Here is a 57,671-nt window from a genome sequence, read left to right as displayed (position 1 = left end):
AATCAAATCAGGCATTTCTTCCTGACCAGAAAATAATTGAATGTATTTCTCTTCCATGGGCTCAAATTGTGATTTAATCATTTGATAAACAGCGAAATCGGCTTCGCTGTACCGGCGCTTTTTGGACACCCGCTTTTTCACAACTTCCTCGCCGGCACATACTTCAATCCATTTCACGCTTGCATCATACTCCTGTGCCAGGACCTTGAATCTTTTTCTCAGTTTCTTTTTATAAAACGTAGCATCGACAATTACGCTTTTTCCTTTTTCAAATTCCAAGCTCGTCAGTTTTAAAATCTCATCATAAATCAAGGCTTTATTTTCTTTATCATACTGTTGGGATTTCCCTGATAAACTTCTGATGATATCGGTATTGAAATGCTTTATCCCTAATTGGTTGGATAAAACTGTAGCAAAAGTAGTCTTACCTGTTCCGGGAAGACCGAAGATTACAATCAATATAGGGCGATCTGAATGCATATCTAAAAATGATCAATCATTGATCTTTAATATCTAAAATTTAGATTCAGCAGCCCTTAGACCGGCCACTTGTGCCACTTCACAAAGCCAGGCAGCTCCCCATGCCATTGCCTTTTCGTTGAAGTCGAAGCGGCTCGAATGTGCCGGATAATTAATCTTTCCGGATATACTGGCTCCGTAGCGGATGTAACATCCCGGCACCTCTTTCAAATAGTAGCCGAAGTCTTCTCCTCCCATATTGGCAAGGCGGAGTTTCCTGACCTGGCCTTCACCTACCACCTTGATTGCTGCTTCCCGGCTAATATCTACCATCTCAACAGAGTTTTTCAGCATGGGATTTCCGGTCCGGATGCTCACCTTAACCCCCGCCCCGTGCAGACTGCCGACTGATTTGGCTATCCGCCGTAAGGCTTTAATAAAATGGTTCCTGACAGAGGTTTCCTGGGTACGGATAGTGCCTTCAAGTACCGCCTGGCCAGCTATGGCATTGGCTACTTCGCCGGCCTTAAAACGGCCCACTGAAATGACAGCGGGGTGAGCAGGATTTGTTTCCCGCGAGACGATGGTTTGGATGGCCATTACCATCAGGCTACCCACAACAACTGCGTCTACCGCTTCGTGAGGTTGGGCAGAATGGCCCCCCTGTCCGGATATCTCGATATGGAAATAATCGGTAGAGGCGTTTACCGTGCCTTCAGTAACCACTAGAGTACCGGTAGGAAAATGCCGGTCTATATGTCCGCCGAAAATCATCTCAACGTTTTCCAGGGCACCGGCTTTTATCATGGCTTTGGCACCGGGACCGCTTTCTTCAGCCGGCTGAAATATCAGTCGGATTGGCGCTGGGAGATCTTTCTTTTTTGACAACACTTCCGCTACTCCCAGGAGCATGGCGGTGTGACCGTCATGACCACAGGCATGCATAATCCCGGGATAGATAGAAGAAAAAGGTAGTCCTGTCTCTTCCAGGATCGGTAATGCATCAATATCCGCTCTTAACGCTATTATCGGTGCCCCTTCCCGACCAGGGAGATCTGCTATAACTCCGGTTTTTCCCGTACGGCGATAGCTTACTTTCAATTTATCCAGGTTAGAGCAAATAACTTCCGAGGTGCGTTTTTCCTGAAAGCTTAATTCGGGATGCTGATGAAAGTCCCGTCTCACCGAGATCATGCGCTCTAAAATCTTATTGTCAATGCCGTTAACCATGGATGTGTTCAGTTTTATTTATCGTTAATCTATTCAAAGAGAAACGACAGGATAAGAACTATTCATTCAATAAACAATGACATTCGTCACTACATTCTATAATAATCATTCCCAGGAAGTCCCAATCCTGAAACCTCACAGAACATCTCTATCTTTTGTTCCTTGAGCTCAAGCATTGCCTTGTTTGCCTGTTCCTTATAATTTTCAGGCCGTAGGGCAATTCTATGAAAAGTTCGAACAGGTAATTGATCAAGAAGCGATTCTATTGTTGGAAGAAACCAATACACTTAAGGAGCCTAGCCTTTGACTACCACCACAGGTTTAAGCTTGGCAACTTTTTTGGCAATCCCGGAATCGATAACGGTCTCAACTACAATATTCACGTCTTTATATGCTATGGGTGCTTCTTCTGCTAGTCCTTTAAAGGAACCCGCTTCTACATAAATTCCTTTTTCTTTGAGATTTTCTTTGAGTACCGGAGCATTTACCTGTTTCTTGGCCGCCGTCCTTGACAACCTTCTCCCTGCCCCGTGGCAACATGAACCGAAGGTTAGTTCGTTGCTTCTGGCAGCTCCGGCCAACACATAGGAACAGGTACCCATGCTTCCTGGAATAATAACGGGTTGCCCTAACAATTTATAAGATTCAGGTAATTCTTCAAACCCCGGGCCGAAAGCCCTTGTAGCCCCCTTGCGGTGTACGATAACCTGAGCTTGCTTTCCATCGACTAAATGTGTCTCGACTTTGGTAATGTTGTGTGCCACATCGTACATCAGTTTCAAAGGTTCAATGGCTGGCCCAAAAATATTCCTCCAGGCGGTTCTGGCCTCCCAAGAGATTACTTCCCTGTTGCACCAGGCATAATTGGCCGCCGCACACATAGCCTTGAAATAATGCTGTCCTTCTTCGGAATTGAAAGGCACACAGGCCAATTCCCTATCGGGCACTTCGATACCATATTTGGGCATTGCGGACATGATTCGACGAATATTGTCGGTGGCGACTTGATGCCCCAACCCCCTAGATCCGGTGTGAATCAATACCACCACCTGACCTTTGGACAGGCCGTAGGCTTCTGCAATCGTCTCTTCATAAATTTCCTCCACATAATCCACCTCTACAAAATGGTTTCCTGAGCCTATGGTACCCAGTTGGTCAGTACCTCTTTTTTTTGCCATATCGGAGACCATAGACGGATCTGCATTTTCCAACCGACCTTTGCTTTCCATAAAATCCAAATCCTCTTTTACCCCATATCCTTTTTCAACTGCCCACTCGGCGCCTTTGAAAAGTACTTCGTCCATTTCCTTGGCAGAAAGTTTAATTTGTCCGCCTTTTCCCATTCCAGAGGGGATCTGGGCATACAACTCCTTAGATAATCCCTCCAATTTATCTTTGATCTCCTCAATTTTTTGGTTGGAAGTAAGTAACCGTACCCCACAATTGATATCATAGCCGATACCCCCAGGGGAAATGGCCCCTTCTGGATACAATGTGGCCGCTACGCCACCAATGGGAAAACCATATCCTTCATGGACATCGGGCATAACAAGGGAAGCCCCCTTGATACCGGGCAAGGATGCCACATTTACCAATTGCACGAGTGACCGATCATCCATAATGGCATCGAGCAAGGGTTCGGAGGCCAATATCCTGGCAGGTACACGCATTTTAGGTCTGAATGCTTTGGGAATCTCCCACAAGAAGTCTTCGATTTTGTGGATGTCCGTTTTGTTGATTTTCATCTATTAAATATCAAAAATGATCAAGGTTTCCCAATCACCGTTATTATTTTTGTGTACGTCGGCCTCATGGTAGGTCACTGCCTTAATTTCTTCATCAAACCCTTGGGCTTGTTGCTTACCATGAATCTCTACTCTTATCTTCTTTCTTGTCAACTCAAAAATAACTACCTCACAAAAAATTGCTTTTTCGGAATAGGAAGTCGATAGTACCCACGATAAAAAATCAATAAGCAGGCAGGTTTCATCCTGTGCCATAAGTTCAATTTTTGACTTGAGCACAAATGGACCATTTTTATCACAAAAACCTTCCCTTAAAATGTTTCCCATTCCCAACACCCCTGCCATAAAAAGCTCTTCGAGAGTGGAGCCTTCTATTTTCATACGAATGTCCGCCGTATGGGGAAGGTATTGAATCTTCATTTTTTAGTGGCTTTCACAACTAGAAAGGAGCCCTCTCCAAAGCCTGGTTTCGGAATTTGTGTTTCCGCAATCTCCTCTAAGTCGCCAAAAAGGGTCTGGTTGAATTCCAAGTTTTTGAATCCTGCATCCTTTAGCAATGTCTGTATTCGGTCTACGGTATAAAAATTGGCCTTTGCGAAGAACGTACTTCGATGGCGTTTTTCGATATATTGTTTCGCCACACTTCTATCCTTATCCAAAAATCCGATCAACACAGAACCTTGGTGTTTTAAGACCCTGTTCGCTTCGGCCAACGCATTCCTTAAACTATCAAAATGGCAAATGGTTACAAAAAGCACAAAATCGAATTGCAGGTCACCGTACGGAAGTCGCTCAGCTAAGCCTTCGATAACCTCTATTCCCCTGTTGATAGCCTTTTCGGCCATTTCGCCAGAGGGCTCTACGCCTTCTTTAATTCCTAAAGGAAGGGCAAATCTTCCAGTGCCCAAACCCACCTCAATGCCCCTAATATTTTCCGGGAGTTTTAATAATTGCTCCTTAATGGCGGTAAGTTCGGATTGATAGACTTCGGGATAGTCCTCATACCATTTCTCATATTCTTCTACGTGTCTGTCAAATATTTCTTTTTGTGTCATCTTACTTCTGTTTATGATTACCTAAATATCATGAGAATTAAATCCATCAGCAATGATCTATGTCAATCTGCAAAGATTTTTAGAAGTAAAAAACCAGGTCCTCCATTAGGATACCTGGCAAGAATGTCAACAAAAAGATAAGGCACCGCCTAAAGCAAATTCAGCTTTTAAGCGATACCTTAACGAACCAACCTAATTAATTGAAGTCAACCATTTTTAATGTTCCAATATCGTGAAAGTTACTTTGGTATTTACGCGATATTCGGAAATTTTATTATCCTTTACAGCTACCTGCATATCTTGCACATAGACCGATTTGATATCCCTCACGGTCTTTGAGGCTTCGGAAATAACATTCTGTACGGCGTCTTCAAAACTTTCCGTAGAATTTCCTAAAATTTCAACAACTTTTAATACTGACATAATTATTTGTTTTAATGTTTGTATAAATTAAGTTCCTATTCTTGAGCAATTAATAGCGGAACTTTGATGCTTATCGACTCAAAATTAAATTACTCATGAGACCATCACAATGACTTGGGTCAGTATAAGGATAATTGAATTGTACAATACGGAGTGTTTCCGTTGACAGCCATCAATACCTAAAAACAGCGTTCATCGAACTTTCCTTTACTGGCATTTGTTCTGAAGGCAAAAAATACACTGACCCCCCTTGTTTAAAAGTTTGCAGCGCAGCCAAATTGGTCAAGGATACATTGTTGATTTCGTGTTTTTCATCTATTGAAACTTCGTTGTCCTTCTTATCATAAATGCCAAATACATTGCCCCCTTCTTCTATAAAAAGTGTATCAATCTTACCATTGAGTGCGGCGTTCACAATGACATCTAACTCATATGAAGTCTTTTTCGTATGGTATTGTTCGTTGAACTCGTTAATCTTATCGAACTGAGAATGCTGAAAGTATTCCTCGACCAGCACCCAAGATTCGCGATGTCTTTCATCATCCTTTTTGTATTCGGGGTCGCCCGGCAAATGCTTATCAAACAGATTGTGATGTGTATTCGCTTCGGTATAAAGGGCGTACAGGCGATCGGTACATGAAAGCACCAAAGGAGCCTGTGAATCTGATACGATTTTTTTCACGCCCTTGTCCAGCATCCTTAAATACCGCGACAATTCATCCTTTTCGTCTTCCTTTCCTGCGCCCTGGCCGTGAAACGATGCCCCGTGTGTGGCCTGCCCGCTCCTGAACTGCAAGTTCTTTTGTTCATAATCGAACCCGACGGCATCTTCTAATTGTCCCGGGGCAAAATCCTCCAGATACATATCCTTAAAAGAATAATGAGACGCTTCATACAATTTTACGTAATCCTGGCTAAGATCCAAAAGATAGTAAAGCCCATCGTTATGATATAACGGTAGCAGGGGCAAAAGATAAAAATGGTTCGCTACATAGGTTTTTGCCTCGAAAGGAATGGGCAGCGTATAATATCTCATCCCATTTTCCGAATCCAAAAAAATTGCTAATCCATCGGAAGGGTTCCTCCATAGTTCCACCTTGTCCAGAAGTTGCTCTGCAGGTTTGAGGTATTCGTCTATTTCATTCATATGCATTTGATGTTCCGACAATGTCTTCTTTACCTCGTTGATACATTGTTTAAGCAGGGCCTGTGCCAAATGCAGGTTCTGTTCCCTGCCTTTTTTATCCATGGGTAGGAATATGGAAACACAATAAAGATCGCGTGATTCAGCAAGGATTTCAAAGTCCTTTTTGGGTAGTGGATGTTTTTCGGAAGTATTCATGATTCAACTATTTCTAGCCAATATATCGAAATCAAAGAAAAATCAAAATGACTTGAGTCAGTCGGTTCAAATTATTGAAACAGCCATAGTGATTATCAAACAATTATGCCCGCAATATTCTTTAAGGCATGGGGGTTTAAGTAAGTTTCTCCTTTTTTAGGCACTTTCCAATAGACGTTAAAAGGTCTTCAAGTTCAAAAGGTTTGGTTAGGAGCAAAAGGGGCGTTATTGGCGGACAAACTATATAAGTGGATAGAAAATAATAGTGTTAAAAAAACAAAAAAAATTCCCAAACTGATCTAGGTCATTTGGAACTAAAAATTGACCCCGTATCTTGGCGCCTTATTTAAGAATAATAAAGCTCTTTGAAAAATTTACAAGTCTTATTCGGGGGAATTAAGGCTTGACAGGAAGGAAGAAGCATGACGCCCTTTATACCATTTGAATCGCGATATGGTTTAGCGATAAGCTTTATTGAGGTCAGTGTAAGCGGTTATCGGAACAGAAGGCATCTTCTGGGAAACCGGAACATTTGGGTGTTCCGGTTTCTTTTTCCAAAAAATAGTATCAACCTGACACAGGTCATTTGGAAATTGGATGCCATCCCCTAGTTTAGCTTCTTAGTTAAGTGGAATAGTCCTTTGAAAACGGAGTCTGAAAGACTGCTGAACAACATAAACCAAAAAACTTATTATTCGTGGGGAGTAATAAGGTTTAGCATAAGAAGGTGTCGAAAATGCCCCATGCCGTGTGGTTTTAGCTATGGCCTAGCAATAGGTTTCACTCAAAATTACGCAAAGCGGTCAAAGGTGGTTTTTACACTTTCTTGGAAACTGGAACATGCAAATGTTCCAGTTTCTTTTAAGTATTGATCGGCATCATTGCAAAATGGTAAAGGTCATAGTAAGGAAAAGGATGCAGTTGGTATTCCAATCGATCGTTTAGGTCGTTTTAGCAATAAAATGGTTTAAGAGATTGATAAAAAAGTGTTGATGAATCCCCTTTCTTTATGGAAAACAGGAAGTTTCGGCTTCCTGTTTTTTTTTGACATTAATATAAAAGCTTCTCTCCTGTAGAACTGATCAAGAATTTAGACCAAAGGCATAATATTGTTTTCCTAACGTATTTACCCCTTCGAGCATGACACCTCTGTTTTTATTTTTCTCATGACTTTTAATTAATGTAACAATTGTTAACCATTACTTCTACTATTGTTTCTCCTGCTCCCAGGCGTATTCCTATTGCTCCTGCCCCGATTGGCATTATGCTCCTCATGGTAACTCCGAATGTTGTCATCATTATAATTTCGGATCCGCTCATATCGAGATCGTCTTAAATCGATGCTTCGGTAACGCGATGGCAAAACGTTTCGCCGCACCCAAAGATCTCCGTCCAAATACAGATAGGTTCTTGCCGACAGATCGTAATAAATACTGTATTCCGGAAAATAGACATAGCGCACCACCTCTACCCGGTTTGGATAAAACCAGGGCGGCGGCGGATTGTTGGGCCGGGAAGTAACTACAACCGGTCCACATCTTGCCAATAATAATAAAACGATGACTATAATAAATAGTATTCCTGATTTAAATATATCTCTGTTTGCCATTACTATTAATTTCAATAACAAATTAAAGGGGGGACAGAGAAATTGGAAATGACCTACATCATATTAAAATACATGCATTTAAAATAATTTTGTGATAGTTCTAGGGGAAAACACCGTAGAAGCATTAGATCAATTTGCAGTTTAAGAAAGGAATGAAGCAAGAGTCAAATAAAAAAGAAACATCCAATACTTCGGGAAGCAATAAAAACTTTCCCAAACCGCCCTATGGAGGAGATAGTTTTAGATGGCTCTATTTCTTTTTATTTGGACTCATATTGTGGTTTGCTCTCTTTTCCAACCCCGTTTCCGGTACCCTGGAAATCAGTTGGACTTTTCTACAGGACACCCTTTTGCCACAACAGGAGGTTGCAAAAATTGTAGTAGTAAACAAAGAGTTCGCAGAAATCTATATCAAAAAAGACCGCTTGCGAGACGCAAGGCACAAAAAGGTTAGCGACAAAATGTTCGGTGCTGAAGAAGGCCCACATTACCGCATGACCATCGGATCAGTAGAGACTTTTGAGGATAAGTTGCACCGGGCGCAAGAGGGTTTTTCCCCTTCAGAAAAAATAAATGTACAATATGAATCCCGTACCAGTTGGATCGGTATTCTGTCTTGGTTGCTACCCTTTGGAATTATCATCTTGTTCTGGCTGTTCATGCTGCGGAGAATCGGTGGCAGAGGTACAGGTGGAAATCCGCTATTCAATTTTGGGAAATCAACGCCACAAGTTTCGGATAAAGGCACCACAAGCTCTGCCAGCTTTAAAGATATTGCAGGTTTAAAAGAGGCAAAGTTAGAAGTCATGGAGGTAGTGGACTTCTTAAAAAATCCTGAAACCTATACAAAATTAGGGGCGAAAATCCCCAAAGGGGTAATGCTGGTAGGCCCTCCCGGAACAGGAAAGACCTTAATGGCCAGGGCCGTTGCGGGCGAGGCGCAGGTTCCCTTTTTCTCCATGTCGGGATCCGAATTCGTAGAAATGTTTGTTGGCGTGGGAGCCTCCAGGGTACGCGACCTTTTTAAAAAGGCCAAGGAAAAAGCACCGAGTATCATATTTATCGATGAAATAGATGCCGTGGGTCGTTCCCGTGGTAAAGTCAATGCGTTTCAGGCCAATGATGAACGAGAAAGTACTTTGAACCAGCTGCTTACCGAACTTGACGGTTTTGGCCCCAACACAGGGGTCATTGTACTGGCTGCCACCAACCGCCCGGATGTGCTGGACAAGGCCCTGTTGCGACCCGGCCGCTTTGACCGTCATATCTATTTGGAACTGCCAACCAAAGAGGAACGGAAAGAAATTTTTGGGGTACACCTGCGTCCACTAAAACTTTCAAAAAATGTAGATGTGGAACTGCTGGCCAAATTAAGTCCAGGATTTTCAGGGGCCGACATCGCCAATATCTGCAATGAAGCTGCACTGATCGCGGCCCGAAAGAAAAAAAAGACAGTGGAACAAGAAGATTTTTTGGAAGCCCGTGATCGGGTCATCGGTGGTATGGAACGCAAAAGCAAAATCATCTCACCCAAGGAAAAAGAAATTGTGGCACACCATGAAGCTGGCCACGCCGTAGTTAGTTGGTATCTTAAAAATGTAGATTCTTTGGTTAAGGTATCCATCATTCCGCGGGGGAAATCTTTAGGTGCCGCCTGGTACCTTCCCGAAGAAAGACAAATTGTAACAAAATCGCAGTTTATGGATCAGATTTGTGCCTCCTTAGGAGGCCGGGCCGCGGAGGAGATTATTTTTAATGAGCCATCCTCAGGGGCTTTGGACGATTTGGAAAAGGTAACGAAACAGGCTTATACCATGGTAGCCTACTATGGCCTGGATGAGGAGATAGGCCCAATCAGTTTCTACGACTCCTCAGGTCGAAATGAACAGTTATTGGGGAAACCCTATAGCGAAAATATGGCGCAACAGATCGACAAGGAAGTAAAGGAGCTGGTGACCACGGCCTATGAAAGAACAAAAAACTTACTGTTGGAACATCGTGACGAATTGAAAAAACTAGCGCAACTCCTCTTAAAACAAGAAGTAGTTGAAAAAGAGGATCTGGAGGAGATATTGGGTAAAAGAGGTATAAATGAATTAGTCAATAGCAAAGAGTGAAAAGCTAAGTTCGCACACTTTGTATTTCAGAGCGGGGTCCTTCCGTTCAACAGATACCCTGGCCTGCTAATCAGGTGAACCCGCGCCACGGAATGAAATTATAGCACTGAATAATTAAACGAAAAAATAAAGGCATCATGGAAAAAACACAAAAACGGAAAGAAATAATCTACAATAAAGATCTACATTTTGAACACCAGCAATGGCGGTCCGAACTTGCATTTTGGGAAGACGAGTTAAAATCCTTTAAAAACAGGCTAGGCGAACTTGTAACCCGCTGGACCGATAAGGAAGTATTGGCGCAATTGGAACATTATCAAAATGAATTTATCCTTCATGACCGTGTCATAGACGATATGCAGGAAGCTATTGAGCAGCATGAGATTCGTATTGCTGCCCAAACAAAAACAGGACAAGATGCTCTAGATACAATACTCGTAAAAAAACATGTGGAATTCAGAAACCGAATGGAGACCCAGCGACAGATCTATGCAGATTTGAAAAAAGATTTTTTTAGGTTTCTTTCAAAGTATATGTAGCAATAACGATCGCAAAAAGCGTTGTTTCCGAGACCATTTTATTTTATATCTATTAATGGCCATGACATGTTTTTGACCAGTGATCTGTTTAAAGTTTATGAATATCATTGGCATTTTCTATAAATCGAGGCGATGCATTCTGCTATCCCTTATTCTTCCGTGAAAATGTTGATTTCCAAAGTCGTGCCTTATAAATTTGTTTGGCCGTTTATTACTTCTACTACTTTTTCAGTTCAAAGTTTTTTGACATACCCAAAGACCATTTTTTTAAACTCGCGGAAATCGCTCGTAAAAAGTTCCATACATTTCTTTAGTTCTTTGTGCGTATCTCTGTAATCAGCATCCGCAAGTCCTTTTTCGCCTTTTTCCAAACGGGCCAATAATTTTTCATGGCTGATAATATCGTCAGCCAGATAGTCGAACAGGTTCTCATGGATCTTGTCCAGATTACTGAGCATTTCGCCATATTCCAGTTCCATGACCTCTTTTTTTTGCAACAGATCAGCGAAAAACCTGGTCTCGTCTTTCCAGAAGTAAATGGTATCTAACCATTCCATGCTCTCTCTATGTAGAATGTCTAACCCTACACCCAATAAAAAATCTGATTTTTGATTAAAAGTTTTCGTGTTCATGACAGTAGTAATTATTAATATATTCGCTTGTACCTGGTATGGAAACTGGTTTTGAGCGCCTTGCGGGCTTCTTCTAAAAGTTGTTTCACTTCTTGAAGGTTTTGATTTATTATTTCTGCGATTTCTTCGACATTAAAATGGTGTTCTGTTGCAAGTTCATAGACCCTGCGCATCGGTAGCGGCAAATGGTACAATACCATTTCGGCATGCTTCCTGATATTCTTTTCACCCCATTCACTATCTAGTTTAGCAATAATTTCATTATTGTCACCTTCCACAAAAACGTGGTTCAAGATATCAATGTTCTTTCTGTAGGATATATCGTCCAATTCGTCCATCATAACCAGATCACCATCTCCGTCAGTAGAGAATTTTTCTTCCATGGCATCCCAAGCCGGTTTTGAAAAGTCATCGATGTTCTGAAAGAAAACCTCATCAAATTCCTCCTGGACAATGGTATTATTCAACAATTCATCAGCCTTTTTGAACAGCCATGGGTACAAGTCTTTTTGATTATTAACCTCATCAAAATGATCATATACCGTGATGAATAATTGATCTAAGAAATCGGCAGGTCTGTATTTTCCCTGGGGAAGGTTTCCTTTTGATATTGCCGTATTCAATCTCTTCACAATATAATGCTTTACTTGGGGCAAGGTTTTTAACAGCAGTTCGTTAAACGCTTTTTTCTCGCCCATTTTCTTATGCCGGACCAAATCAGAATAGGTACTCGCCACAAATAAGCGGAACTCCTTTTGACTTTTGGAATAGGTTTTCATGTTTTCCAATTTTATTGATTTTGTATAAAACAAAAGTGCGAACTTAAACCGTTCGGTGAAATGATTAGGATCAGTCAGATCAGTTCTGAGGATTATTTTCTAAAGGATTTGCAACACTTTTGCGCCCCTGATCTTTTGTTCCTTTAGCTCAAGTAGCGCTACGTTTGCCTGTTCTAAAGGATACATTTGCACCTCCGGTTTAATGCGGGCCTTTGCCGCCAGCTCCAAAAAATCGGACACGTCTTTAGCCGTTACATTGGCGACCGACTTAATTTCCTTCTCCATCCAAATATGGACCCGGTATGATAGCTTTTGAAGATATTCCTGGTCGCCTTTTTCTTTTCTAATGGCATTGATGACCAGTCTACCTCCCTTTTCCAGATTACCCAGGGCTTCCACAACTGGCACCCATGCAGGCGTAGTATCTATAATAGCATCGAGCTTTTCGGGCGATGCATCGGTAGTTTTGCCAGACCAGAACGCCCCGAGTTCCATGGCAAACTGCCGTTCTTCAGCTTTTCTCGCAAACACAAAAACTTTGGTATTCTGGTAGCGGTGGTTAACCATTTTGAGCACCAAGTGTGCCGAAGCGCCAAAACCCGTAAGTCCCAAATTATCCCCGTCCCTAATTTGAGCAAGCTGAATAGAACGGTAGCCGATGGCCCCTGCACACAGCAAAGGGGCCGCTTCAGCATCGGTAAAAAAGCGGGGAATAGTATGGGCGTATTTTTCCGGAACGGTCATATATTCTGCATAACCTCCGTTTACATCTTTACCAGTGGCGCGGAAATCATCACAAAGATTTTCATTGCCCTCCAGACAAAATTTGCATTTGCCGCATGCAGAAAAGATCCACGCTACCCCTACCCTGTCGCCAAGTTTGAATTTTGAAGTGCCTTTGCCTAATTTATCTACATGCCCAATAAGCTGATGTCCGGGGACTACCGGAAGTTTTGGCGGTGCCAATCTTCCCTCAATCTCGTCGAGTTCGGTATGGCAAACCCCGCAAACTGAAATTTTAATGCGCACTTCATTTTCTTTAGGTTCAGAAATGGGAATATCTAACAATTGAAGAGGCGCTCTGTTTTCTTTCAAATCAGAACTTTTATTCAGGACCATTGCTTTCATATCCGTATTCGTATTGGTAAGGTAGGATATAAAAGTAGGGGCAATTACTTATGTCAACCATGACATTTATCAGTAGGCATAGGAGTAGAAAACCTGATTGGTCCTCTATAAGCTATTGAATTAAATACGAGGTGTGAAGTACGAAAGTCGAACTTCCAACCTCCACTTGCACACTATATTTTCTACCACATTGCAATCCACAGTTACAGAATTAACCGGAATATGTAGTATATTAACTCTTATACTATTATAGGGGGATAATGTAGTTAATATAGCATATATATTGGAAAATCTAGTTGTACAGAGGGAGCGATTTGGACAGTACATTTGTCCTGTAAATTATTTATAAGGAATAAATTATAAATAGTATGACGTTAATTAAGATTTATAACATAGGAAATAGTAATAAAAAAAATAAAAATTATGAGAACTTTTAGAAATCAGACACCAGTTGCGTCAACAAGGGTTACCTTCTTTTCCAACACAAAAAACAACAGAAGTGCTTACTGGTCCGCGACAAGGCAGCACGTTAACAAGTAGTTTAGTCAAGTCTAATTCCATAAAGGGGGCCTAAAAAGGCCCCTTTTTTTATGCCAAAAACATTTTAGTCATATTAGTAGAGCACCTGGTTGGCCCTCTATAAGGTAGTGAATTAAATGCGAGGTGCGAAGCTCGTAATTTAACTTCAAGTGATCTATATCATTTCATAAGTGCCACAATATGAATTCTTTTGGGGTTCATTAAAAATCATGATTATGAAAACCCGGACACTTCTATTCATTTGGTTATTCCCCCTTTTAGCGATCTCACAATTCAAATCCGGCGAGGATGTTACCATTTCAACGCCACAGAGCGACGATGTATACCTGGCGGGTAAGGATATCAGTATTGATGCAATGGTTAGTGGCGATGCAGTAGCAGCCGGCAGGTACATTACCGTAAACGATTCCATTGCCCAGGATCTTATTGTAGCCGGTGGAGAGATTATTGTCAAAGGTTACGTGGCAGATGATATCCGTATGACGGGTGGAAAACTAACCATCGACTCAGAGGTCGGCGATGATGTCATCGTTGCGGGCGGCGAACTTACGATTACCAGAGATGCCGTCATAAAAGGCAATCTGATAAGCGTGGGGGGCAAGACCAGAATAAAAGGAGTCATTATAGGTATGCTAAAAGCACAGGCGGGCGAACTGAAAATGGATGGCATAGTAGAAGGTGATGCCATACTGCGTGCGGAAGAACTGGCAATAAACGGAAAAATATACGGCACCTCCGAAATCGCAGCCGAAGAATTGGAAATTGGTGAAAATGCCCAATTTCATAAAGATGTCACCTATTGGGTGGAAGACGGTGAAATAGATTTTGAGAATTCGCTGGTCAATGCAACGGCCAAACTAGACGAAACCCTGATGGGTGAACAGGAGGAAATTCCCTGGAAATTCTTTGGAATCGCTGCTTTTGGCTTTTGGATCTTCTATGTGCTTTCGGCATTTTTGGTTATCCTGTTATTGAATTATTTCTTTAATCCTCTTTTTGCCGAGGCGGTTAGCTATATCAAAGAAGATCTCTTGAGAAGTTTTGGCTATGGTCTTATTTACCTCTTCGGCCTGCCCTTACTTATTGCGTTTACTTTTATGATGATCATAGGCATCCCAATAAGCTTGTTCCTGCTGTCGTTCTATCTATTTAGTGTGCTGTTCGGGCATTTAGTAGGGGCCCTGCTGCTTACCTATTATTTGGAGAAACGCGATGGCCAACCCTGGGGGTTTTGGAGGTCCTCGTTTATAGCATTGGGCCTGGCAATTGTTATACGATTATTGACTTTTATCCCCTTTTTGGGATTCCTAATTGCATTCCTCGTAATGGCACTGGCCTATGGTTTATTGGCCTATACGATATGGCAAAGAAGAACTCAAAAAAACATAAAATTAGCTGAAGAATAAGAGTACAAGAAGAAATATATAAAAGCCTCTTTCACATCGTTTCGCATCGAACTGCCCACCTTCACTCCGTTACGGTCGACAGGTCGGCCTTCACTGTGTTGCACGAGGACGGTGGCCAGCCTTCACTGCGTTTCGGCCGACATGGGCCTTAAATTCAGTAAGTCCTTGTACTATGGCTATAATACATTCACATGGCGTAGGGCCTCCCTCCCACATCCCCTTGCAGGGTTCTTCAATTAACTCAGGTCGGTTCTTATTCATCCACTCCCTGGCTTCATAGTACAAATCAGGATCATTTGAGGAGGTCTGAACAGATCTTATTTGTTGATTTTTTATAGTTATATGAAAAGTGTCCGTAACATTTAAATCTATTTGAAGGGCACTCATCAGGTCATCTTTTACCATGATAGGGCATATCACCAGCGTATCATTCTTTTCTTCGCAGTTGAAGCGTTTTACTATTTCGTAGTTTCCACATTCTGCCCATTTCTGATAATACAAAATACTGGGTTGAGATTCTTCAGCAACTGAGAGCGTTCCTTTTAAACTGTCTCTGTTAAAAGAATAGAAGGCATCAATAAACTGATTTGCGATAGCAATAGTATTGTTCTGGCTAACAGAAGCTTCAGACTTAGTTCCATTTTTGCAGCCAACAGCCAACAGAATGGCGATGTAAAATAGTTGCTTTAAGTTCATAGGCAGATTTTTGTTAGTACAGTTTGGTTTCTTACGTTTTCTTTAATCCCCAAAAGCTTCTCAGCCTTCGTAGCCTAGCTACTTGTGCCTCCGCTAAAGCTTCAGCGATACGCGGTCGGCGAAGTAGGCTAGCGAAGGGGATATTTCTTTCTTATGAGCTTTTGGTCGCACCAATACCAAACAAAATCTTCGCCCCCGGGTTCATAAGGGGCAAATTTGTCGAATTGCATTCCAGCTTTTTCCATTACTCTGATCGATGCTTTATTCTCTTTCATTGCGATAGCAATAATCTTTTCTAATTTTAGTTTATTAAATCCATAATCCAAAATTGCTTTTGATGCCTCCGTCGCAAACCCCGCCCCCCAATATTCGGGCAAGAATCTATATCCAAGATCAATTTCACCAAATTCAGGCAGATAGACCAAACCCGCCCAGCCTATAAATTGCTGCCCATCCTTTAGTATTGCTACCCATCTGCCATATCCATAAAGTTCATAATCATTGATCTTTTCTTTTATAATATGGTGTATCCCTTCTAAAGTGGTAATAACGTCTTCTCCTGTATACTTCTGAACTTCTGGAATGGAATATAGCCGTATCATATCCTGGGCATCGGCCATTCCCATTTCTCTTAAAATCAATCTTTCTGTTTCAATTATGATTTGCATTTTAATGGCCTATAAGGTTCAGTATATGAGTCGTGGCAGCGTATTACTACGCACTGTATTTTTAGTTTGGAACTGAGCTTTGTTCTGTGTTTTCAATTCGACAGAAATTCCCGAATATCACTGGACAATTTTAGAAAATCAGGTTCATGTGTATACATCATATGGCCTGCTTCGTAATAGGTCATTTTTATTTTTTCTCTCTCAATTCCGTTCCGGGAAAAAGTATACTCCGCATCAAAAAACGGGCATATTAAATCAAAATATCCACTCGCCACCATAACTTTCATTTCCGTATTCCTTCTCATCGTTTCACTCAATTTTCGGGCAACATTAACAAAATCAGGCTCCCACATTTTTTCTTTCGGAACAGTTCTCCAATTCCATTTTTTATAAATTTTATCATTAGAAGTTAAATACGGACGATCCATTTTTACATTAAGTACAGATGCATAATAATGATTTAGGGCCGCAGTATACGCGGCGCTTATCTGATAATCTGATGCATCTCCAAGATGCGGGCCATCGGATAATTTATCAACTTCATTTCCCATAAAACGACCATCTAATCTGCCAAGAGCAAGACCCTGACCTGCAAGTAATTCCTTTTGAAATCTATGCATTAAAATCCGAAGGTCCGATTTTAAAATGTAGTCCTTATCCAGACCCGTAAAATAGCTCAACTTTTCAGCTGCCTCATTTTTCTCAGTTTCATTGAGCAAGGAACCCTTGTAAAGTACAGGAGCATAAGAATTAAAAGTGTACGTTCTGCACTCATCAATAAATGATTCCAGTGTTTTACCCTGACCTGCTTTTTTATGATACCAGGCAGTTGCGGCCATACTCGGCAAGTAGGTGAGATAAGAAGTTATATTGTCGTGAACTGATGTTGAGCCGGCATAATCCAGGGCCTGAGAAATAAGTATTAAGCCATTTAATGCCATATTTTGTCCATCGCTCTCTAAAGTATTGGCTACTGTTACTGCCCTTACCGTACCAAAACTTTCACCAGCAATAAACTTTGGTGAAAACCAACGGTTATTTTCAGTTATCCATTGCCTCATAAATTTTGCTATGGATTTGGCATCTTCATTCAGGCCCCAATAATCTTTAACTTTACCTTTCCCAATAACCCGGCTATAGCCGGTGCCAACAGGGTCAATAAAAACAAGATCCGTCAGATCAAATAATCCATTTTTATTATTCACCAAATTATAAGGAGCTGCGCCATCATCTTCTTTTGCTTCTGAGTTTATTTTTACCAATTCAGGACCAAACATCCCCATATGCAGCCACACTGATGCCGAACCGGGACCACCATTAAATACAAAAGTGACCGGGCGTTTTGTAGGGTCACTTACTCCTTCCTGAACATATGCAACTGACCATATAGAAGCAACCGGTTTTTCAGATTTATCCTTTAAATATGTTTCTGATGCAAGTGCCTTATATCTAATTGTTTTACCCCCGCTTATTATTTGATGAGTGCTGATAAATGACTTAGGTTCGGGCACAGAGGTTGAATCTTGTTTTTTTTCTTGTGCCGAGATAGCTAACGAAAATATCAGGAATATGGAGAGTAACTTTAATTTTATCATAGTTAGGTATTTAGGTTTTTTCAAATATAGTTGATTATTTGTGGTTTAAACGCACCTCGTTTACACAGCTCAATAGTGTAATCCGTATCCGAAAGCACCGTGAAGCTGGCAAATCTCGGCGGCAAATGAAGCAGCTTTCCCGAGGGAGCTTTCGATCAACGAGGCCTGCCGAACATTGGTGTTGTTTTTGCCTCCGACATAGGAAATCAGGAATCCGCTGATAAAGGCATCTCCAGCTCCGAGCGTGTCTAGGGGTTTCACTGCCCGGGGAGCCTGTCTAAACCAGGATAGACCATCATACAGAATAACTTCGTGGGGACCTCGTGTGGCCACTGCGATGGTACAGCCTCTATTCACAGCTTTCTCAAGAAGTTCCATTGTTGCTTCTTCAGTCCATTCGGCGCAGGAAAAAAAACCGAAGTCGATATACTTACACATGGACAGTGCATGTTCATTATCGAAGTCTTCCGAAAAGTCGTAGCTGACCAAGGGGTTCAGGTGTTGCAATTGGGCTAGATAACTATCCATATAGCCATACGTACCGGTGTGCACAATTGAAAACGATTGCAGGTAATCGAGATCGTCGAAAATGAATTCCATTGGAACTGATTTGCTAATCCCTCCTTCGTTCGATGAAATAAAAACTCTTTCACCATCTTTGATTGTCAAAATTGCCCGACCATTTGGGCCGTCAACACTGCGGCAATGTGACGTATCTACCCCTATTTCAGCCAGTGTTTGTTGCACATGCTTAGCACTGTCATCGCTACCAAAAACGCCCAGGTAGGCAGAGTCGCAGTCCAACATTGACGCATATACCGAAAAGTTGAGCGCGTTACCCCCCGGAAACATCGTCCGAATGTGAATGTAGTCGTCCACCACATTGTCGCCGATACCTATAACCTTCATTTCGCGATCCCCCATCATCAAAATTAGTATTCCACTTTACCCATATAACGGCGTGTTTCCAGTGGATGATTGCGAATCTTTGCCAATGCCTCCCGGTAATCACACAGCACGCTGTAGAACAGGATGGGATTGAAATACTCCACAACAGAGTCGGGAAGCACATCAAGGCCTAGCTCTTTGGCGTCGATTACTATATAATTCTTCGCGTATCTTTTAAGGAAGACGATCACCCGCTCATCTAGTGCGCGGGTGCGGCCTTCATTCAACAACACAATGAAATTGGTTTTTTTGTCGGTAATTTCAAAAGGGCCGTGAAAAAACTCCCCGGAATGAATTGCGCTTGCGTGCAACCGTTGCATTTCCATCAGGGAGCAGATCGCAAAGCCATAAGCAAGTCCGAAGCTCGCTCCGCTAGATAAGCTATAGAACAATTTCTCATTCTGATACGCCTCTGCAAATGTCAGGACTCGTTCGCCCGCTTTATTGCGTGCTGCTGTAACAACATCGTCTATCTTTAGTAAAGCTTCCTGAAATTCGTGGTAATTGGCATACCCCTCTGTGTGTTGTAATATTTCAAGACTAAGCGCCAGCGTAATTGCCATCGGATTATTCTGGACACTTGCTTCATCACCCCACTCGTATACAATATTATTATCCGAAAAAGCAGCAAAATCGGATGACTCATTGTAAGTCAGGGAAACAGTGAGAGAGCCGGCTGCCTTTGCAACTTTCAACGCCTCAACAATCTCTGGTGTAGCACCACTGTGCGAGCAAAAGATGACAACAGACCGCTCTCCGAGCACCCTGGGTACCGCATGAACAAACTCATTGGCCGTATAGAGATCAGAACGCAGTAAACGGCTCTCACTTGCCAGGAAGAATTTGGACGGATAGAGATCTACCAATGAACCTCCACAAGCTACAAAGAATACCTCTGACATTTGAACCCCGTCTTCGGCTCTGGCCATGAGCATTTTAACCAGTGCCTTAGTGTGTATAGAGATTGAATTCATAAAATTTAATCTTGATATTATGTTGGGTGCATATTTAATTTTAATATACAGAAATAGTCAACAAAATCATGGTTGTAATCAACAATAGTATAAGAAGAGGCATTATAAAGTGCAACCACTTATTGAACCCTATTTTCACAATAGCCAGGGCTGCCAATATTAAACTTGTAGGATTGATCAAATAAAACAAACCCATACCATATTGATAAGTGTTAACAATAGTCTCTCTTCCAATGTTTACAGTATCTGCTAATGGCGACATGATTGGCATGGTTAAAACAGCCATTCCTGAGGACGAGGGCATAAAAAAGGATAAACCCCCATAAATAAAGAGCATGACATTCGTAAACACACCTTTGTTCATCCCTTCTGTAAATGTACTTGCATGATATAAAATGGTATCGCTAATAAGTCCATCTTCCATTAAAATGGTAACACCCCGGGCGATACCAACAATAAAGGCTACACTGAGTAAAGAGGCTGCACCTTTTGCAAACACCTCCACAAAAACAGTTTCTTTGATCTTTCCAATAATCCCAATAAGTATTGCGCCAACAAGAAAGGTGGTTGTCATTTCTACAAACCACCAACCTAAAAAAGAAACCCCATATATCATAACTACGAAGCATAATGAAAATACTACGGTAATGAGTCTCAGCCTATTTGTGAATTCCGTTGTTTTATCTATGGTATTTATTCCAAACAACTTCTCCAGGGCCTCTTTTTGGTCATAAATAAGTGACTTAGATGGATCTGCTTTTACACGTTTTGCATAGCGAAGAATATAAAGAATGGTAATAGCCAAACAAACAACCAGCATGATTAAGCGATTGTTGAGACCCAGTGTCCAGGCTATTCCAGCAGCATCCGAAGCAATAATCGTAGAAAACGGATTTATAGTAGAGCACATGGTCCCAATTCCTGAACCCAGAAATATACAGGCCAGCCCCACCATTGCATCATATTTTGCTGCCAGGAATACAGGAATTAAAATAGGATAGAAAGCCATCGTTTCTTCTGCCAGACCAAAGGTTGTTCCACCGGCTGCAATAAGTGTTGTTACCAAAATAATTAGAATATACTCTCTGCCTTTAAGTGTTTTTGCCATCCAGGATATTCCGGCATCAAATGCCCCAGTGAGGTTCATAATACCAATTAAGCCTCCAATAATAAGGATTAAAAAGATGATGTCTGCCGCCGCAATTATACCCTTTATAGGCGATGTCGCCAAGGCTGCAAGGCCCTGTGGTTTTGATTCCTGTTCTTTATAGGTATTGGGAATTCCTATTGGCTTATAGATATCACCACTTGTAAATTTTTGAATAGGAATTTTAATGTTGAGGTTCTCTAAGGTTTCTTGTGTTGCCGGTAATTCTACATGCTCTTCTACGCTGGTTTTGGTAAATGTATTGGTAGTAGCATTGTAAGCCAGACTATCATATTTCCCTGCAGGAACTATCCATGTTAAAACTGTTACAAATACAGCAATTAAGATTAGAATGGTTTGGGCAGTTGGAAATTTTAGTTTTTTCATTTATGAATTCTGTTGCTATTTCCTGGTTGGTCCAAATGCACCACAACGGTTCGGCTATGAGTGGTTGCATCCCGCAATGGGTTTATTTGCTTATAGGTGTTGTTGTGTAAAGCACATAGGCTTAATACACCGTTCATTAGCTTATTACTCTCCAACTTTTGGGTCTGCAAACCAGGTATCCCGAAAAATTTTCCATTCACCATCAACTTTCTTCCAAACTAACAAATATTTTCCTGTGGCTTTCCATTTACCGGTCGCATGGGCAAAATATCCCGTTCCCTGTTCCACAAGCAAGTCTTTGTTTCCCCAAAGACCCGTTGTGGCATAACTGCCAGTAACACTATCCCTGACCCAACCTTCAAAAACCTTTATAATATTTTGCCTCCCAACTGTTGACGGACTTCCATCATGAAAAATCTCTGCGTCTTCGGCATACAAATTCCCAAATGCAACTTTGTCTCCGCTAGCCATAGCATTTTCATATGCTCTTAGACGAGATGTAATTTCACTTTTTGCCTTTTCTAAATCGAATTGAGTTGTCTTATTCTTTGGTTGATTACAGTTCACAAGAGTCAATGTCAGGAAAGCAGTCAAAGCTAAATTTGTCATCTTATTTGAAAAGGGTATTAAAGTCATAAGTTATTATTAGTTTACTGATATTTCAATCCTATTTCCTAAAACGGTTTTTATATGAAAAGTAGCGAATTAAAATTCGTAATATTTTCGATTAGGATAAATGTATTAAAAAAGCGCAAGATTTAAAGGCTTGCGCTTACAGCTATTTTTTATAAACGTTATTGTAGTAAATCAAATACTATTCAAAATTCAATTTCTTCACATTGGTCTCTATTTATTTTGGAGACGACTTATTATATATTACAGGCATTTGTCCTTTCCATTTATCCCATAAATCATCGTCGCTTATGAGATTAGCCATAAAGTGACCTACATTAATACGACTGGTTTTACCTGCATCAAAAATTGCACTTCTGATTGGTGAAGGGTGTATTTCGTAATCAGTTACTTCTTCCTCATTGGTTAAATCGTCTGGTCGAACAGCAGCCCACTCGATTAATTGATTGTTTTGACCAATTTTGGACCTCAAATAATCTGCTGCCTGTTCATTATCTACATGAGGAGGTAATAGTAAACGAAGAAGTCCAATTACACATTTTTGACCAAACGAAATAGGTTCGCTTAAATCGCGATTTTGGTTGCCGGTAGTATTCATTAAAACATATTTGATTGGCTCCTCCGGACTATTTACTCTTATCGCATTGCAGAGTCGTTTAGCAGCATCGGTCACAAGTTTTCTGGGTTGTCCGTAGATACCTTTCCAAGTCATATTATGCCCCAGGCATGAAGCAATTGCTTCACAATCCTTAATATGTTCACTCATCTGGCTGTCACTTAGTTCTAAAAGGCTTGCAGAAATTATTAGTACGTTCTCATTGCTTTTCCACGATTCCGGTAATTTTTCAGGAGACCTCACAATCACCTTAACTTTTTGTCCTCTATTCAGAAGCTGCTGAACCAATTGTCTTCCTGTAGCCCCACTGGCACCTGCTACTAAGGTTGTCATATTATTAAATTTTTATTTTATAAATTCTCCAGAACGGCTTTTCTCCAAAAATACATTCCAAATACTAAAGTTACAATGGCAAACAATTTCAATTGCATACAAGGGTTTTGGCTATGATTTCGGTGTGCCTGGGGGTAGTGCGTCAAATTCCTTCCTTTTATTTTCAAACCATTCCGTCATAGCTCCAGGAGACTGCATTAGTTCTTTCATTTTATGCATTGCTCTAAGATGTCCTACATCACCAGATTGGAACATTTCCATTCCATGCTTTTTACTTTGCTCTGTCATTTCCTCAAAAGTGTCTGCATGAAATTCTAAGTCGCATGCGCCACCTAATTGTTTACAAGTCATTGTTTTCATTTTTACCATAATATTAGTTAAGAATCGTTATTATCCTTCTATTCATAATGAGGGTTTCCTATACCGGTTTCCAAATAATTTATCAAGCTGGTTGAGATGAAAAAATCCCATCCTAATTTACAAACTTCATAGCAATTCAGATTTGGAGTCAGTCCTTTATGTAACAGTAAATTTCAGACTAAATACTAAAATTTCTTAATCTCAATGCATTCGTGATTACTGAAACAGAACTAAAGCTCATTGCCAAAGCTGCAATCATAGGTGAAAGCAGTAATCCAAATATTGGATATAATAAACCTGCCGCTATTGGCAGTCCTAATGTGTTATATACAAATGCAAAAAAAAGGTTTTGATTTATGTTTTTCATTACACTTTGACTTAACTTTTTCGCTTTTACAATCCCTTGCAAATCTCCTTTCACCAAAGTTATTGACGCGCTTTCAATAGCTACATCCGTTCCTGTGCCCATTGCTATCCCAACATCAGATTGTGCTAAAGCAGGTGCATCGTTAATACCATCGCCTGCCATTGCAACACTTCTGCCTTGCGCCTGAAGTACTTTTATTTCGTTTAGTTTATCTTCCGGAAGACATTCTGCTTTATACTGTTTGAGGTTTAATTGTTCTGCAACTGCCTTAGCTGTGTTCTTATTATCCCCGGTCAACATTATAACCTCAATACCACTCTTTTGTAATTCCTTTATAGCTTTTTTACTCGTTTCTTTTATAGCATCAAAAATGGTAACGTAACCTACTACCTCTTTATCTACTGTTATATATGAAACTGTTTTACCTTGTTCTTGTTCAGCTGCTACCTTGTTCGCCAGATCCTTTGAAATAGAAATTGATAATTGTTCTAATAGTTTAGCGTTGCCTAAAGCAATCTTATTCTTTTCAAATGTACCTGTAACCCCTTTCCCTGGAATTGCTTCAAAATCGTTTACTTTAAAGGTGGATACATTTTTTGACTTTCCGTAATTCACAATTGCTTTAGCTAAAGGGTGCTCACTATATTGGTTCAGGGAAGCTATAGTTTTTACTAATGCTGTTTCATCTATAACATCTGTTGTTGCACTTACTTTTTCAACTGATGGTTTTCCTTCTGTAATAGTTCCTGTTTTATCTACAATAAGCGTATTTACCGAATTCATTTTCTCCAATGCTTCGGCATTTTTAATTAATACGCCAGATTGCGCACCTCTGCCAACTCCAACCATAACAGACATTGGTGTTGCTAAACCTAAGGCACAGGGACAGGCAATAATCAAAACAGCAATTGCATTCACAAATGCAAATACATAAGCGGGTTCCGGGCCATAAATTGCCCAGACGATAAAGGTTAAAACCGAAATAATTATTACAATCGGAACAAAATATTTAGATATTCTATCGGCTAATTTTTGAATGGGTGCTTTAGACCTACTTGCGGTTTGCACCATATCAATGATTTGAGAAAGCAGGGTTTCTGAACCAACTTTTTCTGCTTTCATTATGAACGATTTTGTATCGTTTATTGTTCCTGCACTGACTTTATCATACACTGTTTTATCTACTGGAATAGGCTCTCCTGTAATCATCGATTCATCAATACTGCTAAGACCTTCGACAATACTACCATCTACCGGTATTTTTTCTCCGGGTTTTACCCGTAATAAATTGCCCTCTTGAATTTTATCGATAGCAATTACTTTATTTTCCCCATCCACCACTAATGTTGCTGTTGAAGGCACTAATTTTAGTAGTTCCTTAATAGCTCCACTTGTTCTAATATGTGCTTTTGCTTCTAATAATTGCCCTAATAACACCAATGTTAAAATAACGGTTGATGCTTCAAAATAGACAAAGACATTACCATCTGCACTCTTAAAATTTTGTGGAAATACATCGGGAAAGAGCAGCGCAAATACACTAAATAACCAGGCAATCCCAGAACCAATGCCAATAAGGGTAAACATATTCAGGTTCATTGTTTTAATAGATGTCCAGGCACGTTTAAAGAACATCCAGGTAGCATAAAATACTACTGGAATTGACAATGCAAATTGTATCCAGTTCCAATATTTTTGTTCTAAAACAGTATACAATGGATTATTGTTTAACATTTCAGACATTGCAATTAGAAATATTGGCAGCGTTAAGGCCAATGCAATCCAAAACTTTCTCAATAGCTTTTTATAGGTAGTATCTTCTTCTGAAGTATCTGATTCCAATTGTACCAAGTCCATTCCGCATACAGGGCAGTCTCCTGCTTTGTTATAGGTTTTATCTCCTTCGCAATGCATTGGGCAATAAAAAGCACCTGTTCCTTTACCTTTTGGTGGTTCTGCTTTTTTGTCTATATGAGGGGATTTGTCATTTTCATGAATACTATATCTGCCGCCATCATTCTTTAAGGCTCCTTGAAATTTTTCAATAGGAATGTGAGATTCCATTTCTATAACTGCTTCTGATTTTTCTAAATTGACAGATGCCTTTAAAACACCCTTAACTTTTGAAAGTGTATCTTCAACATGGTTGCGACAACCATTACATGTCATTCCCTGTATGTGATATGTTTGCTTCATATTTGTTGAAAATCCTTGTTTTTTTAGTTTGCAGAAAACGGTCTTGTTAAAATTCGTTTTCTTTGATCACCGAAGCCTTTCAGCCTTCGCAGCCCAGCTACTTGTGCCTCCGCTTGAGCTTAAGCGATACGTGGTCGGCGAAGTAGGATAGCGAAGGTGATATAACTTTTTATATTGTAATGAGTGGCCCTCTTTATTAAATATACTCAGGTTTGGTATTTAAATTAATTCTACTGCTATAAAAGTATCCGGAAAAATATGAATTAGGCGCTTCATTTTTATCCCCATTCGGGAAATTGAGTAGTATTCAGATCCATTGATGCAATAGTCTGCAGATCAGATTCAGCAAGCTCAAAGTCAAAAATATCAACATTTTCAATCATATGTGCTTTTTGGGAAGATCTTGGAATTGCAATAATTCCTCTCTGGAAGTGCCACCTTAAACATACCTGGGCGATACTCTTATTGTACTTTTTGCCAATAGCGGCCAGAGTTTGGTTGCTAAAAATTCCATTTCGCCCTGCAGCGAAGGGAGACCAGGCTTCCATTTGCGTTCCGGAATTCTTCAAAAATTCATAGGATTTGTCCTCATGAAAGAAAACATGGGTCTCTATTTGATTGATCGCCGGTCTGATTTTGGCATATTCCATCAACTCATCAAGTTGCTCAGGTAAAAAATTGCTCACACCAATAGCTCTGATTTTGCCCTCATTGTAAAGTTCTTCCATCGCCTGCCATGTGCCTTTTACATCTCCTCTGGGCCGGTGGATTAGATAAAGATCTAAATACGCTAAACCCAATTTGTTTATAGATGTTTCAAAAGCCTTCTTTGTACTTTCATAGCCCGAATCGTCAACCCAAAGTTTTGACGTTATAAATAGTTCCTCTCTATCAATATCACTTTGCTTAATTGCTGCTCCTACAGCTTCTTCGTTTCCGTAAATATGAGCGGTATCAATAAGCCGATACCCCACTGAAATTGCATCAGACACACATCGTGTACCTCTGGCTCCTTTTAGGGTGTTTGTGCCAAATCCAAGCCTTGGCATTGGTACGCCATTGTTGAGGGATACGGTTGGAATTGAATTTTTTATCCGGGGTGCGGAAAGGGCACCGAACAGTTTTGAACTTCCTAAACCCAAAAACACTGTCGCAGCGGCAAACGTTGTGCTTCTTTTTAAAAACTCCCGGCGCTTTACTCCATACCTATGATTTTCCATACTTATTTCTCTTTTTTATTAATTTAAAAATAGGGATTTTTGAATTGAATTTTAGAGCAGCATAAGAACCCGGATAAAACTCAAATTTTTATACTTTTTATTCTTCCTGGTAAACTGTTTCACCTTCTTTTATAGTTGTAGTCACTTTAATGGTTTTTATGTCCTCTTCTGAAACTTTTAACGGATTCTTATCAAGGATAACCAGGTCCGCTAATTTTCCTACTTCTAAAGTGCCTTTGCTATCTTCTTCAAAATGTTGATACGCAGACCAACTTGTAATGGATTGAATTGCCTGAAAAGGCGTAAGTTTTTCTTCAGCACCAATAATCGCACCGGAGCGAGACTTACGCTCAACTGAGATACCAACCATACGCATTAAATTTGGTAAAGCAACAGGGGCATCGGTATGTGTTGTAATTTTTAAGCCTTTCTTTAATGCAGTTTTTGTTGGGCTTATCTTGTTTCCTAAACTATCTCCTATAATTTGTTTATGCCAATCTCCCCAATAGAAAGTGTGTAGCGGAAATAATGAGGCTATTACATCTAATTCTTTTAACGAATCTAATTGATCTTCGCGTACATATTGTCCATGAATTAAAACATTTCTGCGATTCTCATTACCATATTTTTTAGCAAGTGGCTTCATGGTTCTAATCATCTGATCTATAGCCGCATCTCCATTGGCATGTGTTAGAACCTGCCAATTATTTTTAAATCCCTTTTCGTAGATGGAAGACACAACGGTGTCTTCCGGAATTGCAGGATATCCTGCATAATCTTTGCTGGCTCCATCAGGAGGAATTAAATAGGGTTGTGTTCGCCAAGCCGTTCTGCCTTGAGGAGAACCATCTAATGTAAGCTTCATACCGGCTATTCTATAATGATTTTGGTAGGTTTTACTGTTCCACTTGGAATCCATGTATTTGTCTACAAATAAATAATCAACATAACTAACAACATCAAGTTTAAGTTTTCCAGATTCAGCGGCAGCAACAAGATCTTCGTGGTTATGCATCGTTCTTCCTTCCTGTGCTGTGGTATAGCCATAGGACAAAGCCATCTTTTGGCCTGCTTCAAAAAACTTATTAGTTGCTTCTGTACTCGAGGGAGAAATAACTTTCATCATGTAAGGTATAGCAGCCAATTCCTCTAAAACACCATTAGGCTCGTTATTGTTTTCACGACGAATAATGCCACCATCCGGATCTTTTGTTTCTGCAGTTATTTCCAGAAGTTCTAAACCCTTAGAGTTTACCACAGCAAAATGGCCGGAAATATGAATAATCATAATTGGAAATTCTTTTGATACCTTATCCAAATCATGTTTTGTAGGAAATCTATTTTCTTCAAGTATTGAATCATCGAAACCCATGCCAAAGATCCAGCCGGTTAAATCTCTGTTTTCAGGAGTATTCCATTCCTTGAGAATATTAATAAGTGTGGGGATATTTTTAGCGCCGGCATCAGGTGGTGGCAAGATTTGAGCACCAATGGCTTGAGTTGAAAAAAAAGAAAAGTGCGCATGGCCATCAATAAAACCTGGCAGCATGGTTTTCCCTTCTAAATTTACCTGTTTTGCCTTGCCCTCAAATTTTTGTAAAGCCGTAGTCTTATCCCCGACAAAAACAATTTGCCCTTCCCTTTGGACTAATGCCTCTACATAATGGGGAGCATCACCAACCATGGTAATAATGTCTCCATTATAAAAAATGGTGGCAGAACCACGCTCTGAAATTTCATTACTTTTCTTTGATTGATTGCAAGAGCAAATTGAACAAAAAACGACTCCAAGTAATAATATATATTTAATTTTCATTTTATATTTAATTAATAATTGCAAACGGTCTTGTCTATGGCGTATGGGACACACTTAGAATTATCTTCTATGACTATATCCAGAAACCTTCCTTTTGAGAATACGGTATCCCATTGGTCATCTTCTGATAGTGTTTTGTATTCGCAGAGGGTCATTTAAGTGCGTTCTGTATTTTTTAAAGGTAAAAAATAAAGAAAGAGCAGCATAATCCTATTATAGAAGAAGTTAATCCTATTTTGTATTTTAATTAAAAAATAAACCTAATGATTCAATCTTACAAACAACGACCACGGTTACAGGAATCTTACGACACCATCATCATAGGATCGGGAATGGGAGGTCTTGCAACAGCTGCTATTCTATCTAAACAAGGTCAAAAGGTTTTGGTATTGGAGCGACATTATACAGCAGGAGGTTTTACACATGTTTTTAAACGCAAAGGCTATGAATGGGATGTAGGCATCCATTATATTGGGGAGGTACAGCGGGAAAACAGCATTTTAAGAAAACTGTTTGATTATGTAACAGACCATAAATTAAAGTGGGCCGACATGGGAGAAGTATACGACCGAATAGTTATTGGCGATCAACACTTTGATTTTGTAAAAGGGGTTAAAAACTTCAAAAAACAAATGATCTTCTACTTTCCCGAAGAAGAAAACGCAATCAATACATACGTCAATTTAGTGTTTAAGGCTGTAAAAACAGGTAAAAACTATTACATCAGCAAGGCCATATCGCCATTCCTGAATGCATTACTAGGTAAGTTTCTAAAAAATCCTTTTTACAAATTCTCAGATAAAACAACAGATGAAGTCCTCCGTTCATTAACCAAAAATGAAACCCTGATAAAGGTACTCTCTGGCCAATATGGTGATTATGGACTCCCTCCTAAACAAAGTAGTTTCTCCATGCATGCTTCAGTCGTCAGACATTATTTTGATGGAGGAAGTTTTCCTGTTGGAGGTTCTTCTCAGATTGTTAAAACAATAGCTCCTGTAATAGCCGCTTCAGGAGGTACAATTTTGACTAATGCAGAAGTAGAAGAGGTTGTCATTGAGAAAAATACTGCTTTAGGTGTAAAGATGAAAGATGGAAAAATAATTCGAGCCAAAAGCATTGTGAGTAACGCAGGAATAATGACCACTTATAATACATTATTACCATCAGCAACAGTTGAAAAACACAAATTGAAAGAACAGTTACAAAAAATAAAACCATCTGTGGCACATGTAAGCTTATATATTGGTTTAGAAGGTTCTCCGGAAGACCTTCAGCTTCCTAAAACAAATTATTGGATTTATCCGGCTGAAGGTGATCATGACACATGTGTTAAAAGATATTTAGATGATTTATCTCAAACATTCCCTTTGGTATATCTTTCTTTTCCATCAGCCAAAGATCCGGATTGGTCTAATCGCTATCCTGGTAAAAGTTCCATTGATATCATAACATTAATGCCCTTTGAAATATTTGAAAAATGGTCTGATACCTCCTGGAAAAAAAGGGGAGATAATTATGAAAAGATAAAAGAAGACATTGCTCAACGTTTATTAAAGGAACTGTATAAACAACTTCCACAGGTAGAAGGAAAGATAAATTGTTATGAACTTTCAACACCGGTGACCACACAACATTTTATGAATTATAAAAATGGAGAAGTTTACGGGTTAGATCATGGTCCTTCCAGGTTTAGACAACCCTTTTTAACCCCCAGAACACCAATCAAAAACTTTTATCTTACAGGTCAGGATATTGTAACGGCAGGTGTTGGGGGAGCATTGTTTTCAGGTGTATTGACTACTATGGCAATAACCGGAAAAAATGTATTAAAAACTTTATAAATATTAAAAAGCGGTTCGCACCAAAAGGGTGCCCTCAACAACTACTTGTCTTTTACAACTACCTTCAGAGATTTTGTGGCCTTTCCATCTGTAATTACAATAAAATAGACCCCCTTGCTCAAGATGGAAAGTTGTAAAGGATCTTCCCCCTTAAATGTTTGAACCAATTGACCCGCTGTATTATAAACTTCAATAACACTTTTTTCGGTGGTTGCAGGAATGGTCAAACTATTGGACGTTGGGTTAGGATAAGCCATCACATTATCAATAAGTGAAATGGTTTCAACATATTCACCCTCACAGGGTAAGTTCGATGCTACTGTAAGTACATCTCCGTTATTAACCGTGGCGCTAAACCTTTGCCTCTCATAAGTGCCTATAACCTCATCATTTATACGCAGGACATAAGGTGGAGTACCTGTATTAATCTCGATCGTTGCCTTATAAGTAAATCCTTCAGAATCTATTTTTGATGTTATATCCATCTCCGGAAACTCTTGAATGGTTATGTTATAACACTGCTGTAAATCCGGATTATCTTTAACACTTAAACAGATGTCGTATGCTCCGGGCATCAGATTGTTGACAACAATTTCCTGAGTAAAAGCGTATTCCTGGTCGTTAATCTCAAGGATATAATCATAATAATCTACGGCGTTTACAGTAAGACTTCCATTATTTTGATTATGACAACTTTCTCCGGTGGTTTTGATCAGAAAATTATTGGATGCTAATTTTACCAAACCGTTAAAATATTCATTGGCTAAAGCGTATGCATCATTGCCTATCTTATCGCCAATAATACGTCCCGGGATATCGTCGATCGGCGGATGAATGCCTCCCCAGATTCTGGATAAACTGGTTTGGTCTGAGGCATCCCTGTAAGTGGCCCACTGCAAACTGAGATTTTCACTGGGGCCCTGTTCAAAAACCAAAAAGTTATTTTGTTCAATATCAAAAACACCAATTCCTCCGGGAAAATAAGGATCCCCGGTAAGCCTGGTAAGAACTTCTGCAGCTGCCCGTGAAAAAGTAGAATGCCCGGATACATAACCTGCAAATGGTGGTGTAACAAATGTTGGGCGTTGATATGGCCACCATTGTGTACCCAGAATCCAATCCACTCCGGCGATATCAGCTGTAGGATCCGAAATAAAATCAGGACCTTTCCAGGCAAATATTTTGATCTTACCTACATTTTCATCTCCCGGTCCTGCCAAAGGATCCCCGCTTTCAATAAGTTCTATTCTCCCTGGAATTAGCGGTAATCCATGCGGATGAAAACTCTGCAAGGAGTTGTCTGTACTTTGTCCTTTGGAGGCCATATATCGAATGGCGGAAATAGGTCGAATATAATCATAGTAGCCCTTTACACCCCAGGTATTTACCGCCGCATCGTGCATAGCCCCTCCAAGCGCTAAATAACTTTTTACATCCCATTCCAAATCGTCCAGAACAGCTCCCTCACCTTCAATTTGTTTTATAGTTTCAGGATGATCGCTGACGTAATTTAATATAGTGAACCAATGTCCGGGAGGGGTTTCAGAATCGGGGCCATCTGCCCAAAATTCAGCCAGGACCCGCGCATAATCGGATCTTTTTACCAGTTGTTGTTCATAGGGCTGACCCGTAACAGGATTTATGGGATGTCCGGCACCTATATCACCTCCTTCCATAAAATCGTAAAACGACTGAAACTCTTCAAAAGTGGCTGGAAAAGAAGCCAGTGCTACATTTCCGATGCCTCCTGGTGAAATATCAATTAGGGTCGGATCTGACGGATCTAAATGTGAGGACCAGGATGCCACTAAAGCAAAATGCCATTTATATGGATCTTCAATGCCATCCAGACTCGAATCATTTATGGTAACCGGAGGCCCGGGATCATTGTAAATATAACTGTCAAAACCATTATTTAGAATAGTTAAGTCGGCTGGGTTCAATGCAAAAGGATTTACCTGGCCCCACTCCGGACTAAGGAATTCAGGAACACTTCCTACAATAGTATTACCGCTTTGGTCAATAAAACTTTGAAATGCAAGGGGTTGCCAGCGGTTGGGATCTGCCAGATCATAGGATTCCTGGTATTCTTCAGGGGATAGCGGTTCATTTATTGGTTCGTAATACTGATTCCCATAGTTGTTTTCTTCATTGGCACCGTCCTGAAGTCCGAATTCTATGAGCTTTGCTCCGAGATAATTCCCCAATGCAGCGTATGATCCGGTACTGTAATTGGTACTTGTAAACGAGCTATCATATCCCAGATTTGAAAATAGTTCCTCAAATCGTTGAAATGCAAAGATAGCTCCCGGAGATTCAGCAAATCTGTGTGAAAGCAAACGATACGTGGCGTAACTCATCATCTCTCGCCTTGCAGCCTCCATATCATTAGGAGGCTCTATTCCCTCAAACTTGCAAGAAAAACCATTTGTAGTTTTCCCCAGAAATACCGTTTCTGCCGTACTGTCCAAAACCGCCCAGGAATCGTACATGGCCAAAGAGCTGTGATACAAGTTACGCCCGTGAACGGTAGGCCTTGCAAAATCGGTTCTAATGGCATCGAGGAGTGCTTCATTCCATTGTCTGGCCACGGATAAGTGAGCAAAATCATCTGCGTTGCTGCCACCGCCGTTATTCCCATCATTGTTTTCAACCGGATTGGTACCTTCAACTAAGGTAATAGATTGGTTTGGGGTAATATTTTCAAAGCGGTCTTTTATTCCACTGAGCCAGGTAACCTCAATATAATCGACAATTTCTGCGGTTCCCAGGCCAACGAATTCCGAAAGGCTGTTCTGACTTATAAAGCCTTCCCCGCATAAAGTATATCTGTAATATTCTTCCCCTGCAACCCCTATTTTTATAAAGGATCCAATGCCCATGCGATTGCTTTGAGTTCCCTCGAGTTTTATTTTGAGCCAGTTATTTCCTGTTGCTGATTGGTTTGCCCAGATGTTGATGGGTTGGTCCTCGATATTAATAACGGCTATATCCGGGAGACCATCGTTCTGAATATCGCCAATGGCGTTGCCATAGCTGGTCCTGGTATCATTGATAAAACCCGCGCTTGAGAGATTGGTAAAATTGCCACTCCCATCGTTTTCATAATAAGCCGATGGAGGCCTGCCATCCGATCCATCAAGGTAGCTCACCACATACAGGTCCTCGGCCCTATCATTCTCACTATCCAAAAAAACGGCTCCCCAGGCGAAACCATCGAAACGTGTGCCATTACCCGATGCAATATTGCTAAAAGTACCATCTCCGTTGTTCAGCATAAAGGCATTCCCAACTACGCTAGTCGGAAAAACTCTTGGAAATATATTGGTGATGTAGATATCGGGCCAACCGTCATTGTTAATATCAGCTATGGTTGCAGACATGCCCTGCATATTAAGATCCATCCCAGAAGCGATACTAATATCTATAAAGGTGCCGTCGCCCCTGTTCCTGTATAAAACATTGGGTATTTCTTCTTTATCATTGGCCAGAAAGATATCCTGAAACCCATCACGGTCATAATCAATAAAAGCGGCGCTTTGTGTTAAGAGAGGTACCAGGGCCAGTCCTGCGGCTTCTGTCACATCTGTAAAGGTGCCATTCCCCTCATTGCGATACAAAAGGTTATAGTCTACAAGATCGTCATCTCTTACCATTAGAAATAGATCCAGGTCGCCATCATTGTCAATATCTCCCCACGAATTACCCCAGTATTTTTTTGATTGACGGGCTATCCCTGAAGGAAACAGAATATCGGTAAATGAATTATTCCCGTCATTCCTGTAGAACCAACATCTTCCTACGTCACTATTGGCAAAAAAATCATTATCCCCGTCGTTGTCAAAATCTACCCAGGTTACTTGTCTCGCTTGCAGGCCTCCGCTGCTAATAGGAAGTGCCTGAATTTCGAATTGGCCTCCTGTATTTCGAAGAAACTGAAAATCGTTGGTTGTTGAAGCGGGTATTGTTATATCATCCCGGCCGTCGTTATCATAATCCACAAAGGATATGCCCGGTCCGTGGATAGTCGCTGTTGAACCGTATGCAACTTCCTGGTTAACTAATTGAGCTTGTACTTCTTCAAAGAAAACTTGTCCCTGACAGTAACCACACCACAATACCAACAGCATCGAAATGGCTAATTTCCTCATCCGGCTTGTTCCATTTTATTTCAAAGGTGTAATATTAGTTATTACAAATGAGTCTTACAATTTACTGCATAATCCTTCCCAAACAAAAATACTCGATGCAACCCTTCTAAAGCTGGACCAATTAATCTATGTTTTTATAATTGATAATCAAGAGGTTCCGAAATGGGCATGTGTATTATGTTTGTATAAATAAAATCCACATAAGCAGCGACTTACGGGGTTCTTTGTGGCCCCTTCTTTTGCTCCGCTGCGGTGGCCAGGCTCGAGTTGAAGGGAGAACAAACCAATTAAACTCAAATTTTTATAAATATTTTCTTTTTATATAACCAATAGCAGAGGTACCATAAGAAGAAAAGGACTATCGCGCTCAAAATAAGAAGTGCACTCAATTCACCCAGCCAGCCAAATACTGCGTTGGAGAATGGTAGTACAATCTTTCTAATAAGATCTGCCCCACCAACATGGGCAAACAGGTAAATAAACAATGGGTTCATTCCCACAATAGCGAAAAAAAGAACCCCTTTTTGGTATTTCTTAATATCTATCAACCAATAACACAAAGCTAGTGCTAACACCGACCATCCGCCACTGGCAAATACAAAAGTACTCGTAGAAATTCGTTTAATGATTGGGGTAATCGGGCTAAGTCCATATCCGACAATCAATCCTATGATGCCTGCAACAATCAAGGTTTGCATCTTTCTTTTATTCGATTGGTCACTCATTAACAATCTACCCGCCAATACCCCCCAAATGGTATGCGCTGTTGTAGGAATAGCATTGAACATTGCCCAATGACCCCCATCTTCCTGTCCTGAAATAAGAATATTGAACCAAGCTCCAAAGTTTTCCCCCGGAACAAAGGCCTGGTTAAATCCTTCTACAGGGAAAAACCTGTAAAGTCCTTCGGTGATAAGAATCAGCAATACCGAAAAACCAAGCTGTACCACAGTTGGTTTTTTCATGATCAGAAAGGCCAAAATATAAGTTACGGACAGCTGTGCAAGCACATTTTGAAATCTAAACACAATTTTTCCAGGATCAATACAATACAGTGCCCAGCCCAGGACCAATAGCACAAATGCCCTTTTCAGAGCGTGCTTAAATACCTGATTATAAGAATCCCCCCTTGCAATTCTCTTGTAAAAGGATAAGGGCATAGCTACCCCAACAATGAACATAAAAAACGGTTGAATCAAATCCCAAAAATGCAATCCTTCCCATTTTACATGATGAAATTGTTCGCCAATGGCGTGTACAATTGATCCTTCAAGTTCGGGAGCTACCATATAGGTAAATAAATGTGAGAACTCCGCGATGAGCAAAAACATGGTTAAGCCTCTGTAAAAATCAAGTGAAAGCAGTCTCTTGTTGGTTTGTCCCTGTTGTTTGGTCATATCGTTTAAATGTACTAAACATATGTAGGGATTGTTGGGCCAAAATCAGCTAACAAAAACAGCCTGCATATGTTCAAAAAAAAGGATTAATTTTAAAGGATAACGAATACTAAATATATATCATTTCTAAGATACCATGACGGCAAAAAGATTGAAGAAGTCAAAAAAAGCTTTTATTTCTCCAAAAAATTGTCGCCGGGGCAAGATGTTTACGAACAAAGTTCACATAAACGATAATTTATTACGGTAAGAATTTAAATATGAAAAAATCTGAACAAGAATACCCGAATTTCAAGCTCAATGGCAAAGTGGCGATAATTACGGGAGCGGCCCGAGGTCTTGGAAGGGCATGCGCACTTGCCCTGGCAAATGAAGGTGCGGACATTGCCCTGGGCCTAAGGGATGTAACTACTGCCGCTGAACTGGAGCAGGAAATTAAGGCCATGGGCAGAAGGGTAATCCGTTTGCAAATGGATGTTTCCGATCTTCAGCAAATCAATGATGCTGTTGCCCGTACGGTTGAAACTTTTGGCAAGATTAATATCCTTGTGAATAATGTTGGTGTTGCCCCCGGTAACCCTGCCGAAAATGTAACCGAAGAGGATTTTGATCATACCATTAATTTGAATTTAAAAGGAAACTTTTTTACTGCACAGGCTGTGGGCAAACAAATGATCAAACAGGGATCGGGCCGTATTATCAATATGAGTTCCCAGGCCGGTTTTATTGCCCTGGACAATGAGTCTATTTACTGTATGACCAAAGCAGGGGTCAACCATCTGACCAAGAACCTTGCTTCAGAATGGGCAAAGTATAATATAAACGTCAATGCTGTGGCGCCGACCTTTATAGAAACACCGGGTACCGAACCCTGGTTAAAGGACAGGGCCTTTAGACAAAGCGTGTTAGACAGGATCCCCCTGGGCCGTATTGGCAAACCTATGGAGGTTGCTGGCGCTGTCGTGTTTTTGGCCTCGGATGCCGCCTCACTGATCACAGGGGAAATAATGCTCATTGATGGTGGATGGACAACCAGGTAGTTGGTAACGACTGAGAAATCTAAAAGATGGTCAAATAAATCCCTGAACTCGGTTAGGGAATACCTTTATGTCATTTCGACAGGAGGTGCGAAGTAACGATTGAGAAATCTAAAAGATTGTCAATTAAATCGCTGAATTTGGTTAGGGAAGAAGTGGAAAAGTTGCCGGAAAAGATTGAAGAGGACAAGCACGTTTTCACAGCACACTGACCAAGGTCATTGCCTACAGCAGAAGATCTCAATACATTTATTAGTGCAATCAGAAGGGGAGTTGCCCCTCTCTTCTAACTTCTAAAATATATAGCTATGAAACATTTCACCTATCTCTTTTTGATCTCGTTGATTTCTCTGACTTTCTCCTGTAGTGATGATGATGACCCAGAGGAACTAACCAAAGACGGTCCGTTCGAGATCAGCGAACTCGCCGGAACCTGGGAGGCCACCAAAGCCCAATTTAGTGTAAACACCGTCTCCGTAGACGTGGTCGAGGACGGGGGAACAGCCAGTATGACTGTGCAATCCAATGGCCGCTTTACCCTTACCCTGGATCCCGTAGATAGGGATGCCTATACGGTAAGTGGGGAGATGTTCTGGGAGGAGTGGCAGCAAACATTCTACTTTGCAATTACCTGGGATGACGAGCCTAATGATTGGGATACCTACGGCCACACCTATGACGGTACAACCCTAACCTTTAATGGGGGCGCCGAAACCGGGGAATACGACTTTGATAATGACGGGGATATGGAAGCCTGTTCTATTCATTTTATCTTTGATCGTTCCTGAGGGTCTTGAACTTGGTAATCCTGGTCTGGGTGCTCCTCCAATGTGGTCCTTTGATGGTGTTACCCTAGGATCTTCCGTGGACATCTATGTTTCGGGTGCCGGAGCTAATGTTATTTATCGCGTCACGCAAGAATAAGGTGCGTTAGGGTCATTGAAGGAGAAACTTCTATCTATAAGAGTTGGAGAATCTTGTTCAAGGAAAGAATACTAATCCAGGGTTTTAAACGCTGGATTAGTTTTTATGTGGTTTTATTAAGTGGTCCCACCCGGACTATTTCAGATGGCATATCATTATGTATCAGCTTGGGAATAAGAAAAATAGCTTACTCTTTTTTCATTTAAATCCCTCTTGTTACTGTGTATATATGGTTTCTTTCGATTATATTTAGCAAGACTGTAACCCATATTTCAGCTATGTCATTCCTTTTGTTGACTCCTGTTCGAATAAACATATCACGCTCCGTAAGCCTGGCATCGACCTGTATAATTCTCTGTCTTGCCCTGGCCTTATCGTCCTGCAAATCCATGGGCCCCAAGACCATTCCGCAGGATAGCTTCAATTATAACCAGCGCATCGCCAACCATGAGAACGAACAGATGTTGCTGAATATCGTCCGGCTAAGGTATTTGGAAATGCCCCGTTTTATGAACGTGTCCTCCGTAATTAATTCATACACCCGTGGCGGTTCTGCGGGCGTCAGTGGGGGTGCTAACCCTGTTGGAAATTCAATTGGTGGGAATATTTCCTCGAACTGGTCAGACCGCCCTACGATTACCTATACCCCCATGACCGGACAGGCTTTTTCACAAAGCCTGCTTACACCACTCCCCCCATCAGTGATCTTTTTTCTGATCCAGTCCGGATGGTCTGCGGAACGACTGATGCGATTGACCAATTCAATGATAAATGGGATCCACAATGAGATTGGAACGCCCGGGGAACAAAGGCAGAGCGACCCCAAATTTAACGAATTGCTTGAGGTTCTCCACCAGCTACAGCGAGCAGGTGCATTGGGCATGCATTTCAGAGGTGATTGGCCCAAGGTGGATGTAGATGTTATCCTGCCCGAAATCCCCCGAACGGATTCTGTTCGGAGGACCATTACAAAATTCAAGGAGCTTCTGCAGCTGGATCCGGATAGCAACATTTTCGATATTGAATACGGCGTAGTCGTTGAAAGGAAAAATCAAATTGTAGTTCAGACGCACTCCATCCTGGAAATGATATCCAATATTTCCTGGTACATTGATGTGCCCGAGGAACACGTCAGTGAAGGGCGGACTCTGGCAACCTTCCGGCCGGATGACCCGGACCTCATCCATATCCTGGTCGACAAAATTAAGCCGGAAAACGCTTACCTGAGCATTAATTACCGAGGCCATTGGTACTATATAGACGACCGGGATGTGAAATCAAAAAACACCTTTGGCGTCATGCAAATGCTGATGAGTATGGCTAAAGACGGCTCGGGCTCCGTGGCGCCTCTGATCTCCATAGGAAATTAATCCTTCCACTAGTACCTCACTACAAAATTGCCCATTTTTTATGCAGGGATTTTGGCTTCTTGTTTATTCCCAACCAAATTCCGCCATTAAAGAAATATATCTCGGGTGTTCTTTAATAACGCTTCATAAGCCTCATACATAAATGAAGCGAACCTTTTTTGTGTTTTATTCCTTTTCAGATTTTCTAATCTGACAAAAAATGGCTACTATTAAGTCTTAAAACCAACCTATTATGGATTATAAAAAATCGATTATTCATTTTCTAATTAGCTTGCTTTTATCTCCAGTGGTGGTATACATTGTATTACTAGCCGCTAAAGCAGCAGGATCAACCTATGAAATGACCCATGGGGAAACCTTTATTATCTGGCTCCTTATGGCCATTGTGATCAATCTGTCTATTACTGAGAAAACATAAGGAAAATCATCACAAAAGGTGATTAAAAATCGCCTTCTATAATTGGCGTCCTCCTTCACTGCGTTGCGACGGACATGGGCTGGGTTAGCTCGCTTCGGTCCTGGACCTGAGGTTCCCGCTCTTGTGAGATTTCGTATGTGCTATTCTCTATTTGCGTTTATCTGGTTATTTTGTTTTTTAAGTGACCTATCTATTGGTTATATTTAAGAGATTAAATCATTTTAAAATGAATACAACCTACGACGCCATCGTGATTGGGTCCGGCATTTCTGGTGGATGGGCCGCTAAGGTATTGTGCGAAAACGGTCTTAAAACCTGTGTTGTGGAACGGGGAAGAAATGTGGAGCACAATAAAGATTATCCTACTGCTCACTTGCACCCCTGGGAACTTCCTCACGGCGGCTGGATGCCCAGGTCATTCAGAGATGAGAACCCCTTGATCACCAAATCGGCAGGTTTTGGCGAAGATACAGCCCACTTTTTTATTAAAGATAAGGAACAGCCCTATGTACAAAAAAAGCCTTTCGATTGGATCCGCGGGTTTCAAGTGGGCGGAAAATCCTTAATATGGGGCAGAGCTTGCCAACGATGGAGCCAATCCGAATTCGAATCCCCTTTCAAATATAAGTATGGAATTCAGTGGCCGGTAGATTACCCGGAAATGGCTCCCTGGTATCATTTAGTAGAAGACTTTATAGGAGTATGTGGAAATAAAGACGGCTTAGAATCCATGCCCGATGGGGAGTTCTTACCTCCGTTCGAAATGAATTGTGTTGAACGCCATATGAGTAAGACATTAAGCGACAGATATCCAGACCGGCATCTGGTACATGGAAGATGGGCGCACCTGACCGAGCCTAAAGAACACCATTTAGAATTGGGCAGAGGAAAATGCCAATCAAGAAATCTTTGTATGAGAGGATGTCCTTTTGGCGCCTATTTTAGCAGTAATTCCAGTACCCTGCCTTCGGCGCAACGAACCGGAAACCTCAGCATTCTTTCCGATGCGGTTGTAGTTAAAATCATTTATGATGACCAACAAAAAAATGCTACCGGAATTGAATATATAGATACGGCCACAGGATCGCGACAGGAGTTAAAAGCCAGCATAATTTTTGTTAATGCCTCGGCCCTGAACACAAATCTTATCTTATTGAACTCTACCTCAGATCGTTTTCCTAATGGGCTGGGAAATGATCATGACATCCTGGGGCGTTATGTGGGTTTTCACAATTACCGTGGATGGGCCTCGGGCAGGTTTGAAGGGTTTAGGGACACCTATGTTTATGGCAGGAATCCTTCTGAACTTATTTTAGCCAATTTCAGAAATGTTTATAAGAATGATATGCCTTTTGTTGGCGGATATACCATTTTCAGTGGGGCATACCGGGCGCGAAATGAAGAGGCTCCCGAAAATGGCCCCGGCATTGGGGCGGCATATAAAGAAGGCCTGCGCCTTCCCGGAGATTGGCAGGCTTATATGTATATGCAGGGCGAGACCATTCCAAAAGCATCCAACAGGGTTTATTTGTCTGACACAGAAAAAGATCCCTGGGGAATTCCGCAGCTCGTAACGGATGTGAATTATGACGATAACGACGAACTGATGGTTCAGGACTTTTTAAAGGAAAGTAAAACCATGCTTGAAGCCATGGGGTGTACCGATATTGAACTAGACGATTCTAAACAAGCGCCGGGCCTGGACATTCACGAAATGGGAGGGTGCAGAATGGGGGCTGATCCGAAAATGTCCATGCTCAATAGATATAACCAACTGCATCTGTGCCAGAATGTATTTGTGACTGATGGAGCATGTATGACAAGCACCGGAAACCAAAGCCCATCCTTGCTTTATATGGCCTTTACGGCAAGAGCTGCAACCTACGCCGCCGAACAATTTAAAGCCCGGAGAATATGAAAAATACGCAACGCAAACAAGTGGGAATTGGTATCATAGGATCTCAATTTATCGCTAACATTCATGCGGAAGCACTGAAAACGGTACCCGATGCGGTTATTGTGGCAGTGATATCTCCCAACGAATCGCATGTAAAATCCTTTGCGAAACAACACCAGATCCCTAATTGGTTTACTGATATAGAGGCCTTTTTAGAGCTGGATGAAATTGATATGGTTATTCTTGGCGCTCCCAACTATTTGCATTGCGAACTTGCCGTTAAAATAGCAGAGGCTAAAAAGCATGTAGTGGTAGAAAAACCACTTTGCTTAAACCTGGAGGAAGCAGACCTGATGATCGAAACCTGCAAAAAAAATAAGGTGAAACTTATGTATGCAGAAGAGCTCTGTTTTACGCCAAAATATGTACGCTTAAAAGCGCTCTTAGATGAAGGAGCTTTGGGGTATCCAATATTTTTAAAACAGTCTGAAAAGCACGATGGCCCTCATGCAGCTCATTTTTATGATGTTGAAAAATCAGGGGGCGGTGTCATGATGGATATGGGATGTCATGCCATTCAATTCTTCAGGTGGTTAAACCCTAACGCTTCCATTGTTTCGGTCTATGCACAAATGCAAACCTCTGTACATCAGGATAAAACCATTGGAGATGACAACAGCGTACTTATTTTAGAATTTAGCAATGGGGTAACCGCAATTGCAGAAGAAAGTTGGATCAAAAAAGGAGGGATGGACGATAAAGCTGAAATACATGGAAGTGAAGGGGTCGCATATGCGGATGTGCTGCAGGGAAATTCCATACTGACCTATAGTGAAAAAGGGGTAGGGTATGCAGTGGAAAAGGCAGGAGACACAAAAGGCTGGAGTTTTACAATGTATGAAGAACTGTGGAACTATGGATTTCCGCAGGAGATGGCGCATTTTGTAGACTGTGTTAAGAACGACCGTACGCCCCTGGTTACAGGGGAGGATGGCAAGGCTGTTTTAGAGGTTCTTTTCGCAGCATATGCTTCCGCAGGTGCAGGAAAAAAGATCATGATGCCCTTTAAGACTGATGCCAAAAAACCGTATGTATTATGGAAAAAATAGACCGCAGAAATGCTTTAGGGATATTAGCCCGGTGGTCTGCCGGAAGTTTTATCCCCTTTTCCTGGCTATTAGAAGGATGTACAGATAACAGCAATCCCTCTTTATTTAACGAAGAATATCAATTGCTTCTGGCTGACATTGTCGAAATTATTTTACCCGAAACAGCTGCATCGCCGGGGGCCAAAGAGGCTAACGTTCATCATTTTATAGCACTCATTGCAGAAGATTGTTATGGAATTGCAAGAAAGGATCGCATCCTGGTTGGGTTAAACCAATTATTAGGTGATGGCTTTTTAGATTATTCATCAGAGAAAAAATATGAAGTAATTGAGCAACTAGACGTGGAAGCAACTGCCGCAACCCATAAAATTCCTCATTATTTTAAAGACCTTAAGTCCCTGACGCAGTGGGGATATTTTTCTTCTAAACCAGGCATCATGGAAGGGTTGAGGTACAATCCTATCCCGGGATATTACAAAGGCTGTGTTCCTTACAATGGTGAAATAGCTTGGTATTAATGACAACAAATCAGTGTAAAGACTATCAGGAATTAAGCAAAACGGCTGCTGACTGGTTAATCCGGAGGATCAGAAAAAACCCATTAAGCAAGATAAGTATTGCCACCGGAAATTCTGCATTAGGAATGTATTGCTATATCACAAAGGCCCAAAACCTGCATACCAAATCGCTTTCTTTGTTTCAATTGGATGAATGGGTTGGATTGTCCGAATATCAACATAGTTGTATGAGTTACATTGAAAAAGAGGTGAGAATCCCCTGGGGAATAGCCGAGGAAAGAACACATTACTTTTCTCCCGATTTAACTCTCCTTGACAATAAAATACAGGCAAAGGAGGCGGCATGTTCTATGCAAAAAGAACTTGAGATAAAAGGTCCGCTGGACATCCTCATTTTAGGAATGGGAAAAAATGGTCATTTGGGTTTTATAGAGCCGGCCGAAAATTGGCCTCCTGATGAATGTTATGTTTCCAAATTGGCACGCTCTACCCAAAAACATAAGATGATTAGCTCGGAAAAAACACCCCCTGAATATGGAATAACTATGGGAATTAAATCAATCCTGCAAGCAAAAGAAATTTTATTTATTGTAACCGGACCCGGAAAAACAGCTACTTATTCTGAATGGCTCAAAAAGGTTATTACCCCTAATTTGCCTGCAAGTATTTTATGGAAACATCCCAAGGTTTCCCTGGTAACGGACCTGTAACTTCAAAAGTTGAGCTTCCATTTTTTTAACTTCCCCTGTGATATAGAATTAGAATTAATAATTGTAAAAAAGGGAAGGCCAGAACTTGATTAGACACTATATAGTTTTTATCGCAGAAGGCGATTTAAATTCCTAACTTTTTACTTTCTTTTTTTTCTCCTTCTCTTTTTTCTTTTTCTTTTCTTCTTCGGGCAATTTTATAAGCGTATCACTATTTATATAAAGCAATTCTGCAGTTTCAATCAATTTTTTCACAATGTCCGCAACATTATCACTGTCATTGGCGAGAGATGTTGCCATTACGCTGGATATCTTGTGCTCCCTAATCAATTTATCCAGTGTGCCATCGAGCAACACATCGCTTTTTTCTGCTTTTTCTTTAAGTTTTTCAAGTCGCTCTAAATGCGCTTCAGGGGTTTCATCTTTTCGGGTAAAATAAATTTCTCGCAGAACCCGTGAAACTTTACGTCTTAACCGGTCATATTCTTTTTGAATATACTTGTTATCAGAAACCATGTATTGACTTACATTTTTTCGCAGGCCACGGATGTCTTTTATCGTCTCTACGATATTCCGGTTGGCCAATTTTATTCTTGTAAATGCTTTCATGGCTTCCGGGGACAAGGAGAATTTACTTTGTGCAAGGGTCGCGTATTTAATTATTTTACCATAAATGATTTTTACTTTATTGTAATACAGCTCATCAATATCAACCTCCAGTTCCTCTTTAGATTTTTGTACCACCTTTTTTAATTTGGTATCACCTTTAATATCTCTCACACGCAAATTAAGGCCATGAGAAACAATTTCGTAAGTTGCTTTTTCAAACAACCTTTTGCTTTCGTCCAAAAGAGCGCGTAGGGCAGTTTGTGGATAAGCCAATACACTTTCGTTCAGATATTTGGGGTACTCAATTTTATCATCTTTTTCTTTTTCGACAAATACGCGGGTTAAGAACCTGACCAGCACCTTTATAAACGGTATCATTATCAACACGCCAATTAAATTGAAAATCGTATGGAAGATGGATAATTTGATCGTATAATTAGTAGCAGCGATCCCCGTTGAAAATGAAATATAATTCACAAGTTGTCCCAACTGAGCAATAAAAATAAGGGCAATAATGCCGGTCACCATATTGAATATCAGATGTGCCCCGGCAAGTCGTTTTCCAGCAACATTGGCATTGAGTGACCCCAGTATCGCGGTTATGGTAGTCCCTACGTTAGCTCCGATAGCAAGTGCCAAAGAATTATCGTAAGTGATCTGCCCGGCAGCCAGTGCAGTGAGAATTAAAGCCATGGCCGCACTACTGGATTGTAAAATAAGGGTGATAAGAATGCCAATGAAAGTATACACTATCAGACCCCAAAATCCCGGCATCGCAAAATCAGCCAGGTTAATACTGTCCTGATAAATATCAAAGCCTTGTTTCATAAAGTGAATACCCAGGAAGAAAAAACCCAGTCCGGCAAGAACATAACCAATGCCTTTAAGGCTTTTTGATTTTTGAAATACAAAGAGAATTCCAAAAGCCAGCATGGGCATTGCCAGGGCAGAAACCTTAATTTTCAAACCAAAAATTGCTACCAGCCAGGCAGTGGCAGTAGTGCCTAAATTTGCCCCGAAAATAATCCCTATTCCTGCATAGAGTTCGATCAGGCCTGCACTGAGAAAGGAAATTGTAATTACACTAATCAAAGAACTGGATTGTAAAAATGCTGTTACCAGGAATCCCAACCCCAAACTTTTATATAACTTATTCGTCATGCGTCTCAACAACTTTTGCAGTGGCCCTTCTACAAAAGCATTAAAGCCCTCTTCCAACATGATCATTCCAAAGAGTAGTATAGCTACCCCGGCACCTACTTCCTTGATCGTAGGGTTTATAAAAAATGCCCATCCGAGCAAGACCAGAATAACAGGAAAGAATATTTTTTTAATCATCTAGTAAGTTTTCAATAGGCGAATCTACATGTAAAACTCAAGTGTGCCATTGGCGTAGTTTCCAACAAGAATACAAGTTAAATAAAATTATGGTTTAAGACTCCAAATAAAGTGACACTCTTAGGTAAAGGTCAATACCATTGAATTAGAAATCTCTTATTTACCATAACGTCTTGTAAACGCTGAGACCTTATGGGTCAAAAACCTAACCAAATGATTCCCTTCTTCGTCAAATAGTGGTAGCATCGAAGTTCATCCAAATCACATTGGAAAAATAGAATGACCTCCATCCAATACGATACCCTGCCCAGTCATAAAATCACTGTGACTCGATGCTAAAAAAACAGCTACCCCCTCAAGTTGATTGAGTGTGCCCATTTTACCGGAAGCAGACCGGCGAACTACGCCTTCTTGAAATTCAGGAGGCGTTTTTACAGACATCTCCGTTTCTACGAATCCTGGCAGAATGGCATTTACCTGAATTCCATTTCGGCCCAATTCTATGGCCAATGAACGTGTTAATCCCATCACGGCAGCTTTGGTAGTTCCATAACCTGCTGCATAGCCTGTTCCCATAAGTGCGGCAATCGAAGAAGTAACAATTAATTTACCCGGTGCCTCCCGATCTATTAAATGCTTAATGACCAATTTATACGTATGAACAACGCTATTAAGATTGAGATCGAGTATCTGTTGCCATTCCTCGGTGCTCCATTTATGAAATAAGCCTTGTTTACCTGCTCCTCCCGCGTTGGCAAAACAAATATCGACCTTCCCAAAATGCGCAAGCGTTGCATCGAAAGCTGCTTTGGCTTGATCTTCGTCCGTTAGATCAGCTATGAACGAGGCAGCAGTTCCACCTAAAGTATCAAGCGCTTGAAGGGCTGTTTTATTTTTTTCTGCACTGCGCCCCCAAATCGCAACCTGCGCACCTGCCTTAAGCAACCCCTTTGCATAAGCCAGGCCAATCCCTCCATTACCTCCTGTTACGATGCATACTTTCCCTGTCAGATCGAATAAGTTCATTTATTATTGGATTTATTATTAATTACAATGCCTTGCTCAAATTATGAAAGTCCAGGTAATGCATTTTGTTATTATTCCAATTTAAAAGCCAGCAAGACATTACCTGCTTTCTCCCCAAATTTAGAATAACCAGAGTTAATGAATAATTGATTGCCATCAATAACGGGTCCGTCAGAATCAATCGTCCCTCCGAAAGCCTTTATGCCATTGGTGGCTTCAAAATCCTGATTCGTGTCATAAACCCAAAGCTCCTTTCCGTCCTGGGAAGAATAAGCTTTAAGTACCCCATCAAGGGCCCCGGCGAAAACGAGTTCCGGGCTAAGGCTTATAGCCGCTGATATTCCAGGGCCGCACTGCCATTCGACATCTCCACATCTATCTTTTTCAATAATGGACCAAATGGGTTGCCCATTGTTTACATCCACAGCATGTACACCCGGGAAAGCAGGTTTGTCTGCATCCTCAGGATAAACCGAATGGTCATTAACAGGTACGTAAAGCGTTTTGCCATCTGTGGCCATCCCCCAATGAATGCCTCCCATTATGCCGCCCCGTCCTACTCGTTTTTGCCAAACAATGGCTCCATCACGATCAGGGTCCATAGCGTACACCATTCCTGATTTTTGACCCGCCAGAATAAGATCCGATGAATGCTCTCTTTTGACTAAAATCGGGGATGCCCCAAAGTCATAATCCGGACCTACCTCGTCTGGACAATTGGGAGAACCGGGGGTCATACAAGCGCCATTCCATGCATCTTTAGGAACGGTTTGTTGTACCCATTGGATAGCACCGTCTTCCAGGGCCATCGCAATAATAGCATCACTGGTCATGGTGGTGGGTTGAGTATAATTTTCCCCTGTTCCAATGTAGAGTACCTCCCTCTTGGCATCGATGGTAGGACTTGTCCATACGGGTGCGCCGGAAGGTGCATAGATAGGCCGATTAGCCGAATTTAAACCCTGTGGGCCTGGCACTTTTGCAATGGTATAGCGCTTCCAAATCATTTTCCCTGTTACTGCGTCTAAAGCAACGACCGAACCTCGAAAAGTACAGCATTCATAGTTGGGGTCATAGGCATTAAAAATCTCAGTAGATGAAACAGGAATATATAAACGATCCTTATAAAGATTGAGTGAACCAGTTATGGTAGCCACGGCATGTTCATCGACTTGTTGTGTCCAAATCAGCATTTGGGTCTTCAAATCAAATGCATAGATCTTAGCATTGAAATCACCAAAATATAATCGGGTAGCTTCACCATTTTCGTTGGTGCCAATGGTAATAGCACTTCGGATTTCAGCATCTGCCTGAAAAGTCCATCGGACACATCCCGTTGCTTTATCCAGTGCGTAAACTGTTCCATGTTGGCTGGCTGTATAAATGGTATTACCAGCGATGGTAGGTTGCACCCGCGCTCTGGATGCCCCTGGAAAAGCAAAAGCCCAATCCAATTTTAATTGCGATACATTTTTTGAGTTAATAGATAAATCACTGCTATTATTAAATCGGGTATTTGACAAATTGAACCCCCAATTGCCAATGGAAACGTTTTGGATAGCTTCTTCCTCTTGTGCATCACATAGTCCTTTAATGATGGTTGGACCTTCATCAAAATCATCTACTTCGGAAATGTAGTTGGCTACCAATTCCTGTTCCTCTTTTGACAATGTACTGGCCTGATTGCGCATCACCCCTGTTCTTAAGACCTTAAGAACGGCCGCAGGAGGCAGCAATTTCAATGCTTCTATTTTAGGTGCTTCGGGGCTTGCTCCATTATGGCAAATGGCACATCTGGATTTATATAAAAGCGCTGCTTGTGTTGGTGTTTCGACCTTAGCAACGACTTGCGCATCAGATGGCTTATAATATATGTAAAAACCTATCCCCACTATTCCCGCTAAAAATAACAGGACAAATATTGATTTCTTAGTCATAGAGATTTTTTAGAGAATATGCTGAAGAAACACTAATGGCCTGACGCAGTGAAAAAATATTACCATCTATGTCATGGGCAAAAACCATCCAAAACTCGCCCAACATTTGTGGCTCACTTATAAAATCTACATTCAATGCTTTCAACCGTTTATACTCCTGATGAATGTCTTCCACTTCAAAAGAAAAAGAATAGCCCAAACTCTTCAGTGGTTTTTTGCCCTTAGGCTTTGCTGTTTTCGGATGAATATATTGCATGAGTTCCATCATCTTTCCCTGCCCATCCATACCAAACCAGGCAGCAAGGAGTTCTATATTATCAACGCCGGCTATCTCATCCAATTTGGCATTATTGGCTAAACTAGCTTCACGTCGTGGCCCAAACTCCAATATCTTTTCATAATAGTTCGAAAGTTTTTTTAAATCCGGACTTATCAGAGCAACCTGGGTCATCCACATTTTTTTTTCTTTTTGCCAGTTCGCGTCGTAGCCATCTTTATTCAATATGGATTGATCCAATTGTTCCAGTTCTATCATATTGCCTTCGGGGTCGTAGGCGTAGGCATAGGTGACACCATACCCTCCAAGATCTACCGGGCCATCTCCTCTTGACAAGATCGTGGCTTTTTGATTTTTAAATTTTTGGTAGCCCGATTTCCAGGAAGGAGATTGGTAACAAGTATGTGTCATCCCCGGACCTTCAGGCGGCATATTTTGAATAGGCTCAGCAATAGTATTGGCAAAATGTGTCAACTCTAAAAGCATATTAGGCGCTTTAAAAGTTACAGTTTCATAGGCGATTCCGCTTTCATTGTATAAAATATCAGCAATTGTACTATTCGAAATTTTTTCGCGCTTCACTATCTCAAAACCCGTCGCAGCCTGATAGAAAGCGACCATCTTTTCGAGGTCTTGAACGACTATCCCAATATGATTGAAACCCATGATAGAATTGGGTGCATCTTTAAGGCCCGGGTTGGAAATAGTTTGACTAACCAAATTGTTTGAAACCGTTAGCAATAGGATGCAAAAGATTAGAAATACCTTGTTTATGCTATATTTTTTTGTCTTTTGCTTTGTTTTCATTCAGAAGTTTTTGACAATTATTTCGAAAGAATTTAATCATTTAACGATTTGTTGTTCTTTGAAAGGTAAAACAATTAATTAACTTGAATTTTGTGCAATGAAGGCTAACGTTTAGCTAAAAGATGGCCCGACATTAGGAAGGGTTTTGTTAGAGAAATATCTTTCATTTTTCTACCTACGTTACTCCTTACTTTAATAAATTATAGAATCTCCTTTATGAAGGATAGCACAATTAATCCCTAGTTTTTCAACTTCTCTCTTAAACTCATGCTCGTCAGCAGGATTGTACTTTTTACTAAAGAATGCAGGGCAGTTATAATGACAAGGTATTACAAGTTTTGGCTTCATTACCTGTACCGCTTGCAAGGCTTCTTTCTCATCCATAGTATTGTGAACAGTTTTTCCTCCAATTGGAATCATTAAAACATCCGGACTGTTAATGGAACTCCATTCATCTGCGTGAAGAAGTGTGTCTCCAAGATTGACAATAGTTTTTCCATCAAATTGAATAAGGAATCCAATGGCGCCCCAGCCAATTCTTTCTTCAGGACCTGGGGTTAAAGTCTTAGAGAATGGTCCAAGTTTAAAAGTTAGGGAGCCATGAGTAGACTTTATTCCTGTGATTGACATTCCATCAACCTCAATTGTTTCATCAACAGAAAGTGTATGGATTTTTGCTACTTCTGTGGTGAATGCAAGTCCTTTATCCCGAGGGCCGAGGATTAAGTTTTTCCCATCCACATTTTTGATCATTGTTTTATTGCAAATTATCGGAGCGCCTGAAGATTCTTCTAGTCTGTCCGCATGCCAATAATGATCCGGGTCTCCATGCGTTACAAAAATATGAGTAATAGATTTCCATTCCTTTTTTGGGATCATCGTGGTAAACCGAAAAAAATAAAACATCAGGCCTCCCGGATCAATGGCTATTTTCTTATCATCAGTCTCAATGATAAAGGCATTGTATAAGTAGTGTGTGATTTTCATTTTATTAACTATGGTATCACGGTTGTTGTCATTTGTTAATTCCAACTGAGCATAAATTAATCGCTGTGGCGAAAAAAATCATTTTGGATTTTCTCTAACGCCTAGCTAAAATCGGTAGGCTTTCCATCCGTTTTTAACTCTAAAGGTAACGGATTCCAATGCTCTTTACAAGATCACTTTAGCCTATGGATAATAGCATTTGTTGTAGCCTGTTTTCTGTCTACTTTGCTGGCTTATCTGATTTTAATATTGGTTTCTTTTAGCCCTTTTTCTTGTAGGTAGTCTTGCAATTCTTTGGCTCCTCCAACATTGGCATGATGAAGTAAAGTAAAGCCATGTGCCCCTTTAGAAAAGACTAATTCGGGATAGGCCTCCAAAGTTGGCTTTACCAAGTCGGTTTTTCCTAACATAGTCAGTACAAATAAGTTTACTCGAGCCCCTTGGGAAATCAAATAATTAGCAATTTCCTTATTTCCTAAATGGCCGGCTCCCTCAATGGCCTCTTCAAAATCTGAATTCCCCCAATCATACCGGGCATAAATTAAATTCGGGTATTCTTGTAGCATTTCTTTCACAAGAGGTAAGTTTTTATGTCCTGCAACTACGAATTCTTTGACCAGTTTAATGTCAAGGGGGGCGGGGTCTTGCACAAAGTGAGTAAAAGCTAAAGTAGGGGCAGTGCTTGTAAGGGCAATCACACCAAGAGAGTTTTTAATAAATTTTTTTCTATTCATAATTTTCTAATTTTAGTCAGGGATCAATGAATGGTAACTCAATATAAAAATACTAATATACCCTAATATCGCCATAACTTCCCGGATAACTACAGCAATGTTCCTAAGGAGATTTGACGGTTTTGGTGTTTTTAAAATTGTTAGAAAATCAATATTTCATACACCTTGCAAGCTCTCTAACTCATCTGCCATATTTAATAATTCAGTACCTCAGGAAGAACAACCAACTGCTTCCCTAACTATGATCCCTTCTTCAAAATAAAAAATACGTAAAAACATCAAAATCTGTATTGAGGAGGTACAATATCTTTCAAACGCAGGTAAGTAGTTGCCTGTCCTTTGTGATGCACCGTGTGATTATAGGCCAGCATCAATATGTCATAATTAGAGAAATAAATTTCCCCGTCCCTGGTGCCTAAATTATGTTTACGGTTGTACAGATCACTTGGATTCAGCTGCTTTAATGCATCTTCAAATCGTTCAAATCGCTCCTGCAAATAAGGTAATACTACTCCCTTTTCAACTGATTCGATCTCCTCTTTGTGTGAGGTGCCATCGAGGATCTCGGCATAATAATCCAGGCTAACACCGATATGAGAAAAGAGTTTGGCAAATGACATGACCTCCTCAGTGGGTTGGAAACCGAATTGAGTTTCCGGCATGGCATCATACACTTCAAAGGTATGTATTCGCAGTCCCTCCCACCTTGCCGAGAAGGCTTTCATAAAATTATCATCTGATGCAGTATTCCCTGTGACTGATGAGGCCCGGGAAAACGCGTTTTGCGCAAGAAGAAGCGATCCCATTCCTAGTAATCCAATTGATTTTCTTCTATTCATACTCTTTCCTGTTTTTAGGGTAATTATAAAAATCTACGGTTAACGCCATTGGATACGGCAGTCGAGGCTTAATTTTATTAAAATTAAAAATAAAAGATTTAACTAAAGCCTACGCCCGAAGGATAATGGAAATAAAAACCAAATATGTCAAACTCAAGGAACTTTGCCTCCCGGAGGTTAAAACCATCTGATCCACTCAGTCTACTATGGAAAATATAATAGGTATGCAAAGAAGGAGATGGTCCGGATAGGCATAGTAATGTTCCAAAGGAGATTTGAATGTTTTGGTGTTTTTAAAGTTTTTAAAAGATCAATATTTCATTCCCCTTGCAAGATCTTTAACTCATCCGCCATATTTAATAATTAATTACCTTTGGAAGAGCAACTAAGTTCTTCCCAATTATCACTATAAAAATTGCCATATTGGTGACATGATAAAAATCATTTATTAGCCCGTCAGAAACTTTTATATTAATCCCAAATCTTTAATCTAAAGTTATGAAACAGCTCATTTTTGTACTATTATTTGCAGTTGGAAGTATAAGCCTAAATGCAAACGATGCCAATTGCATAGCGCCCCAGGAGGTACAGGTTGGTGATATTTTTAGGATAGGCGACCCCGATGCACCAAGGTACGAACACATAAATTTTCCAAGGCCCAATTTTATTATCAAAAGAGGCGGGGTGGCCAATTACAAGGGGTTGCCGGGAAATAAAGTAGTCGTAACAGCTGTAGAAGAAAAGATGGACGGCACCTTAGTAGTAAAGATCAAAAGGGCCGATGGCGGACGGTTCTTCGGAAGCCACTGGGAAGTATCGGCAAATTTGAAGGGTGCACTGGATACAGGTGAATTACTTGGAATTTAAAGAAGGTTTATTTCGAGATGTGGTAAATCGCTAACTATTACCAATAAGCCTTTTTATACAAATCCAAAAAAAAAGGGAATTTCTAAATAGTAATCTCATTACAATAATTCCTTACCTTAGGAAGAACAATCATCTGCGTACTTTCCATGATTAAATTCTTCCGTCAAATCCGGCAACGCTTAATTACTGACAATAGATTCAGCAAGTACCTGTTGTATGCTGTGGGCGAGATTTTTCTGGTTGTTATTGGTATTTTGATTGCCTTACAGATTAACAATTGGAATGAGCATAAGAAAGAACGGAAACTAGAACGGAAAGTTTTAACAGAACTCTTGACATCCCTGAAACAAAATTACAACAGGATGATTTCTGATTCTATAAAAAGATCAAACTGGAACAGATCAAGCGATATCGTTATTACTATTCTCGAACGCGGTATGGCCTATTCAGATACTATGAATAAACATTTTCAGGATGCCAGAAAGCCGGGAACAAATCTTTCATTATCATTTGCGGGCTATGAAGGTTTGAAAAATGTTGGTTACAATATAATTAGCTCGGATACACTTAGAAAAAATATTGTAGAGCTCTTTGAATTAACACACAAGACTTTGCTGGAAGAAATGGAATATTTTGAATCTTTTCAACCAGACAGACAGTTCTATATTGATAAGCTTTTTAGCTATGAGATTGATAAATATAATCCCAATGATCCTTTTAATGTTCCTATTTATCCAAACAATTATCCTGCATTATTACAAGACTCAATATACCTGCCTATGATTAAATCTGTAACTGTACAAAGAAATATTATTGCTGAATTGCAATATGAGAACATAAAGGAGACGCAAAGATTGATTTCACTGATTGAAAATGAACTTTATGAATTGAAAAAGTGAGCAACTTCTTTCTTTATCGAAACAGGACGGAGCCTTAAAAAACCATTCAGTGAATATTTTTTAGAGAACAGGCCAGAAGGCGTGTAGGAGTTGACAAATATCATGTTTTATGGAACTTTATTTAGGGATCTTTGGGCCGTTTTAGTACTCCCAATAATTTTAAAACTAGTTATGGAATTAATGAAGAAGATTGCAATCTGGCTTGGGCTAAGTATCCTGATGATGATTTTATGGGTAGCAGGTTTGATGATTGGGAATTTGATTTTTCCGAGTAATCTCATGGAAATGGAAACGGATAGCGATGGTGCTGCAGGATTCATTTTCTTTTTGGTAAGTGCACTTAATGCCGGGATTATACTTAAACTAATTTACAAAGCCCGCTATACGGGCTGGAAGCTGGCGGGTCTTGTTTTCCTGGTTTCCTTTGGGATCCAGTATTTCATGTCCCAGATTGAGACTGTTTGGTTTAATGATAGCCTGGGTTTGCCCGGCAATGGTATAGCGACTATCGTTCTTGGAGGAGCATTTACCCTTGTAACCTTTACAACGATTGCAATATGGATCACAGGTAAATTCAAATCTGAGCCCGACAAAAACAATAATACGCCTCGCTTTAGATTTAGTGTCAAAAAGATACTATTACTTTCGGCAGTCATTTGGCCATTGATCTATTTTGCCTTCGGCTATTTGGTTGCCTGGCAATTTGAAGAAGTTCGCCTCCTGTACTCCGGCACCAGAGAGATAGATTCGTTTGTGGAGATCATGAAGGGAAATTTCCAATCCGGACTTTATCTGTTTCAAATCTTTAGGGGGTTTTTATGGGTTTTTATTGGCATCCTGGTTTTGAAGATGGCCAGGGGGACCAAGATCTCGAAAGGTATACTACTGGGGCTTTTATTTACTATCCTTGGCAGCAGCGGATTATTGCTTCCCAATCCTATCATGCCCGAAATGGTTCGGATAGCGCATCTTCTGGAAACAAGCACATCAAGCTTTATTTGGGGGTTTATCATTGCGTGGACGCTGTGGCAGCCGGTACCGGGAACAGAAATGGAAAATAATAAAACGGAATAGGTTTTAAATACTACTCAGGTTTTCACCCGGGTTTTACCAGCTCCTGCTCCCCTAAAAAAGGATTCGTAAGGGCAGGTCCGGCTTCATTCAATTGCTTTGATTAATTCTTTAAGAGCATTCTCAGAATCTCATCACTAATCCTGATGTTGGAAAGCTCCTATAATTGCTTACCTTAGGAAGACCAACCAACTACTTCTCATGATCAACTTCTTTCGTAAAATCCGCAAAAAACTCGCAGATGATAACAAGCCTTTAAAATACATGAGGTATGCTATTGGGGAGATCTTACTAGTGGTAGTTGGGATTTTGATAGCCCTACAGATCAATAATTGGAATGAACATCAAAAGGAAATCAAAGAAGAGCAGCAGATTCTTAACAACATCAACAATGAGTTCAAAAACAATCACAAATTGCTAGAAAAGCATCAAAACCTTTATCTTGAAGTATGGAAGTCAACCAACACAATTATATCAATGGTTGGCCTATCAGAAACCGAACTCAAAAAACATAATTTGGATAGTTTGCTTTCAAAAATTATTGATATTTATGATTTCAACCCAACTGAAAATTCCATCACCGAAATACTTGCTTCTGGGAAATTAAATGTAATATCCTCTGATCCACTAAAAAAAGCGCTCTTTGAATGGTCTGCTGGTATTAAAGAAAAAGAAGATGCATGGGAAACTTTAGACCAAAATACCCAGAATATGTTCCTGCCATATCTTGCCAAAAATGCATCGCTAAAAAACATAGATAGTTATGGGCCTCTTAATTGGAATGAAAAGTCTAGACTAAAAAGTGATAACAGCCAAGTATTTCAAGACATCGAATTTGAGAATCATGTAGATAATCATGCTTGGTCTGTAGCGTTTTATCAAATAACATTGGACTCATTAGAGAGCATATCAAAAAAAATAATTCGTTTAACTAATGATTAACTTCTTTCAGGACAGAGCGTCAAAAAAATGTCTGGCAGACATTTTTAGCGAATGGGCCAGCCTGCCGCGCTGGCGTTTAAAGCAAAAAGTATGATTAATTTTTTTCGAAAAATCAGATTCGACCATATGGAAAAAAACAAAACTGGAAAATACTTGAAATATGCCATTGGGGAGATTGCTCTTGTTGTGATTGGGATATTGATTGCGCTTCAGGTGAATAATTGGAATGAGGACAGGAAATCTGAAATATTAGAGATTAAGATTTTGAAGAGACTCCGACAAGATCTTGTTGCAGACACCCTTTATCTCAATGACAGATTACAGCGAACTATTAACCTAAGAGCCGAACAATATGAATTTGTTCATGAAATATATAATACGCAGAAATCAGAAAAGGAATTTAGAAAAATATTAAAATTACAGAACTGGGACTCAGATAATCTGGTAATGCAGACAAGTACTTATGAGGAATTAAAAAGTTCAGGGCAGATAAATATTTTAGAAAATGAGGGTTTAAAAATTCAAATGATCAACTTATATCGTGAATATGAAGTTGCTACCAAACATTTCGAAGAGATCAACGGTTTAACCTCAAGGGAATTTTTACCCGGAGCGCTTAGGGTTGGCTCAAAATATTACTTTAAGGATATTTACGATGAAGAAAAATTAATGGAAGGTACAGATTGGAGATTCATTAACGACCCCACCTCGGAGTCATTTAAAATATTGGAGGATACCCAAATTATGTATAATATGAAGTACCGCTATTTTATTGGATACTTCGAAAATTTGTTGACAAAATCGAAAACATTGATCAATAACATCGATAAGGAACTAACTGAACGTTAAAATTCAAAAAGTTTAACTAAAGGCTAATATGGTGTAATTCATAGTTGCTTATGCCCCTCTGCATCCTTTATAAAGAAAGACCGCCCACTACTTTTTAATTAAATTCCAAACTACATCCCGATAGCTCCTTCTCCATAGTATTACGAAGGAGAAG

The 57,671-nt window shown here is 40.4% G+C and carries 50 protein-coding genes (1 of these 50 running past the window's edge); 18 read left to right on the top strand and 32 right to left on the bottom strand.

Translation table 11 applies throughout. From position 1 onward, the window contains the following. From ABJH90_RS07480 to ABJH90_RS07445, 8 genes are all read right to left on the bottom strand, one after another. Positions 1 to 480, bottom strand: partial view of an ATP-binding protein gene (locus tag ABJH90_RS07480; RefSeq protein WP_348142950.1) — the 5' portion only. 30 nt of this gene lie to the left of the window's left edge; the window shows 480 of its 510 coding nt (coding positions 1–480); the start codon lies at positions 478 to 480; its stop codon lies beyond the left edge, outside the window. A 33-nt stretch (positions 481 to 513) separates the two neighbouring features. Then, the gene (locus tag ABJH90_RS07475) at positions 514 to 1,689 is read right to left on the bottom strand and encodes an amidohydrolase (protein WP_348142947.1); all 1,176 of its coding nucleotides are present in this window, start codon (positions 1,687 to 1,689) and stop codon (positions 514 to 516) included. A 296-nt stretch (positions 1,690 to 1,985) separates the two neighbouring features. After that, complete coding sequence (locus ABJH90_RS07470) at positions 1,986 to 3,434, bottom strand: RtcB family protein (RefSeq protein WP_348142945.1); 1,449 nt, start codon at positions 3,432 to 3,434, stop codon at positions 1,986 to 1,988. 3 nt (positions 3,435 to 3,437) lie between these two features. Further along, entirely contained in the window at positions 3,438 to 3,854 is a 417-nt protein-coding gene (locus tag ABJH90_RS07465; protein WP_348142943.1) for an archease, read from the bottom strand. After that, complete coding sequence (locus ABJH90_RS07460; RefSeq protein ID WP_348142941.1) at positions 3,851 to 4,489, bottom strand: class I SAM-dependent methyltransferase; 639 nt, start codon at positions 4,487 to 4,489, stop codon at positions 3,851 to 3,853. Before ABJH90_RS07460 ends, ABJH90_RS07465 begins: the two co-directional genes overlap by 4 nt. Before the next feature lie 216 nt (positions 4,490 to 4,705). Next, complete coding sequence (locus ABJH90_RS07455) at positions 4,706 to 4,912, bottom strand: dodecin family protein (RefSeq protein WP_348142939.1); 207 nt, start codon at positions 4,910 to 4,912, stop codon at positions 4,706 to 4,708. A 172-nt stretch (positions 4,913 to 5,084) separates the two neighbouring features. Then, the gene (locus ABJH90_RS07450) at positions 5,085 to 6,254 is read right to left on the bottom strand and encodes a hypothetical protein (protein WP_348142937.1); all 1,170 of its coding nucleotides are present in this window, start codon (positions 6,252 to 6,254) and stop codon (positions 5,085 to 5,087) included. 1,192 nt (positions 6,255 to 7,446) lie between these two features. Further along, positions 7,447 to 7,863: a hypothetical protein gene (locus ABJH90_RS07445; protein ID WP_348142934.1), complete on the bottom strand. Its 417-nt coding sequence runs from the start codon at positions 7,861 to 7,863 to the stop codon at positions 7,447 to 7,449. 152 nt (positions 7,864 to 8,015) lie between these two features. On the opposite strand from ABJH90_RS07445, the gene ftsH reads away from it, so the two are divergent. Both ftsH and ABJH90_RS07435 read left to right on the top strand, forming a co-directional pair. Further along, positions 8,016 to 9,980, top strand: a complete 1,965-nt coding sequence (gene ftsH / locus ABJH90_RS07440; protein ID WP_348142931.1) for an ATP-dependent zinc metalloprotease FtsH — start codon at positions 8,016 to 8,018, stop codon at positions 9,978 to 9,980. A gap of 137 nt (positions 9,981 to 10,117) precedes the next feature. After that, positions 10,118 to 10,519, top strand: a complete 402-nt coding sequence (locus ABJH90_RS07435) for a hypothetical protein (RefSeq protein ID WP_348142928.1) — start codon at positions 10,118 to 10,120, stop codon at positions 10,517 to 10,519. 233 nt (positions 10,520 to 10,752) lie between these two features. Here ABJH90_RS07435 and ABJH90_RS07430 read toward each other — a convergent pair whose 3' ends face one another. The 3 genes from ABJH90_RS07430 to ABJH90_RS07420 form a co-directional block, all read right to left on the bottom strand. Then, positions 10,753 to 11,151, bottom strand: coding sequence for a hypothetical protein (locus tag ABJH90_RS07430; RefSeq protein WP_348142926.1), 399 nt, complete (start codon positions 11,149 to 11,151; stop codon positions 10,753 to 10,755). A 14-nt stretch (positions 11,152 to 11,165) separates the two neighbouring features. Beyond that, positions 11,166 to 11,930, bottom strand: coding sequence for a sigma-70 family RNA polymerase sigma factor (locus tag ABJH90_RS07425; protein WP_348142924.1), 765 nt, complete (start codon positions 11,928 to 11,930; stop codon positions 11,166 to 11,168). Between the two features lie 99 nt (positions 11,931 to 12,029). Next, a complete protein-coding gene (locus ABJH90_RS07420; protein ID WP_348142922.1) occupies positions 12,030 to 13,058 on the bottom strand; it encodes a zinc-dependent alcohol dehydrogenase family protein in 1,029 nt (342 codons plus the stop codon). Positions 13,059 to 13,813: 755 nt separating this feature from the next. Between ABJH90_RS07420 and ABJH90_RS07415 the strand changes: the two genes are divergently transcribed. Next, a complete protein-coding gene (locus ABJH90_RS07415) occupies positions 13,814 to 15,004 on the top strand; it encodes a hypothetical protein (RefSeq protein WP_348142920.1) in 1,191 nt (396 codons plus the stop codon). A gap of 90 nt (positions 15,005 to 15,094) precedes the next feature. Here ABJH90_RS07415 and ABJH90_RS07410 read toward each other — a convergent pair whose 3' ends face one another. The 12 genes from ABJH90_RS07410 to ABJH90_RS07355 form a co-directional block, all read right to left on the bottom strand. Continuing rightward, positions 15,095 to 15,700 (bottom strand): hypothetical protein, encoded by a 606-nt coding sequence (locus tag ABJH90_RS07410; RefSeq protein WP_348142918.1) that lies wholly within the window; start codon positions 15,698 to 15,700, stop codon positions 15,095 to 15,097. Between the two features lie 128 nt (positions 15,701 to 15,828). Then, the gene (locus ABJH90_RS07405; RefSeq protein ID WP_348142915.1) at positions 15,829 to 16,368 is read right to left on the bottom strand and encodes a GNAT family N-acetyltransferase; all 540 of its coding nucleotides are present in this window, start codon (positions 16,366 to 16,368) and stop codon (positions 15,829 to 15,831) included. Positions 16,369 to 16,460: 92 nt separating this feature from the next. Beyond that, positions 16,461 to 17,963, bottom strand: a complete 1,503-nt coding sequence (locus tag ABJH90_RS07400; protein ID WP_348142912.1) for a peptidase S10 — start codon at positions 17,961 to 17,963, stop codon at positions 16,461 to 16,463. Positions 17,964 to 18,032: 69 nt separating this feature from the next. Continuing rightward, on the bottom strand, positions 18,033 to 18,890 hold the full coding sequence (locus ABJH90_RS07395) for a PfkB family carbohydrate kinase (RefSeq protein ID WP_348142909.1): 858 nt from the start codon (positions 18,888 to 18,890) through the stop codon (positions 18,033 to 18,035). Between the two features lie 5 nt (positions 18,891 to 18,895). Further along, complete coding sequence (locus ABJH90_RS07390) at positions 18,896 to 19,840, bottom strand: SIS domain-containing protein (RefSeq protein WP_348319790.1); 945 nt, start codon at positions 19,838 to 19,840, stop codon at positions 18,896 to 18,898. Positions 19,841 to 19,925: 85 nt separating this feature from the next. After that, positions 19,926 to 21,419 (bottom strand): YfcC family protein, encoded by a 1,494-nt coding sequence (locus tag ABJH90_RS07385; protein ID WP_348142903.1) that lies wholly within the window; start codon positions 21,417 to 21,419, stop codon positions 19,926 to 19,928. Positions 21,420 to 21,563: 144 nt separating this feature from the next. Further along, positions 21,564 to 22,055 (bottom strand): DUF4440 domain-containing protein, encoded by a 492-nt coding sequence (locus ABJH90_RS07380; RefSeq protein ID WP_348338069.1) that lies wholly within the window; start codon positions 22,053 to 22,055, stop codon positions 21,564 to 21,566. 214 nt (positions 22,056 to 22,269) lie between these two features. Continuing rightward, positions 22,270 to 23,001, bottom strand: coding sequence for an NAD(P)-binding oxidoreductase (locus tag ABJH90_RS07375; RefSeq protein WP_348142897.1), 732 nt, complete (start codon positions 22,999 to 23,001; stop codon positions 22,270 to 22,272). A 111-nt stretch (positions 23,002 to 23,112) separates the two neighbouring features. Beyond that, positions 23,113 to 23,352, bottom strand: coding sequence for a DUF1059 domain-containing protein (locus ABJH90_RS07370; RefSeq protein WP_348142895.1), 240 nt, complete (start codon positions 23,350 to 23,352; stop codon positions 23,113 to 23,115). 187 nt (positions 23,353 to 23,539) lie between these two features. Then, positions 23,540 to 25,924 carry a heavy metal translocating P-type ATPase gene (locus ABJH90_RS07365; protein ID WP_348142892.1) on the bottom strand — a complete coding sequence of 795 codons (2,385 nt, stop codon included), beginning with the start codon at positions 25,922 to 25,924 and terminating at the stop codon, positions 23,540 to 23,542. A gap of 278 nt (positions 25,925 to 26,202) precedes the next feature. After that, a complete protein-coding gene (locus ABJH90_RS07360) occupies positions 26,203 to 27,144 on the bottom strand; it encodes an aldo/keto reductase (protein ID WP_348142889.1) in 942 nt (313 codons plus the stop codon). 97 nt (positions 27,145 to 27,241) lie between these two features. Beyond that, entirely contained in the window at positions 27,242 to 28,960 is a 1,719-nt protein-coding gene (locus tag ABJH90_RS07355; RefSeq protein ID WP_348142886.1) for an amidohydrolase, read from the bottom strand. A 263-nt stretch (positions 28,961 to 29,223) separates the two neighbouring features. Between ABJH90_RS07355 and ABJH90_RS07350 the strand changes: the two genes are divergently transcribed. After that, positions 29,224 to 30,804: an NAD(P)/FAD-dependent oxidoreductase gene (locus ABJH90_RS07350; RefSeq protein ID WP_348142883.1), complete on the top strand. Its 1,581-nt coding sequence runs from the start codon at positions 29,224 to 29,226 to the stop codon at positions 30,802 to 30,804. A 41-nt stretch (positions 30,805 to 30,845) separates the two neighbouring features. On the opposite strand, the gene ABJH90_RS07345 is transcribed toward ABJH90_RS07350, so the two are convergent. After that, positions 30,846 to 34,955 (bottom strand): FG-GAP-like repeat-containing protein, encoded by a 4,110-nt coding sequence (locus ABJH90_RS07345; RefSeq protein ID WP_348142880.1) that lies wholly within the window; start codon positions 34,953 to 34,955, stop codon positions 30,846 to 30,848. A 293-nt stretch (positions 34,956 to 35,248) separates the two neighbouring features. After that, a complete protein-coding gene (locus ABJH90_RS07340) occupies positions 35,249 to 36,352 on the bottom strand; it encodes a DUF5009 domain-containing protein (RefSeq protein WP_348142877.1) in 1,104 nt (367 codons plus the stop codon). A gap of 260 nt (positions 36,353 to 36,612) precedes the next feature. Here ABJH90_RS07340 and ABJH90_RS07335 point away from each other — a divergent pair, with 260 nt between their 5' ends. From ABJH90_RS07335 to ABJH90_RS07295, 9 genes are all read left to right on the top strand, one after another. Continuing rightward, positions 36,613 to 37,392: a glucose 1-dehydrogenase gene (locus ABJH90_RS07335; protein WP_348142874.1), complete on the top strand. Its 780-nt coding sequence runs from the start codon at positions 36,613 to 36,615 to the stop codon at positions 37,390 to 37,392. Between the two features lie 305 nt (positions 37,393 to 37,697). Then, complete coding sequence (locus tag ABJH90_RS07330) at positions 37,698 to 38,177, top strand: hypothetical protein (RefSeq protein WP_348142872.1); 480 nt, start codon at positions 37,698 to 37,700, stop codon at positions 38,175 to 38,177. Further along, complete coding sequence (locus tag ABJH90_RS07325) at positions 38,164 to 38,313, top strand: hypothetical protein (protein WP_348142869.1); 150 nt, start codon at positions 38,164 to 38,166, stop codon at positions 38,311 to 38,313. The genes ABJH90_RS07330 and ABJH90_RS07325 overlap by 14 nt, the downstream gene beginning before the upstream one ends. 509 nt (positions 38,314 to 38,822) lie before the next feature. Next, positions 38,823 to 39,683 carry a hypothetical protein gene (locus ABJH90_RS07320; RefSeq protein WP_348142866.1) on the top strand — a complete coding sequence of 287 codons (861 nt, stop codon included), beginning with the start codon at positions 38,823 to 38,825 and terminating at the stop codon, positions 39,681 to 39,683. A gap of 232 nt (positions 39,684 to 39,915) precedes the next feature. Then, complete coding sequence (locus ABJH90_RS07315; RefSeq protein ID WP_348142863.1) at positions 39,916 to 40,101, top strand: hypothetical protein; 186 nt, start codon at positions 39,916 to 39,918, stop codon at positions 40,099 to 40,101. Positions 40,102 to 40,327: 226 nt separating this feature from the next. Continuing rightward, positions 40,328 to 42,019, top strand: a complete 1,692-nt coding sequence (locus ABJH90_RS07310; RefSeq protein ID WP_348142860.1) for a GMC family oxidoreductase — start codon at positions 40,328 to 40,330, stop codon at positions 42,017 to 42,019. Next, positions 42,016 to 43,107 (top strand): Gfo/Idh/MocA family oxidoreductase, encoded by a 1,092-nt coding sequence (locus ABJH90_RS07305; protein ID WP_348142857.1) that lies wholly within the window; start codon positions 42,016 to 42,018, stop codon positions 43,105 to 43,107. Before ABJH90_RS07310 ends, ABJH90_RS07305 begins: the two co-directional genes overlap by 4 nt. After that, on the top strand, positions 43,095 to 43,625 hold the full coding sequence (locus ABJH90_RS07300) for a gluconate 2-dehydrogenase subunit 3 family protein (protein WP_348142854.1): 531 nt from the start codon (positions 43,095 to 43,097) through the stop codon (positions 43,623 to 43,625). Before ABJH90_RS07305 ends, ABJH90_RS07300 begins: the two co-directional genes overlap by 13 nt. Further along, entirely contained in the window at positions 43,625 to 44,335 is a 711-nt protein-coding gene (locus tag ABJH90_RS07295) for a 6-phosphogluconolactonase (RefSeq protein WP_348142851.1), read from the top strand. Before ABJH90_RS07300 ends, ABJH90_RS07295 begins: the two co-directional genes overlap by 1 nt. Before the next feature lie 132 nt (positions 44,336 to 44,467). Here ABJH90_RS07295 and ABJH90_RS07290 read toward each other — a convergent pair whose 3' ends face one another. The 7 genes from ABJH90_RS07290 to ABJH90_RS07260 form a co-directional block, all read right to left on the bottom strand. Continuing rightward, the gene (locus ABJH90_RS07290; protein WP_348142848.1) at positions 44,468 to 46,282 is read right to left on the bottom strand and encodes a Na/Pi symporter; all 1,815 of its coding nucleotides are present in this window, start codon (positions 46,280 to 46,282) and stop codon (positions 44,468 to 44,470) included. A 261-nt stretch (positions 46,283 to 46,543) separates the two neighbouring features. Further along, positions 46,544 to 47,308, bottom strand: coding sequence for an SDR family NAD(P)-dependent oxidoreductase (locus tag ABJH90_RS07285; RefSeq protein ID WP_348142845.1), 765 nt, complete (start codon positions 47,306 to 47,308; stop codon positions 46,544 to 46,546). Positions 47,309 to 47,379: 71 nt separating this feature from the next. Further along, positions 47,380 to 49,245, bottom strand: a complete 1,866-nt coding sequence (locus ABJH90_RS07280; protein WP_348142842.1) for a PQQ-binding-like beta-propeller repeat protein — start codon at positions 49,243 to 49,245, stop codon at positions 47,380 to 47,382. Next, complete coding sequence (locus tag ABJH90_RS07275; RefSeq protein ID WP_348142839.1) at positions 49,238 to 50,329, bottom strand: VOC family protein; 1,092 nt, start codon at positions 50,327 to 50,329, stop codon at positions 49,238 to 49,240. Before ABJH90_RS07275 ends, ABJH90_RS07280 begins: the two co-directional genes overlap by 8 nt. A 192-nt stretch (positions 50,330 to 50,521) precedes the next feature. Then, complete coding sequence (locus tag ABJH90_RS07270) at positions 50,522 to 51,316, bottom strand: MBL fold metallo-hydrolase (protein WP_348142837.1); 795 nt, start codon at positions 51,314 to 51,316, stop codon at positions 50,522 to 50,524. A 233-nt stretch (positions 51,317 to 51,549) separates the two neighbouring features. Beyond that, the gene (locus tag ABJH90_RS07265) at positions 51,550 to 52,050 is read right to left on the bottom strand and encodes a hypothetical protein (protein WP_348142834.1); all 501 of its coding nucleotides are present in this window, start codon (positions 52,048 to 52,050) and stop codon (positions 51,550 to 51,552) included. Between the two features lie 278 nt (positions 52,051 to 52,328). Further along, the gene (locus tag ABJH90_RS07260; RefSeq protein ID WP_348142831.1) at positions 52,329 to 52,889 is read right to left on the bottom strand and encodes a DinB family protein; all 561 of its coding nucleotides are present in this window, start codon (positions 52,887 to 52,889) and stop codon (positions 52,329 to 52,331) included. A 498-nt stretch (positions 52,890 to 53,387) separates the two neighbouring features. Between ABJH90_RS07260 and ABJH90_RS07255 the strand changes: the two genes are divergently transcribed. The 5 genes from ABJH90_RS07255 (at position 53,388) to ABJH90_RS07235 (ending at position 57,517) form a co-directional block, all read left to right on the top strand. Further along, the gene (locus tag ABJH90_RS07255) at positions 53,388 to 53,756 is read left to right on the top strand and encodes a hypothetical protein (RefSeq protein WP_348142828.1); all 369 of its coding nucleotides are present in this window, start codon (positions 53,388 to 53,390) and stop codon (positions 53,754 to 53,756) included. Between the two features lie 146 nt (positions 53,757 to 53,902). Beyond that, complete coding sequence (locus ABJH90_RS07250; RefSeq protein WP_348142825.1) at positions 53,903 to 54,655, top strand: DUF6090 family protein; 753 nt, start codon at positions 53,903 to 53,905, stop codon at positions 54,653 to 54,655. Positions 54,656 to 54,835: 180 nt separating this feature from the next. Further along, the gene (locus tag ABJH90_RS07245; protein ID WP_348142822.1) at positions 54,836 to 55,729 is read left to right on the top strand and encodes a hypothetical protein; all 894 of its coding nucleotides are present in this window, start codon (positions 54,836 to 54,838) and stop codon (positions 55,727 to 55,729) included. A gap of 198 nt (positions 55,730 to 55,927) precedes the next feature. Then, positions 55,928 to 56,668, top strand: a complete 741-nt coding sequence (locus tag ABJH90_RS07240; RefSeq protein ID WP_348142819.1) for a DUF6090 family protein — start codon at positions 55,928 to 55,930, stop codon at positions 56,666 to 56,668. A 126-nt stretch (positions 56,669 to 56,794) separates the two neighbouring features. Continuing rightward, the gene (locus ABJH90_RS07235; protein ID WP_348142816.1) at positions 56,795 to 57,517 is read left to right on the top strand and encodes a DUF6090 family protein; all 723 of its coding nucleotides are present in this window, start codon (positions 56,795 to 56,797) and stop codon (positions 57,515 to 57,517) included. The last annotated feature ends 154 nt before the right edge of the window (positions 57,518 to 57,671 follow it).

This window comes from Eudoraea sp. (assembly GCF_039969275.1).
GTDB lineage: Bacteria > Bacteroidota > Bacteroidia > Flavobacteriales > Flavobacteriaceae > Eudoraea.
This window is presented reverse-complemented; position numbering and strand designations above follow the sequence as displayed.

What these genes read in the sequence shown, in the direction of transcription:
- ABJH90_RS07275 (WP_348142839.1), bottom strand. Translation starts at nt 50,329, where the DNA reads ATGAAAACAAAGCAAAAGACAAAAAAATATAGCATAAACAAGGTATTT.
- ABJH90_RS07360 (WP_348142889.1), bottom strand. Translation starts at nt 27,144, where the DNA reads ATGGAAAATCATAGGTATGGAGTAAAGCGCCGGGAGTTTTTAAAAAGA.
- ABJH90_RS07385 (WP_348142903.1), bottom strand. Translation starts at nt 21,419, where the DNA reads ATGAAAAAACTAAAATTTCCAACTGCCCAAACCATTCTAATCTTAATT.
- ABJH90_RS07405 (WP_348142915.1), bottom strand. Translation starts at nt 16,368, where the DNA reads ATGCAAATCATAATTGAAACAGAAAGATTGATTTTAAGAGAAATGGGA.
- ABJH90_RS07270 (WP_348142837.1), bottom strand. Translation starts at nt 51,316, where the DNA reads ATGAAAATCACACACTACTTATACAATGCCTTTATCATTGAGACTGAT.
- ABJH90_RS07450 (WP_348142937.1), bottom strand. Translation starts at nt 6,254, where the DNA reads ATGAATACTTCCGAAAAACATCCACTACCCAAAAAGGACTTTGAAATC.
- ABJH90_RS07350 (WP_348142883.1), top strand. Translation starts at nt 29,224, where the DNA reads ATGATTCAATCTTACAAACAACGACCACGGTTACAGGAATCTTACGAC.
- ABJH90_RS07285 (WP_348142845.1), bottom strand. Translation starts at nt 47,308, where the DNA reads ATGAACTTATTCGATCTGACAGGGAAAGTATGCATCGTAACAGGAGGT.
- ABJH90_RS07340 (WP_348142877.1), bottom strand. Translation starts at nt 36,352, where the DNA reads ATGACCAAACAACAGGGACAAACCAACAAGAGACTGCTTTCACTTGAT.
- ftsH (WP_348142931.1), top strand. Translation starts at nt 8,016, where the DNA reads ATGAAGCAAGAGTCAAATAAAAAAGAAACATCCAATACTTCGGGAAGC.
- ABJH90_RS07240 (WP_348142819.1), top strand. Translation starts at nt 55,928, where the DNA reads ATGATCAACTTCTTTCGTAAAATCCGCAAAAAACTCGCAGATGATAAC.
- ABJH90_RS07410 (WP_348142918.1), bottom strand. Translation starts at nt 15,700, where the DNA reads ATGAACTTAAAGCAACTATTTTACATCGCCATTCTGTTGGCTGTTGGC.
- ABJH90_RS07315 (WP_348142863.1), top strand. Translation starts at nt 39,916, where the DNA reads ATGGATTATAAAAAATCGATTATTCATTTTCTAATTAGCTTGCTTTTA.
- ABJH90_RS07310 (WP_348142860.1), top strand. Translation starts at nt 40,328, where the DNA reads ATGAATACAACCTACGACGCCATCGTGATTGGGTCCGGCATTTCTGGT.
- ABJH90_RS07425 (WP_348142924.1), bottom strand. Translation starts at nt 11,930, where the DNA reads ATGAAAACCTATTCCAAAAGTCAAAAGGAGTTCCGCTTATTTGTGGCG.
- ABJH90_RS07290 (WP_348142848.1), bottom strand. Translation starts at nt 46,282, where the DNA reads ATGATTAAAAAAATATTCTTTCCTGTTATTCTGGTCTTGCTCGGATGG.
- ABJH90_RS07460 (WP_348142941.1), bottom strand. Translation starts at nt 4,489, where the DNA reads ATGACACAAAAAGAAATATTTGACAGACACGTAGAAGAATATGAGAAA.
- ABJH90_RS07470 (WP_348142945.1), bottom strand. Translation starts at nt 3,434, where the DNA reads ATGAAAATCAACAAAACGGACATCCACAAAATCGAAGACTTCTTGTGG.
- ABJH90_RS07430 (WP_348142926.1), bottom strand. Translation starts at nt 11,151, where the DNA reads ATGAACACGAAAACTTTTAATCAAAAATCAGATTTTTTATTGGGTGTA.
- ABJH90_RS07365 (WP_348142892.1), bottom strand. Translation starts at nt 25,924, where the DNA reads ATGAAGCAAACATATCACATACAGGGAATGACATGTAATGGTTGTCGC.
- ABJH90_RS07400 (WP_348142912.1), bottom strand. Translation starts at nt 17,963, where the DNA reads ATGATAAAATTAAAGTTACTCTCCATATTCCTGATATTTTCGTTAGCT.
- ABJH90_RS07420 (WP_348142922.1), bottom strand. Translation starts at nt 13,058, where the DNA reads ATGAAAGCAATGGTCCTGAATAAAAGTTCTGATTTGAAAGAAAACAGA.
- ABJH90_RS07305 (WP_348142857.1), top strand. Translation starts at nt 42,016, where the DNA reads ATGAAAAATACGCAACGCAAACAAGTGGGAATTGGTATCATAGGATCT.
- ABJH90_RS07415 (WP_348142920.1), top strand. Translation starts at nt 13,814, where the DNA reads ATGAAAACCCGGACACTTCTATTCATTTGGTTATTCCCCCTTTTAGCG.
- ABJH90_RS07245 (WP_348142822.1), top strand. Translation starts at nt 54,836, where the DNA reads ATGAAGAAGATTGCAATCTGGCTTGGGCTAAGTATCCTGATGATGATT.
- ABJH90_RS07370 (WP_348142895.1), bottom strand. Translation starts at nt 23,352, where the DNA reads ATGACTTGTAAACAATTAGGTGGCGCATGCGACTTAGAATTTCATGCA.
- ABJH90_RS07250 (WP_348142825.1), top strand. Translation starts at nt 53,903, where the DNA reads ATGATTAAATTCTTCCGTCAAATCCGGCAACGCTTAATTACTGACAAT.
- ABJH90_RS07445 (WP_348142934.1), bottom strand. Translation starts at nt 7,863, where the DNA reads ATGGCAAACAGAGATATATTTAAATCAGGAATACTATTTATTATAGTC.
- ABJH90_RS07475 (WP_348142947.1), bottom strand. Translation starts at nt 1,689, where the DNA reads ATGGTTAACGGCATTGACAATAAGATTTTAGAGCGCATGATCTCGGTG.
- ABJH90_RS07390 (WP_348319790.1), bottom strand. Translation starts at nt 19,840, where the DNA reads ATGGCCAGAGCCGAAGACGGGGTTCAAATGTCAGAGGTATTCTTTGTA.
- ABJH90_RS07355 (WP_348142886.1), bottom strand. Translation starts at nt 28,960, where the DNA reads ATGAAAATTAAATATATATTATTACTTGGAGTCGTTTTTTGTTCAATT.
- ABJH90_RS07335 (WP_348142874.1), top strand. Translation starts at nt 36,613, where the DNA reads ATGAAAAAATCTGAACAAGAATACCCGAATTTCAAGCTCAATGGCAAA.
- ABJH90_RS07280 (WP_348142842.1), bottom strand. Translation starts at nt 49,245, where the DNA reads ATGACTAAGAAATCAATATTTGTCCTGTTATTTTTAGCGGGAATAGTG.
- ABJH90_RS07235 (WP_348142816.1), top strand. Translation starts at nt 56,795, where the DNA reads ATGGAAAAAAACAAAACTGGAAAATACTTGAAATATGCCATTGGGGAG.
- ABJH90_RS07300 (WP_348142854.1), top strand. Translation starts at nt 43,095, where the DNA reads ATGGAAAAAATAGACCGCAGAAATGCTTTAGGGATATTAGCCCGGTGG.
- ABJH90_RS07375 (WP_348142897.1), bottom strand. Translation starts at nt 23,001, where the DNA reads ATGACAACCTTAGTAGCAGGTGCCAGTGGGGCTACAGGAAGACAATTG.
- ABJH90_RS07260 (WP_348142831.1), bottom strand. Translation starts at nt 52,889, where the DNA reads ATGAATAGAAGAAAATCAATTGGATTACTAGGAATGGGATCGCTTCTT.
- ABJH90_RS07255 (WP_348142828.1), top strand. Translation starts at nt 53,388, where the DNA reads ATGAAACAGCTCATTTTTGTACTATTATTTGCAGTTGGAAGTATAAGC.
- ABJH90_RS07330 (WP_348142872.1), top strand. Translation starts at nt 37,698, where the DNA reads ATGAAACATTTCACCTATCTCTTTTTGATCTCGTTGATTTCTCTGACT.
- ABJH90_RS07380 (WP_348338069.1), bottom strand. Translation starts at nt 22,055, where the DNA reads ATGACTTTAATACCCTTTTCAAATAAGATGACAAATTTAGCTTTGACT.
- ABJH90_RS07345 (WP_348142880.1), bottom strand. Translation starts at nt 34,955, where the DNA reads ATGAGGAAATTAGCCATTTCGATGCTGTTGGTATTGTGGTGTGGTTAC.
- ABJH90_RS07455 (WP_348142939.1), bottom strand. Translation starts at nt 4,912, where the DNA reads ATGTCAGTATTAAAAGTTGTTGAAATTTTAGGAAATTCTACGGAAAGT.
- ABJH90_RS07395 (WP_348142909.1), bottom strand. Translation starts at nt 18,890, where the DNA reads ATGATGGGGGATCGCGAAATGAAGGTTATAGGTATCGGCGACAATGTG.
- ABJH90_RS07265 (WP_348142834.1), bottom strand. Translation starts at nt 52,050, where the DNA reads ATGAATAGAAAAAAATTTATTAAAAACTCTCTTGGTGTGATTGCCCTT.
- ABJH90_RS07435 (WP_348142928.1), top strand. Translation starts at nt 10,118, where the DNA reads ATGGAAAAAACACAAAAACGGAAAGAAATAATCTACAATAAAGATCTA.
- ABJH90_RS07320 (WP_348142866.1), top strand. Translation starts at nt 38,823, where the DNA reads ATGAACGTGTCCTCCGTAATTAATTCATACACCCGTGGCGGTTCTGCG.
- ABJH90_RS07465 (WP_348142943.1), bottom strand. Translation starts at nt 3,854, where the DNA reads ATGAAGATTCAATACCTTCCCCATACGGCGGACATTCGTATGAAAATA.
- ABJH90_RS07295 (WP_348142851.1), top strand. Translation starts at nt 43,625, where the DNA reads ATGACAACAAATCAGTGTAAAGACTATCAGGAATTAAGCAAAACGGCT.